This window comes from Lacticaseibacillus huelsenbergensis, assembly GCF_029726355.1.
Lineage (GTDB): Bacteria > Bacillota > Bacilli > Lactobacillales > Lactobacillaceae > Lacticaseibacillus > Lacticaseibacillus casei.
On record NZ_CP120687.1, the window covers coordinates 2,998,915 to 3,056,585 of the forward strand.

A 57,671-nucleotide genomic window follows, 5' to 3' on the forward strand; every position below is an offset into this window, starting at 1 on the left:
GGGCAACCCGATTGTAACAGCCGGGGCAGGCAAACCGGCAGCCAGATACGTATAAACTACAACGCACGCCTTCGCCATCCACAAAGTTAAATGGTTTGTAATCCGCAATACGTTGCTGGGAAAGGTCGCTAGCGAGCCATTCCTTAGGTTTAGGATTCTGTGGTAAGCGATTGGTGGTCATAACAATATCTGCCTCTTTCTGAAGTCATTGTAGCGATGCTGTGTAAGACTTGGTTTCTACCGAAGTGCTGGTCGGTAAACCGGCACCTTGTTTGGTAAGTCTTTTTTTATCGTATCATCTTTTAACCCCAATATATAGTATTAGTTGTACACAAAATACCGGCTTGTCATCTATATCTTGATGGCGAGCCGGTATTCATATCAGAGCTTGATTATTCTAAGCACGGTTCAAATGCAGCGTCATGGCATTTAACGCAACCACGATCGTTGATAACGACATGATCGCCGCGCCGACTGCCGGACTGAGAATGAAACCAATCGGCGCCAGGATACCCGCTGCCAAAGGAATGGCTAAAATGTTGTAGCCAGCTCCCCACCAAAGGTTCTGCACCATTTTGCGGTTCGTCGCCTTTGCCAGCGATAAGAAGTTAAGAATATCAGCTGGGTCGCTGTGAACTAGAACCACATCGGCCGTATCAATGGCAACATCGGTACCAGCACCGATTGCTACCCCGATATCTGCTTGAGCCAGACTAGGCGCATCGTTGACACCATCGCCGACCATCATCACAACGCCACGCTGCTGATAAGCCTTGACCTGAGCAACTTTATCTTCAGGCTTGAGCTCTGCCTGAAAATCGGTTAACCCCAGCTGGTCGGCAACTTTCTTGGCTGTTTCATGATTGTCACCAGTCAACATAACTGGTGTGATCCCTTGACGCTTCAAGGCCGCTACGAATGGCTTGCTTGATGGCTTCAACTGATCGCCTTCAGCTACCATCCCTAAAACCTGATCCTTCTGTAGTAAAAAGGACAATGAGTTCCCGGCAGCCGCCAACTGATCGGCTTGGGCCTGATCATAACTTAACTGATGGTCTTTCAAGTAACGCGCATTGACGATGGTATAAGCTTGGCCATCAACTTCGCCTTGAAGACCGATACCCTTGAGTACCTGAACATTTTGAGCAGCAGGTACATTTAATTGCTGTTCCTTAGCCGCGGCTTTAATACCGGTTGCCAGTGGATGCTCTGAATGACTCTCAAGTGCGGCCATCAAGGCTAAGACTTGAGCTTCATCATGATTGGCAAATGCAACGGTTTTGGCAACGGTAAATTTACCTTCAGTCAACGTACCGGTTTTGTCCATTAAGATAAACTTCGCATGTTTGGCAGTTTCAAGTGCCTGACGATTACGAATCAATAAGCCATTGGTTGCGCCAATACTGGTGCTACGCGCGATGACCAATGGAATTGCCAGTCCCAGTGCGTGCGGGCAGGCAATGATGAAAACGGTGACCATGCGTTCAAAGGCAATTGCCGCTCCATCTGATAGCCAAATGAAGAATGCCAGAATACCGACTGCTAATGCTGCGTAGAAAAGCCAGCCAGCAACTTTGTCGGCCATCCCTTCTGCCTTACTCTTATTGGCCTGGGCACTTTGAACCAGCTTCATCACTTGCGACAGGTAGCCGCTTTCGCCAGTACCGGTTACTTTGATTTCAATGACGCCATCACCATTGACTGATCCACCAATGACCCGATCGCCTTCAGCTTTATGAATGGCTTTGGCTTCACCGGTAACTAGGGATTCATTCACACTACTGCTACCACTGACGATCTGGCCATCAGCCGGCATCTGTTCACCTGCCAGGACGCGCAAACGCGTGCCGACCTGAACTTCTGCTAACGGCATGTCCATCACGTGATCGCCATGCACGACATGCGCTTGGCTTGGCAGCAACGCCGCGAGTTTCTCGACCGCATTGCCCGCTGCCATGACCGCATTCATTTCAATCCAGTGCCCTAACAGCATGATCACGATCAATGTTGCCAGTTCCCAGAAGAAATCCATGACCATACCATTCGGCGCGATAAAATGATTCATCACAAACGCGTAAAGTGAATAACCATAAGCAACGGTAATGCCCATTGCAATCAGCGTCATCATCGCTGGCTGCCGCTGTTGCAATTCGGATTTAGCTCCGGTCAAAAATGGCCAGCCACCATAGAAGAACAGAAATGACGATAAAATCAGAACCAGCCAGTCAGATCCGGGAAATACGATCGGTAGTTGCAAAGCGCCTAAGTGGATATTCATCCCCATAAACTGGGAAAGTAACAGCACTGGAATCATCACAATCAGGCTGACCCAGAACTTTTGCTTGAGATTGCCCATATGCATCATATGACCACCACCGTGATCCATGTCCATATGCGACATATCGCCGTGATGCATATCCATCTGGCTCATGTCACCATGGCTCATATGCATGTCGCCATGATTCATTTGCCCATGAGCCATGGTTCCTTGGTCCATGGCCATGGTTTCCATACCAGCTTGGTGTCCCATCTGTTCATGGTCCATTGGCATATCCGCCATGTCATCATGTTGCATATTACTGGTTTTTCCAGTCGTTCCGTTTGCATGTTCCATCTTACTATCCTTCATGAACTTCCTCCTTACACCCTTCTGGCAAGCAATTGCAGCTGACCATTGCCGGTGCATCCGGTAACTTGGCTGTCAATGTTTGTTGTAGGTCGTTGATGTCTTGTTTTGATAAAGTCACGTGCGTTATCAAGTGATCCAAGGTCTTGCCTATTTTCATCTGGCATAAATGGCTAAATAACTCAGTCACTGCTGCATCCATGGATGCTTGCTCGCCGACCGTAGCATGGTACAAAAATTCACGACCTTGTTTTTCCGTTACAAGTGCGCCTTTTTTGACTAGGCGACCTAAAAAAGTTTTAGTGGTTGCGACCTTCCAGCCCATTTTATCTGTCAAAATGGCGGCAAGCGTGCTGCTTTTTAAAGGTCCGAGTGTCCAAATAATACGCATGACCTCCCATTCCGATTGGGAGATGTCGACTGTTGGTGTTTCCATAATTGCCTCCGTTTACACTTGTAATCTTTCAACACTTATAATTTACAACTGTAAACGATGATTGTCAATATCAATTTTTTAATTTTATTTGGAAGTGCCTGCGCATACTGAAAAAAGGGACATGCAAATAGGCACCGCGACAAGAAACTGTCACAGTGCCTATTTCGTTAATGCTATTCGCCAAAATCAGGTTTTACCGCTGATTGTTTTCTTCAGGCTTTGACCGCATGGAAACCAATGTCAGTGCGATAATCCAAAACCCCTTGGATACTTTCCATGGCCTTTTTAGCCTTCATAATAGCTTCAGAAAGCGTTGATGCCGCCTCTACAACCGAGAAAATTCGGCCTGAACTGCTAACCCAGCCGTTTTCCGTCTGGTTAACGCCTGCTGGCAACCAGGTGCCAATCGGCCAGTCTTTTGGCACAATCACCGGGACCTGCTTTAATCCTGAACCGGGATAATCCGGATTCACCGCAACAAAGCACGCGTAAGCTTGGCCATTTAACTTCAAATCAGGTTGTTGACCATTCAACAAATCCGTTACCAACTGATAAAAATCATTTTCGATCTGAGGTAACAGCACCTGTGTTTCCGGATCACCAAAGCGCATGTTGTATTCCAGAATTTTAGGACCATCAGCGGTAAAAATCAGGCCGATATACATCACGCCTTGCCCACTGAGGCCGTCCTCCTGCATCCCCGCCAACGTCGTATCAACTAATGCCTCAGCTGCCTTTACTTGGTCGGTAGTAAACTGTGGTAGCGGGCTAATGGCGCCCATGCCACCCGTGTTAGGACCACGATCGGCGGCAAAACGGCGTTTATGATCCTGTGATAAAGGTAAAATCACGCGGTTTTGACCGTTGAAAAGCGCCATTACCGATGCTTCTTCACCGTCAAGGTATTGTTCTAGAAGCACCGTTGCATCTGGGTGCCCCTCATAAAGTCGATCAATCGCATCGTCCAAGGCAGCAGCGTCTTGGGCAATGATGACCCCTTTTCCGGCGGCAAGGCCATCTTTTTTAAGGACGATTGGCAATCCCATTAACGTTGCCTCGGCATGCGCTTCCAGTTCACTATGGACGGTTTTGCTGGCAGCAGTCGGAAGATGGTGGCGGTGCATAAAGTCTTTGGCAAACGTCTTACTGGATTCGAGTTGGGCGAGTTTTTTTGTCACGCCAAAAATTGGCTGATGAGCTTCTTGAAAAGCATCGACAATGCCAGCCGCCAAGGGTACTTCAGGACCGACAAACGTCAAATCAATCTGATGATCCCGGGCAAACTGAATCAGTTCCGGCACTTCGGCTTCTTTTATACCGATTGGCTCAACGCCTAAAAGCGTCATAGCCGGATTACCGGGTGCCACATAGACGTGGTCAACTTGTGGCGACTGGTTGAATTTTAGCGCAAGGGCACTTTCTCTGGCACCGCCGCCAATGACAAGAACCTGTTTCATAAAACCTCCTCGCGCGTATGGGCGCATATTTGTGGGTGATGAGGGTAGTGTTTACGCGTTTGCTGGTGTGGAAATTTCGTGTAAGGGCCTTAAGCATAAATGACCAAAGACCGATACTGCAGCTTTCCGGCGCCAAAACGCGTTCACTGGCGCAGAAACCTACGTGTAAGGACCTTGACCGCAATGGCCCAAGACCAGTACTGCAGCTTTCTGGCGCCAAAACGCGTTCGCCAGCCCAGAAACCTGCGTGTAAGGACCTTGACCGCAATGGCCCAAGACCTGCACTGCAGCTTTCTGGCGCCAAAACGCGTTCGCTGGCGCAGAAGTCTACGTATAAGGACCTTAGGCGTAATGGCCAAGTTCGGGCCATCACGCCTAAGGCCACTTATACTCCGACTTCTAACCGCGCCAGCTCACGCTCTCCGCTCTAATGCCTAAAGTGCCGCACACCCGTTGTTACCATGGCGATGCCGTATTCATCTGCTTTGGCGATGGAGTCTTTGTCGCGGATGCTGCCGCCTGGTTGAATGATGGCTTTGATGTCGTGTTTTGCCGCGTAATCAACGCAATCGTCCATTGGGAAGAAGGCGTCACTGGCCATGACGGCGCCGGCAAAGTTGTCGTTTTGTTGCGCCTCGGTCAATGCCAATTCGACTGACCCGATCCGATTCATTTGACCGGCGCCAATGCCTAACGTCTGATCTGCCTGGGCGACCACAATCGCATTGCTCTTCACGTGTTTAACCACGGTTTGCGCAAACGCCAAGGCTTTTAACTGATCAGCAGTCGGTTGCACCTTGGTCACAACGGTCATGTCCGCAGGGGTTTCCGTCTTATCGTCGCGCGTCTGTACCAGTAGGCCGCCGAAAATCGAAACCGTTTCGGTGCCCAGTTCTTCTGGCACATCGGCCGTATTAATCGTTAACAAGCGCACATTTTTCTTCTTAGCCAAAATCTCGTAGGCATCATCGTCAAAGCCCGGCGCCATGATGATTTCAAGGAATAATTTATGCATTTTTTCGGCAGTCGCCAAGTCTACTTGCCGATTCAGCGCGATAATGCCACCGAAGATCGACATCGGATCTGCCGCATACGCCTTGTCCCATGCAGCTTCGATCGTTTCGCCCAAGCCAATGCCACAAGGATTCATATGTTTAACTGCCACAACAGCCGGCTGCTTGAATTCACGCAACATCGCTAAAGCCGCATCAGCATCCTTGATATTGTTGTACGAAAGCTCTTTGCCGTGCAACTGCTTGGCAGCCGCCAGACTCGTCGGATCAGGATCCGGTTCAACGTAAAACGCCGCTTGCTGATGACTATTTTCCCCGTAGCGCAGGTCTTGGCGCTTGTGGTAAGTCGGTGTGAATTGCTCCGGAAATGGTTCTGGATCTAAGTAATGAACGATTTGGGCATCATAAGCCGCCGTTACTGCAAAAACCTTGGCTGCCAGTTTCTGCCGCAACGCCGCATCATCTTGATCAAGGCCGGTCAAAACTGCTGAATAATCAGCTGGATCAACCACGGCCCAGACACTATCACTATTTTTAGCCGCGGCGCGCAAAGCAGAAGGACCACCGATGTCAATTTGTTCAATAGCTTCGGCCCGGGTCACATCAGCCCGTTTAATGGTTTCGGCAAACGGATACAGATTCACACACACCACGTCAATCGGCTGGATGTCATGATCGGCCAACGCCTGCATATGCTTCGGATCATCGCGGCGTGCCAAGATGCCGGCATGGATTTTAGGATGCAGTGTCTTAACCCGGCCATCAAGCATCTCCGGAAAACCGGTCACATCTTCAACACTGGTCACAGCAACACCTGCTTCAGCCAGTTCACGATGGGTACCGCCAGTTGAAATCAGTTCAAAACCCCGTTCAATCAATCCCTTAGCAAAAGGTACCAAACCGGTTTTATCAGAGACACTTAACAATGCTCGTTTCACTTAAATCGCTCCTTCTTGAATGAGTTTCTTGACAGTTTCCGGAAAAGTGTGATGCTCCTGACGGTGAATGGCGGCTTCCAATTCGGCTAATGTCATGCCGGGCAGTACCCGAACAGGATCCTGGGCAATGATTTCGCCGGTATCAATCCCCGCATCGACATAATGGACGGTCACGCCGGTTACTTTCACGCCATAATCAAAGGCATCCTTAATCCCTTGGCGCCCGGGAAAGCTTGGCAACAGTGCCGGATGCAGGTTGATAATGCGCCGAGGAAATGCATCTAACAAGGTCGGACCGATAATGCGCATGTAGCCAGCCAGAATCAACGCGTCGACTGGCGGAAGCGCCGTCAAAATATGAGCTTCGGCTGCCGCTTTATCGGCATAGTCCTTGAAATTCACGACAATGGTTGGAATCTGATGATGAGCTGCTTTGCGAATCACCGGGGCACGTGCCCGATCACAAACCACCACCACAATACGAAAATTGCTATCCTGCGCCTGCGAAGCCTCAAACAATGCTTCAAAATTGGTTCCGTTCCCTGATGCAAAAACAGCTAATGCTTTCATTCGCCTGCCACCTGCCAGTGAATCTTTTCCGCTGGGTCTGCGACAACTTCGCCGATCACTTTACTGCTTGGCAAGGCTGTCTGTACTGCGGAAACCGATTCCTTAGCGACTACCAAAATCATACCGATGCCAAGATTAAAGGTCATCCGCATCGTGCTTTCACTCAAATGACCGGCATGTTGCAGACGATCAAAAAGTTCCGGCCGTCGCCATGCTTGCGGATCAACGTGGGCACTTAAGCCATCCGGGATCACTCGTGGCAGATTCTCGGTAATCCCGCCGCCGGTAATGTGCGCTGCCGCATGAATCAAACCCTGTTGCATCAGCGGCAACACCTGCTTGACATAGATCCGCGTTGGCCGCATGAGCGCTTGCATCATTTCAGAGCCATCTTCAAGTGTCTGACTGCCTAAATCGGTTTCGGCCAATAATTTCCGCACCAACGAATAGCCATTGCTATGGACACCGGAACTTGGTAAGCCAATTAACACATCACCTGCAGCGACATCCTGCGGCAATCTTTTTGGTGCCGAAACAACGCCAACCGCAAACCCAGCTAAATCATAGTGATGTTGCGGGTACATATCCGGCATCTCAGCGGTCTCGCCACCGATGAGCGCCATCTCGGCCTGTTGGCAACCAAACGCAATGCCGCGAACCACGGATTCCGCCCGCGCAACATCCAAATGATCCACCGCCATATAATCAAGGAAAAATAACGGTTGTGCTCCTGTCGCCAGCAAGTCATTGGCCACCATCGCCACCAAATCAATGCCAACCGTTTCATGCGCATCGCACTGCAAGGCCAACAGCAACTTGGTTCCAACCCCATCCGTGGCGCTGATTAAAGTCGGCTGCGGGACAGACGGCAACCGATATGCCGCCGCAAAGCCACCAACACTAGCTAACACATTTTCATTCGTTGTTTCCTTGGCTAACGCGGCAATTCGTTGCACCGCTTCGTCACCGGCTTTAATATCAACGCCGGCGTCTTTGTAATCTGTCATGCGCTAACCTCCGCAACATTAACTTTGAGTGACGCAACTTCTTTATTCAGGTCGGATTCATAATCGTCAAGCGGCGTCGGATATTTTCCGGTGAAATAAGCCACGCATAACCCGCCATTCGGAGCCGTGGTCGGCAAGCCAACGCTATCCTCCAACCCCTGTGTCGATAAGAAACCAAGCGACTCCACATTCAACAAATCACGCATTTCCGGAACCGTGTGATTGGCCGCAAACAATTCACTAGTCGTTTGAAAATCAATGCCATAAAAGCACGGGAACCGCAACGGCGGACTGGCGATACGCAGGTGGACCTCCGCAGCGCCGGCTTCTTTTAGCAACTTCACGATTTGTTTGGAAGTGGTCCCCCGCACAATCGAATCATCGACCAAAATGATCCGCTTCCCGGCAACGACGGGCTTAATGACACTCAGCTTCATTTTGACGCTTTTTTCACGCAAGGCCTGCGTCGGTTGAATGAATGTCCGCGCCACATACTGGCTCTTGACCAGTCCCATTTCATAGGGGATCCCGCTGGCCTTAGCATAACCGATCGCGGCTGACAGGGACGAATTAGGCACCCCGACAACGATATCGGCGTCTGCCGGTTGTTCCTTAGCCAAACGTTCACCCATGCGTACTCGCGCCTGGTGAACGTTGATGCCATGAATGTCAGAATCCGGACGGGCAAAATAAATATATTCCATTGAGCAAACGGCCAGCGTGGTATCTGTCGTGAAATGATCAAGATGCAACCCGGCGTCGTCAATTGTAATTAATTCACCGGGTTGAACATCGCGAACAAAGTCGGCCCCCACTGCATCCAAGGCAGCCGTTTCACTGCATACGATGTACCCGCCATCAGGCATCACGCCAACCACCATCGGCCGAAAGCCATGGGGATCAACCGCGGCATACAAGCCATGCTCGGTCAGCAAAACAAACGCAAAACCACCGTGTACTTCATTCAGTGCCGTTTTTAGCTGGACCAACCAAGGCTTGTCGACCTGGCGACGAATCAAATGCATGAGCACTTCGGTATCCGAAGTCGATTGAAAAATGGCACCTTGATCTTCAAGTTCCCGCCGCAAGCTAATCGCGTTGGTCAAATTGCCATTGTGCGCTAACGCGATTGACTCATCAGAAAACCGGAAAAGTAGCGGCTGGATATTTTCCAGAACGCGACCGCCTGCTGTTGAATAGCGAACATGACCTAAAGCAGCCCGACCCATCAATGGCCGCAACTGATCGGTGTTAGTAAACACTTCACTTAGCAGTCCCAAACCATAATGGCGCCGCATGCCTTCTTTGGTGAGACCAACGATGCCGGCACCTTCCTGTCCACGGTGTTGCAGCGTGTGCAGGCCTAGATGGGTAATACTGGCAGCGTTGGGATTGCCCCAAATGCCAAAGACGCCGCATTCTTCATTTAAGCCTTTTGGTTCATGTACCATGGGAGTGCCTCCTCAAATGCAGTTTGCAGCTGGCTCAAGGCCACCGAAAATTGATGACTGACCGTTGTGACGTCGAATTGTGGTGCTGCCTGGACATGGCCAATCAGTTTGGCCGAACCGTTTAAGGCTTCGAATGCTGCCTGATTTTCTGGTGCCACCGTTATCAAGAAGCGGCCTTGGGTTTCGGAAAAGCCCCAGCTGGTTGGCAACGTCACCTTAATCTTGGCGCCCAGACCATTGGCAAAGCCCATTTCTGCGAGTGCGACCAGCAGCCCACCATCACTTAAATCATGGGCGGCAGTCACCAAATGTTGCCGAATCGCTTTTAAGACGAACGCTTGATTAGTCTGTTCTGCTTCTAAATCAAAATCGAACAATCGACCGGAAACGCCGCCAGTTTGAAGTTTTTGCAACTCACTGCCGTTAAAGTCGCCATGCGTTTCACCAACCAGATAAATCAAATCATCGGCGTGCTTAAAGGCTGCTGTCGTGATGGTGCTGAGATCTTCAATCAGCCCCACCATCCCGATCATCGGCGTCGGATAAATCGCGTGCCCATTCGTTTCGTTATACAGTGACACATTACCGGAAATCACCGGTGCGTTAAACGCTTTGGTTGCCTGAATAATGCCTTTAGCTGCTTCGGCAAGTTCATAAAAAGCTTCAGGCTTGGTCGGATCGCCAAAGTTGAGGCAATCGGTAATGCCCAATGGCTCTGCGCCGCTGGCAACCAGATTCCGTGCGGCCTCGGCGACACTCATTGCGGCACCGACTTGCGGATCGAGATAGAGATACCTTCCCTTACTGTCGGTCGTCATCGCTAGTGCCCGATGCGTCCCGCGCACGCGAATCACTGCGGCATCACTGCCTGGAAGAACCACGGTATTGGTTTGCACTTGCGCGTCATAGCGCCGGTACAAGGATGACTTGTCGGCAATGGTCGGCATCGCCATCATCGCTTTCCAGGTTGCGACCGGATCTGTCACAATCGGATCAAAATCAGGTGCCGGGTTAGCCAGACGCTCCGGCTGCTTAGCCTCTTGTTCATAAACCGGTGCATCATCGGTTAAAGAGCTGACCGGCACATCGCAAACCAATTTGCCATGATGATAAAGTTTGTATTGATGACCTTCAATCACGTGGCCAACAACTGCTGCGTCTAAATCATAGGCAGCAAAGACATCCAAGACTTCTTGTTCAAAACCGGCGCGAACACAAAGCAGCATACGTTCCTGAGATTCGGATAACATAATCTCAAATGGCGTCATATTGGCTTCACGCTGCGGAATCAAGTCAAGATCCAAGGCCATGCCACTGTTGGCTTTACCGGCCATTTCAACACTGGACGAAACCAACCCTGCCGCACCCATATCCTGAATGCCGACAAGCGCCTGCTGATGTTGCTGGGTGATCTCAAGGCACGCATCCATCAATAGCTTTTCCATAAATGGATCCCCGACCTGAACAGCTGAGCGATCCGCCGCCTCGTCATCCGAAAATTCACTGGAGGCAAAGCTGGCACCATTAATGCCATCCCGACCGGTTTTGGCACCGACATAAATCAAGGCATTACCGACGCCCGCAGCTTTGCCTTTTTGAATCTGATCCTTATCCATGATGCCCACGCACATCGCATTCACCAGCGGATTGCGCGTGTAACTGCCATCAAAATTGGTTTCGCCACCCACTGTCGGAATGCCGATTGCATTGCCATAACCGCCAATGCCGGCAACAATCCGGTCAACCAGATGCTGCGTGTGCGGTTGATTAAGATCGCCAAAAGCCAGTGAATCAAGCATCGCTACAGGCTTAGCACCAATGGAGAAAATGTCGCGGATAATCCCGCCGACACCGGTTGCGGCACCTTCATAAGGTTCGACGGCGGAAGGGTGATTATGGCTTTCGGCTTTAAACACCACCGCTTTGCCTTCACCGATATCAATGACACCGGCACCTTCACCAGGCCCCATCAAAACCCGTTCATTTTTGGTCCAGAACTGGCGCAGGATCGGTTTGCTGTATTTGTAAGCACAGTGTTCACTCCACATGCCGCTTGCCAAACCGATTTCAGTGTCATTAGGTTGATGGCCGATTAATTCGGCAAAACGCTCATACTCGGCCTCAGTCAATCCCAAGTCCAGATAGGATTTCTTTTCCGCAATGGCCGTTGGACTCATTTCAACGTGTGCCACGAATGTCGGCTCCTTTCGTTTGTTGGATAAGCGAATGAAAGACGCCTAATCCATCAGTACCACCAAGTAAGGCCTCAACTGCACGCTCCGGATGCGGCATCATCCCTAAAACATTTCCCGCCGCATTGGTCACCCCCGCAATGTCATGAACACTACCATTCGGATTGTCGATGTATCGAAACACCACTTGACCATTAGCTTCGAGCTCCGCCAACGTTTCGGGATCGGCATAATAATTGCCTTCACCATGGGCGATCGGCAACGTCAACTGTTCACCGACCTGATATTGATTGGAAAACGCCGTGTCCGCGCGATCAACAGTCAACGCCACCGGCTCGCAGATAAAGTTTAGATCGCGATTCCACTGCAAGGCCCCTGGCAACAAACCGGCTTCAGTTAAAATCTGAAAACCATTGCAGATACCAAGCACATACCCGCCAGCGTCCGCAAAATCTTTTAGCGCCGTCATGACGGGTGAAAACCGGGCGATGGCACCGCTGCGCAAATAATCACCGTAAGAAAAACCACCGGGTACCATCACGACGTCGTAACTGCTTAAATCGGTTTGATCCTGCTTGATCAATTCACAATCAGCACCGGCAATTTGTTGAACTGCCCATTGCAAATCCAGATCACAATTGGATCCGGGAAAAGAAATAACGGCCGCTTTCATGCCTCATCCTCCGTGATTGGCTCCAAGTCAAAGCGATAGGTTTCCATATTGACGTTAGCAAGCAACTGATCACAAATCGTATCGACTTGCTTTCGTACCGCTGCTTCGGTGCCGCTAAGCTTTAATTCGAAATATTTACCATACAAGACGTCATCAACATTGTGATAATCCATCCGGCTTAAGGCCGTTTTGATGACTTCAGCCTTGGGATCCAGTACAGAAGGTTTGTAGGTCACGTAAACTTTAGCTTTAAACATGAGCAGCTCCTTTTTCTTGTAGTCGATTAAGCACTTCTTGATATACCGGCGTTAACGGTCCCCGATTTTGGCGAAAAACGTCTTTATCAAGCGACGCGCCTGTTTGTTGATCAACCAAGCGGAAATTATCCGGTGACAATTCGTCTGCTAATACCAATGTGCCGTCTTTTAACGTTCCATATTCAAGCTTGAAATCAACCAAGGTGATGCCAACTTCATTGAAGCGTTTTGTGAGATAGGCATTAATGCGGTCGGTTAATGAACGAACTTCGCGTAACTGTTCAGGCGTTGCTTCATGTAAAGCAAAAATTTGCGCCTCGTTCATGAATGGATCGCCGAGTTCATCGGACTTGTAATAATATTCGTGGATCGGCGGGTCGAGCTTCATCATCGGCTTTACATTGAATTTCGTGACAAAGTGTCCTGATGCATAATTACGCACCACCACTTCCAGCGGCAGCATTGTCGCTTTTTTGACGATCATTGTGGTGGCATCCGGTGAATCAATGTAGTGGGTTGGAATACCGGCGGCGGACAACTCCTTAAACAACAAGGTCGAAATGGCCCGATTCAGCTCACCTTTATGATCAATCTGCGCTTTCTTCTCCCCGTTCAATGCCGTGGCCTGATTGGTGTAAGCCATCCATAAAACATCCGGATCTTCGGTTGCAAAAACCTGCTTGGCTTTGCCGGTATACAGTAACGTTGTCTTCTTCACCATGCTGCCTCCATTTGTTTGAGTATGTCCAAAACATTGCGATCATCGGTCACCGTGATATGCCCCATCTTACGGCCAGGGCGAATCTCGGCCTTGCCATAATCATGCATGTGCCATTCGGGATGCTGCGGCCACTTGGCTTTAGCCTGGGTTAAGTCGTCACCGAGCAAATTGCGCATCACCGCTGGCTGCTTCAATTTGATCGGCGGGATTGGCAGGCCACAGATGCTTAGAATGTGCGCATCGAACTGGGAAAAGTTACATGCCTCGATCGAATAGTGGCCGGAGTTATGCGGCCGCGGTGCCAGCTCATTGGCAATGACGTTATCCCCTTCAAGGAAAAGCTCAACCCCCAGCACACCGCGTAAATCAAGTCCTAAGGCAATTTTGGTCGCCAAGTCATCGATCTTATGCGCTAACACCGGTGAAATGTTCGGCGCTGGTGCTAAGGTAAGATGCAAAATGTGATTTTTGTGCCGATTTTCAACAATCGGGAAAACTCGGACTTGATCGCGACCATCACGCGTGATCATGACAGAGGCTTCGCGATCGAATTGCTGACGTTTTTCCAAAATGCAGGGGCCGTGCGCAAGTAACTTTTCCGCAGCCGGTACATCTACCAACGTGTTGATATCCTGTTGACCATGTCCGTCATAGCCGCCTGTTGTGGTTTTCAGAATCGCTGGCAGGCCGATCTTGGCAATCGCGGTTTTCAGTGTTGCCGGTGAATCAACGGCCGCAAACGGTGTTACTGGAACGCCGTGGGTTTCAAGAAAGGTTTTCTCCTTGATGCGGTCACGCGTTGCTGCAAGGATTGCCGTGCCTTGAGGGATGCGAGTTAAATGTCGGACAGTCTCAAGTGCAGCTAAGTCAACATTTTCGAACTCATAAGTTAAAACATCGGATTCCTTGGCTAACTTGGTCAACGCCGCTTGGTCATCGTAGGGCGCCGTAATTTGGAAGTCCGCGATCTGACCCGCGGGTGAGTTCGGAGTCGGCTCCAAAATGCCAACGCGATAGCCCATGGTTTTGGCGCTTTGGGCTAACATCCGACCAAGCTGACCACCGCCGATAATGCCGATTGTTGCCGGAGACGTCACCACATCAATCATTTGAGTGCAGCCTCGCTTTCTTCGGCGCGTTTGGTCTGTTCGGCACGAAAGGCTTCGAGACGTTGGGTTAATGCCTCATCTGTCAAAGCTAGGATTGAAGCGGCAAATAAAGCAGCATTTACAGCACCGGCATCACCGATGGCCATGGTTCCGACTGGCACTCCGCCGGGCATCTGCACAATCGACAACAAACTGTCGACGCCATTTAATGTTCGGGTTTTGATTGGAACTCCGATGACAGGCAAAAGGGTGTTGGCTGCGAGCATCCCCGGTAAATGAGCCGCACCGCCCGCTCCAGCAATAATCACCCCAAAGCCTTGATCAGCCGCTTGCTTACCGAATTCCGCAAGCTTATCCGGCATCCGATGAGCCGAAATAACGCGCTTTTCATAAGGGATCGCCAGCGCCGTCAATTGCGTTGCAACCTGTTGCATGGTTGGCCAATCGGAGCTTGAGCCCATGACCACAGCTACTTTCTGCATCTTGTTCCCTGCTTTCTTTAAGATATTTTGAGAATAGCACGTTCAGAAACAACATTCAACCGTAAAATGGAACTATATTAGACTTATTCCAAATTAATGTTCGTATTTTACTGGATATATTAATTCTTGCAGTGTCTAAAACTTGAATCATCGCTAACTTCAATGGGAAAATTTGGCTGCGTAAAGCGCTTCAAATTCAGCAACTGCTGCGCTAATCATCTTCAGTTTTCTTGAAAACAAAAAAATCGGCTCCAAAGATTTGTTTCATCTTTGGAACCGATTTAAGGCCTAGATGCCTAACCCCTTACAATACGGGGAGACAAGAACCTGCCAGTCATTTTTATGAATGCTGCGATGGCTTAAGCTGCTTTGGTAGAAAGCGACTTGCCATCTTTGGCAATAAAGAGTTGTGGCGCGACCGTTAACAAAATGCCGACAACGACAATCGCCAATACGGTACTGAACAGCGCAGATCCGCCGTTAACGATCAACGAATAGATCCAGGCATTCATGCCTTTTGGTGCATAACTGCCCCAGAAAACAACGCCAGCGATAAAGTGAATGAAGTACTTAGCAAACGTACCGATGATAATACCGGCGAAAGCATAGCCGCTAGCCTTTACCTTTTCACCACCGCGAACGTTCTTTTGAAAGGCAGCATAGGTCAATCCCATTAAACCAACTAGCGTAAAGGCGATTGGATATTCAAGAAAGCCCTGAATCGGGTTCAGAACACTGCCGCCACTAAGGCCACGCAGAATCAAATCAAGAATGCCCCAGACAAAGCCAGCCCATGCGGCAGGAATCGCCCCACGCCGCATCGCCAGCACCGCAATCGGAATCAAGCCATAATTCAACTCAATCGCCGAAACCCCGGTGGTGTGTGGAATATACGTCAGCGCCATCGCAAACGCGGCAATAATCGCTGTTTCCAAAATAACAACCAGACGCTTATGTTGTTGCATAAAAAAAGCCTCCTAGTGAATCCCCACTCACAAAGAAGGTCGCTTCCGACCGTTCACAAATCCCTACGCTCGCATTAACGAACAGGTTCGAAGGGTCCGGGTTTCCCCGATCTCAGCCAATGGCTCCCCTTTGTGAAGGTTCATCGAATTAATTGATACAACTTTATCCTACCAGACTTTGGAGAAAGGGCAAATATTTTACCCAGAGCGTGAGCAGGAGCGCTTAGAAATCGGAGTGTAAGTGGCCTTGGGCGTGATGGCCCGGGTTTAGGCCATTGCTACCAAGGTCCTTACACGGAGATTTCTGCGACTGCGAACGCGTTTATGGAGCGTGAGTGCACTTCAGAAAAGCCGCAATCTCGCACCATGATTTTTTTCTCACCGACTCAACCGCGCCTTTTCTTCACGGTGCAAAGCCTCCAACGACTTCCCTGCCGTTTCCGGTACAAAGATAACGACAAACAGCAACGAGACAATGTTCGTCACAATGAAGCAAACGAAGGTCCAAAACATCCCCATTTGTGCCAAGCCAATCGGGAAAAGCACCCCGACCGCAAAATTACCTAACCACAGGAAGAAGGTCGCTGTGCCCATACCGAGTCCACGCAACTGCTCCGGGAAAATCTCCGACATAAGCAGCCAAGTCATCGGGCTAATCGCTCCTTGGAAGAAGGCTAGAAAGAGCATCATCATCAGAATGGTTGTAAAGGCACGCAGCGGCGATCCTGCCGGCAAACGGGAAGCAAATGTCACACCTGTAATCGCCAGTGACGTACCAATTAAACCAATAATCAATAATGGTCGGCGCGGCACATGTTTAAGCAGTTGCATCGTGACAATTGTGGCAGCGACCGCCGTGACCCCATTGGCAATGTTGGCAATCAATGCACTGTTGCGGCCAAATCCGGTCATCTGCAAAATTGATGTTCCGTAATACATCATGACATTAATCCCGGCGATTTGTTGGATAACGCCTAAGCCGATACCGATCATCAATAGTCGGCGAATCCACTTAACCTTGAGCGCATCAACCGGCTTGACCTTTTTATGTTCTGCACTTTTTGCAATCGTCTGTTTTAAATGTTCAAGCTCATTTGGAACCTCTTGTGGGGTTCGCAAAACCGCGAGACTGTCTTCAGCATCTTGCTGACGGCCCTTCATCATTAACCAGCGCGGTGATTCAGGAACAAAATGGGTGCCAACACCCAGAAGGATAGCTGGGATCACGGCCAAGACGATCATCCACCGCCAAATACCGTGAACATTGCCAAAATTCGTCCCTAAAACGGCATTCAAGATGAACGCAAGCAGTTGACCCGAGACGACCATTAATTCATTTTGGGTCACAAGCCGACCACGCCGATTCGTTGGCGCAATTTCGGCCAGAAAACTAGGAACCAAAACCGAAACACCACCGACTGCCAGCCCCAAGACCATCCGGGCCCCAATCAACCAACCAGCACTAGGCGCTAGTGAAGAAGCGAGGGTGGCGAGAAAAAATAAACCGGCTAATCCGGTAATCAAACGTTTTCGCCCGTATCGGTCACTAACTCGGCCGACCAACACAGCACCAAATGCCGCGCCTAACGTTAAACTACTGGTGACCCATCCTTGTAAACCCGGTGCTAATTTAAGTTCACTGGAAATAAACGGCAAAGCGCCATTGATGACGCCGGTATCATAGCCAAAAAGAAGCCCGCCCATTGTCGAAATGAGCGCCACTAGTCGTAACCGAACACGCGCAGTGGAAAAAGCACCAGTCCTGCGCTGCAAGCCTGTTTTTGTTTGATGTTGTAAATACATGCAATTCCCCCTCATTCGGTGAACCACCATACTTACTATCACAGATCTGCATCGCGGCTCGACCTTTTTAGTTTACATAATAACCATACCACTTTTCTGAAAATGCTGCATGTGCACCAGGTAAATACGATCTGCCCAGGCATTGCCGTCTACTTACCAAGCCACTTAAAAGAAATGACAAAGCTCTCGCCAAAGCTTTAAAGCAATTAAAAAAGACCGCCACCCTGTTTGGGATGACAGCCTTCTTCAAATCATGACGTCATTACTGACCGGTTGTCTTTTTAACCAAGTCCGCATTTTCGTCATTCGAAATATTTTCATTTAGAGCAACATCGGCCATCTTAGCCATGTCCTCGGTGGAGAGCCGCTTCATCAAGCTGCGCACCTTAAGAACAGAAGTTGCAGACATGGAATATTCGTCAAGTCCCATACCAAGCAGCAACGGAACCATGATCGGATCACCAGCAGCTTCACCACACATGCCAGCCCATTTGCCTTCCTTGTGGGCTGAGTCAATCACATGCTTGACCAGCCGGAGGATCGATGGGTTGTATGGTTGATACAGGTAAGAAACATGTTCGTTCCCACGATCAGCCGCCATTGAGTACTGAATTAAATCGTTAGTCCCGATCGAGAAGAAGTCGACATACTTAGCAAACTGATCAGCCAGAACTGCCGCAGCAGGAATTTCGATCATAATGCCAAGCTGAATGTTGTCGGATACCTTAACGCCATCCTTAACCAACTTGTCTTTTTCTTCTGTAAAGATCTGCTTAGCCTGTTTGAACTCGGAAATGGTCGCGATCATCGGGAACATGATCCGCAGATTACCAAATGCAGATGCGCGCAACAAAGCCCGCAATTGGGTACGGAAAATATCCTGACGATCAAGACTGATCCGGATCGCACGATAACCTAAGAATGGGTTTTGTTCTTGCGGTAATGGCAGGTACGGCAAATGCTTATCCCCGCCAATATCCATTGTCCGAACAACAACCGGCTTTGGATTCATGGTTTCAAGAACCTTCTTGTAGGCCTCGAACTGATCGTCTTCAGTCGGCAATTCGGAAGAATCCATGTAAAGGAATTCGGTACGATACAGGCCGATACCTTCAGCACCATTTGCCAGCACACCATCAAGATCCTTAGGGGTCCCGATGTTAGCCGCAACATCAAAATGCTTGCCATCAGCCGTCACGGATTTCGCCGTCTTCAGTTGCGCCCATTCAGCCTTTTGCTTGGCAAATGCTTCAGCAGCTTGCTTGAATTTGGCAACCTCATCCGTCGAAGGATCAATGACCACTTCACCAGTCAGACCGTCAACGGAAATCAATTGACCGTTTTGGGCCTTCTTGGTGACGTCATCGGTTCCGACAACAGCAGGAATTTCCAATGAACGCGCCATGATCGCGCTGTGAGCCGTCCGACCACCGATATCAGTGACGAAGGCCTTCACATACTTCTTGTTGAGCTGTGCCGTGTCAGAAGGGGTCAAATCGTGAGCCACGATAATGACTTCTTCATCAATCAACGCCGGATTCGGCAATGTACGACCCAACAAATGCGCCATAATGCGCTTTGTTACATCGCGAACATCGGCAGCACGTTCCTGCATATATGGATTATCAGTCATGCCTTCAAAGGTCTGAATGAAGAATTCGGAAACTTCCTTCACAGCTTGTTCGGCATTTACTTTTTCGTCCTTGATCTTGGATTCGATCTGACCGGTAAAGTCAGGATCAGCCAAAATCATCATATGGGCATCAAAAACTTGAGCCTCTTCTTCGCCAAGCGATTCAGCGGCCTTTGCACGGATAACCTTTAACTCATCATTACTTTGATCAAGTGCCTGCTTCAGCCGATTGATTTCCTTTGAAGGATCATCAACCGTTTTTTTGTCAAATGATAAATCAGGTTGAACCAGTAAATAGGCCTTCGCTGTGGCGATCCCATCACTAGCAGCGATTCCCTTCAAATGTTCAGCCATTATTCAGCCAAGCCTTCTTTTTTCATAGTATCGGTAATAGCAGCAATTGCGTCTGCTTCGTCGGCACCTTCAGCAGAAATGGTAACATCGGCGCCTTGGCCAACACCCAAACTCATAACACCCATAATGGACTTGAGGTTAACGCTCTTACCTTTATATTCCAAGTTGATGTCTGAGTTGAACTTGCTGGCTGCTTGTACCAACAAGGTTGCCGGACGTGCGTGGATCCCGGTTTCTGCAATAATGTTAAATTCACGTTTTTCCATGACTGATCTGCTCCTTCATATTAACTAGATTTCTAGTGTTTTTCCGAATAGTTTATAGGCACACTAACACCTAAAACAATTCATGTAAACCTTACCATTTTTTGTAGCTTGCCACAAGCGTCACATGAGATTTGACGCTTATTTAGCGGGAATCAACTGACCGGTAATGGTATTCGATGACACCATCGCGTTTGGCCGTCCCCACAATTTCTTCACGATCGGGATAATTTGTCCATGCCGCCCGAAACGCCATGAATGTTTCGGGCGTCACCGTGATCTTGTCACGCTGACCAGTCTTTAACTCATCCATTAAAGCGACATAATCCTGAGTCATCTATTTGCCTCACCTCACTCCATAAGGTTAGCATAAAAGTAGGCATTGAAAAAGCGCTAATGCCTGATATCACTGAAATATTTGGAACTTTTTAGCACTCTTGTGTGTCGAGTGCTTGCATTCTCAACATAAGGGTGTATACTATTGCCATAGGTCAAGAAAGGTCAAACCTTTTTCGACTATATGTGGCACCTAATTAGACAGGAAGGTTGTGACAAAATGTTATGTGAAAACTGTCATAAGAATCCAGCCACTATTCATCTTTCAACCGTTGTTAACGGAACGCGGCAGGAGATCAATCTCTGCCAAAACTGTTATCAATTACTCAAGAAACAAGCAGGAGGAAATATGAATCCAACAAATGCTACTGATCCGTTTGGGTTCGGGAGCTTAGATGATATCTTCCGTGCGATGAATCAGGGAATGGCTCGGCCGCAACAGCCTAACGCGCAGATCCCGCCTACTCAGGCAGGACGCGGCGGCAATGGTAACAACGGCCGCAATGGCAATGGTGGTAAGGGATTACTGGGTCAATTCGGTGTTGATCTGACCGAACAGGCACGCAAAGGCCAAATTGATCCGGTCATCGGCCGCGACAAAGAAATCTCGCGGGTGATCGAAATCCTGAATCGCCGGACGAAGAATAATCCGGTTCTGATCGGTGAAGCCGGTGTCGGTAAAACCGCTGTCGTCGAAGGCTTGGCTTTGAAGATTGCCAATGGCGACGTACCGGCAAAGCTACAGGATCGTCACGTCATTCGTCTCGATGTCGTTTCCCTTGTTCAAGGAACGGGTATTCGTGGTCAATTCGAGCAGCGGATGCAACAATTGATCGATGAACTCAAACAAAATAAAAACATTATCCTATTTATTGATGAAATTCACGAAATTGTCGGTGCCGGCAACGCTGAAGGCGGCATGGATGCAGGCAACGTTTTGAAACCTGCCCTCGCTCGTGGCGAATTGCAACTGGTTGGTGCAACCACCAGCGACGAGTATCGGCAAATTGAAAAAGATTCCGCGCTTGCTCGGCGACTCCAGCCCGTCATGGTTGAAGAACCAAGCGTTGACGAAACCATTAAAATTCTGAAAGGCTTGCAGCCGCGTTATCAAGACTTCCATCACGTTAAGTACACGGAAGCCGCGATTGAAGCCGCAGCTACACTCAGTAACCGCTACATTCAGGATCGCTTTTTGCCTGACAAGGCCATTGACCTGTTGGATGAAGCCGGTTCTCGCAAGAATCTGACGATTGCAACCGTTGATCCTGAAACAATCAAAGCCAAGATTGCGGATGCCGAGAAACAAAAGCAGGCAGCACTGAAACAGGAAGATTACGAAAAAGCCGCCTTCTATCGCGATCAAGTCACGAAATTAGAAGACATGGCCAAGAAACAATCAAATCTACCTGAAAATGAAGTGCCAACCGTCACCGAAAAGGACATGGAAAAGATTGTCGAAGAAAAGACCAACATTCCTGTCGGTGAACTGAAAGCACAAGAACAGGCACAGTTGAAGAACCTTGCCAGCGATCTTGAAAAACACGTCATCGGTCAAAACGAGGCGGTTGACAAGGTTGCGCGGGCCATTCGCCGTAACCGTATTGGCTTCAATAAGACCGGCCGGCCAATCGGTTCCTTCCTCTTCGTTGGGCCTACCGGTGTTGGTAAAACCGAGCTGGCCAAGCAGCTTGCCAAAGAACTGTTCGGTTCGGAAGATGCCATGATTCGGTTTGACATGTCGGAGTACATGGAGAAATTCAGCGTCTCCAAACTGATCGGGTCACCGCCAGGCTATGTTGGCTACGAGGAAGCCGGCCAGTTAACTGAAAAAGTTCGGCGGAATCCTTATAGTCTGATTTTGTTAGATGAAATTGAAAAAGCCCATCCCGATGTCATGAACATGTTCCTGCAGATTCTGGATGATGGCCGATTGACAGATTCTCAAGGTCGTACCGTTTCCTTCAAGGATACCATCATCATCATGACGTCAAACGCCGGATCAACCGATGCCGAAGCTAATGTTGGTTTTGGTGCAACCTTGAGTGGCAAGACGCACAGCGTTCTGGATCAGCTTGGCAATTACTTCAAGCCGGAATTCCTCAACCGGTTCGATGATATTGTTGAATTCAAGCCACTTTCTAAAGATGACTTGTTGAAGATCGTTTCCTTGATGATTACTGACACCAACAATAATCTCAAGAGTCAGGGTCTGACGATTCATGTCACCGATCCGGTCAAAGAGAAGCTGGTCAGTCTGGGTTACAATCCATCCATGGGTGCGCGGCCATTACGCCGGGTAATCCAGGAACAGATTGAAGATCGGGTAGCTGACTTCTATCTGGATCATCCGGATGCCAAGGAACTTGAAGCACGCATCAGCAATGGTGAAATTACGGTTGGCGAACCTGCGAAAGCCGAAACGCCTTCAAAAACCAGTAAAAAGTAACAACCCGCAAACATCACCCGATCATAACGATCAGGATGATTGATGCAAAGACAGAAAGCCCGTGGACAAAATGTTCGCGGGCTTTCGATTGTACATAATATTATTTTTCCTTAAATTGTTTTATAATAAAACCAGTAGGAAGAGAAATGGAGGGCCTGACCATGCGACTAATTAATGTCACCAACAGCTTTAGAAATTTGGTAAGCCAGCAACTAAGCGGCACTGATGCCCGACTTGTCAAAGTCTTTTCACTCGGTCAAACCACCGTTGTTTATACAGAAGCGCCTTCACACATCGAGATACTGTTCACCAACGAACGCCGCAACATTCAACGTGAGGAAATTGCCTTCACGCTTGACCGGCTGCTCAAAAAGTCCATTGACGAGGTTTCGCCAATCATGGGCCACCATTTAGCCGAGGTAACGGTGCCTAAGCTAGAACGTCAGGCTGAATAAAAGAGAGTTTTTGTTCATTCGTTAGGCGATCAAACGATGCATCGTCATGGTTCTCGTGTATAAGCGAAAAGGCACCTCAAAATCCGGCAACAAAAAAACGGCCAACAGCCGTTTTTTTGTTGCCAAGATTAAAGCTTAGCCGTCAATTTCACATCCGGATACTTGTCCGCAAACCACCGCTCGGCGTATTGGTTTTCAAACAAGAACAACGGATCACCGTGAATGTCTTGCACGAGCAAGTTCCGCGAACTGCTCATCTTTTCGTCCATTTGATCCGGATCAATCCAGCGGGCAATACGCGAGCCGATCGGGGTCATCACAACCTCGGAGTGGTATTCATGCAACATCCGGAACTGGAAAACTTCAAACTGCAATTGACCGACCGCACCGAGAATGTAGTCATTTGTATGGTAAGTCTTATAAAGTTGGACCGCCCCTTCTTGGACCAGCTGCTGCATGCCCTTATGAAACGACTTTTGTTTCATGACATTTTTAGGGGTGACGCGCACGAAGATTTCCGGGGTAAACTGTGGCAACTTTTCAAATTGGATCGGCGTTTTCCCTTGATAAATGGTATCGCCAATCTGAAAATTACCGGTGTCATATAAGCCGACGATATCCCCTGCAACCGCAGTCGAAACGGTTTCGCGGCTGTCTGCCATAAATTCGGTGGAATTATTAAGCCGCATGGTTTTACCCGTCCGATGCAAAACAACATCCATGCCGCGCTCAAATTCGCCGGAAACAATTCGCACAAAAGCAATTCGATCGCGATGAGCCGGGTTCATATTCGCCTGAATCTTGAAGACGAAAGCCGAAAACTCGGGATTGGTCGGCATTACTTCATCGCCTTGCTCAGTCTTTTTGGGGCCCGGCTCAGGCGCATATTTCACGAAACTATTTAAAAAGGTTTCAACGCCGAAATTAGTCAGGGCTGATCCGAAGAAAACCGGTGTCTGATCACCAGACATGATTTTCTTGAGGCTAAATTGATTACCCGCATCGTTTAACAGCTCGATGTCATCCATCGTTTGCGTGTAAATGGAATCCTGAGTCAATGGTTCACTGGGATCAAGCTCGCCTTTGTCATTAAGCGGCAAAAACCGATCGTCACCTTCTCGTCGGTACAGTTCGATCCGGTTATTCACCCGATCGTACAGCCCTTTCAAGCCTTTGCCCATCCCAATCGGCCAGTTCATCGCATAACCTTCAATGCCCAGTAAATCTTCCAATTCAGCAATCAAATCCAACGGCTCGCGGCCGTCACGATCCAATTTGTTCATGAAGGTAAAAATAGGAATGCCGCGCTGCTTAACAACTTTAAACAGCTTCTTCGTCTGGGCTTCGATCCCTTTCGCCGAATCAATCACCATCACGGCAGCATCGACAGCCATCAGCGTCCGATACGTATCTTCGGAAAAGTCCTCGTGCCCAGGTGTATCCAAAATATTAATACGTTTGCCTTGATAATTGAATTGCATCACCGAACTCGTAACCGAAATACCACGTTTCTTTTCGATTTCCATCCAATCCGATTTGGCAAAATGCCCCGACTTTCGGCCTTTAACCGTCCCGGCTTCACGGATGACACCGCCAAACAGCAATAGCTGCTCGGTAATCGTAGTCTTTCCGGCATCCGGGTGAGAAATAATCGCAAACGTCCGCCGTTTTACGACTTCTTGTGCTAATTCCTGTGGTTTCATTATCTGGTTCCTTCCAAAATGTTCAAAGTTACTGCCAGCACCTGCTCCAAGTCATTTTGAGCCGTGCTAGCTATCCGTCTCCTTGGACGATACTTCTGTCGATGTCTCTAACGTCGGCACATCAGTTAAATGAATGTGAACGTTGACAAGCCGTGACCCTTCCACTTTGCCGGTCGACAACATGACGCCCGGTGCCAGCTCAAGCTTTTCGCTATGATGCGTCGAAGGGATCGCACCAAGCTGCGTCAACACATAGCCGGCGATGGTATCAACATCTGGCACATCCAGACTGGTTTTGAATAAATCATTGAACTCCGAAATCGGCATCCGCCCGGAAACGACATAGTCATGCTCCGTTTGTTTCGTATAAAGCTGCTCCGCCTGATCCGATTCATCATCAATATCGCCGACGATTTCTTCAAGTAAATCTTCAATCGTGACAATGCCAACAACACCGCCATACTCATCCAAAAGAATGGCGATTTGTTGTTGGCGAGTTTGCATTTCCTTGAGCAATGCATCCACGGTAATGGTTTCCGGCACAAACACCGGCTCCGTCATCACCGATTCGATTTTAACATGTTCAAAACCGACTCGCCGTGCCTCTTTGAGTAAGTTCTTGATATGGACAATCCCGATGACATGGTCCTTATCCTCTTCGTAAACCGGGATTCGTGAGTAAATATTATTTAAAATTGCGTCGATTGCTTTTTGATCAGGTTCTTCGGCATCAATCATGAAGGCATCTGTTCGTGGGACCATCACTTCGCGGGCCATTGTGTCTGACAACGAGATAATCCCTTCAAACATTTGATATTCATCAGGATCAATGGCGCCAGCATTCCGGCCATTTTCGATCATGGCGACCATTTCTTCACGCGTAACAGATTCGCCTTGGTGGTTAAATTCCATGGGGGTCAGCTTCATCAGTAGTTGAGTCGACGCCGATAAAAGCCAGACAAATGGACGCATTAACGTCGCTAGCCAGCTGATCGGCGTCACGCTCATTTTGGCCACGCGTTCTGTTCTTTGAAGCGCCACCTGCTTGGGATAAAGTTCACCGAAGACAAGCGAAAAATACGACAAAATCAACGTGACTAAAATAACCGCTGCTTCATGGGCAAAGGACCACTGACCAAAAATCGGGGCAATTCGATCCGCCAGTGTAGTTGCAGCCGAAGCCGATGCAAAGAAGCCGGCAAAGGTAATGCCGACTTGAATCGTCGCCAAAAACCGGCTGGAGTCCTTCATAATGGCAACCAACTTAGCTGCCTTTCGATCACCCTTATCTGCCTGTGCTTGCATTCGGGTACGTGAGCTTGAAACGACCGCAATTTCTGCGGCAGCAAATCCTGCATTAATTAAAGTCAAAAAGATAATGAGGATTAACTGTCCCCATATCTGACCGTCTGGGTCACTGCCCATTCAAAAACACAACCTTTCGTAAAAAAAACGGGGACTCATCCCCGTAGTTCGATCACTTCAGTATAGCAAGTCCTTATTTCTTTTTCAATTCAGAATCGTGCTGCGCGCCGTCCTGTGGGGTCGGCTCGGGTAGTTCGCGCTCATCATCAAAATCTTCGTCATCCTTATGTTCTTGATGGAACCGATATAGTTCGTATAAGTAAGTAATGACGGTTTTGATCACGGCATAAGTCGGTACAGCCAAAATAGTGCCCAGTAGCCCCCATAAATTGCCCGCCACCATCAGCAAAATAATGATGGTCAACGGATGAATGTCTAGAGACCGACCGATGACATTAGGATAGATGAAGTTCCCGTCAGTCATCTGAATAATGACGACGACCAAGACAACCAGCAAAACTTTGGTCCATCCCTGGGTTGCCGCAATGACCAGCGCTGGGGCAATGCCAATATACGGTCCCAAATAAGGAATGATGGTGACCACACCGGCAATGAAACCCAGCAGATACGCGTATGGCATGCCAATGATCAGATAGCCAATAAACGTAAAGGTGCCAACGAATAAACATTCAATTGCCTGACCACCGATATAATGCGATAGTGTGGCATTCAAGCGTGTGAACACTGTTGCCACCTCCGCATGATACCGCCGCGGTAAGAGTCGCTGAATACTTGGCACGAAGTTTTCGCCGTCTTTAAGGAAGTAAAAGAGCATCACCGGAATCGTAATAATGCTGACCACAATACTTGCCAAAGAACCGATCATACCCGGCAATCCACTTGAGAAGCTGCCTAGCACCTGACTCAGCAATTTGCTTGGCGATATTTGTAAGCTTGCCACATATTTGCCAATGTTAAGCCGCTGATACCAAGTGTAGTGCGAAGCCTTACTGATAAAGGAACGCAACCCCTTTAAGAAATCCGGAATATTGGTAATGAATTGGGTGACCTGGTAAATCAGATTCGGCAGGACCGCCATGACAATTAAGACGATGGCGCCAATAACCACCAGGAAAATCAAAAGAATCGAAATATTGCGACTGATATGCAGCCGTTGCAACAGCTTCACAATCGGATTAAACAAATAGAACAAAAATCCAGCCGACAGAATCGGGATCAGCAGCGTTGAAAAGAACGTTGCAACCGGCGCAAATAAGAACGAGACTTGGGTCAAGCCTATCACCACGAAAATCAGGACCAATAACTCGACTGACCAGAACATTAATTTTGAATGGCGTAACTTATCAAACATAATCGGCCTCCCCAACCTCTTCTCGCTAGTGTTATAATAGCAAACAATTTATCAAAACGGAAAGAAGGTTCGTACCTTGGAAATAAAGACAACAACTGCTTTAGATTCACCGATTCATCAAGATAGCGTTCAGATCCGGACACATGTTTTCGTCAAGGAACAGCACGTCCCGGCAGATCTGGAAGTCGACAGTGATGAAGGAAAAGCCACCTACTTTGTCCTTTATGACGCTGGCTTGCCTGTGGCTACTGCTCGAATTTTACCGGAAGCAAACGGCTATCACGTTCAACGCGTTGCCGTGGAAAAGGTCTACCGCAAGCATGGCCTTGGCAAAATGGTGCTAACCGCCATCATCAAATATGCCCGCCAGCATCATGTGGCGTTTCTAAAACTCGGCGCCCAGATTCAGGCAGTTGGTTTTTATAAAACTTTAGGATTTGAATTAACGAATCGACCGGAATTCCTGGATGCCGGCATTCACCATCGTGAAATGATGCTGAAACTAGATTAAGCGGTGTTTCAGGTTAGTCCGATTAAACCATTCAAATTTGAAAAAAATACGCTTCTAATTTGATTTTATTAGAAGCCCATCACTGCAAGCAGGCCATGCCGGGCTTGCTTTTTTATTCATATTCGTCAACCCCGGTCAACTGATCCGGATCAATATAAAGGCGATAAGCCACCGTTTTGACCGCCGCCCCATCAAGCAGATAACTTTCTAGATAATACGGGTGATCCGTCTGACCTAGGCGTTCGGGCAGTGGATACCCTGCCTTTTCGATGATCTGTAAGCCTTTATTAAAGCTGGTAGCCAACGGTAATTCTTTTGCCAAAACTTGACTGGCCGGTTGCTTCACTTGCCCGGCCGTCGCCGCTGGCAGTTGGAAACAGTCGTAAGCTTTTGGTACATCTGTCCCCGCCGGCAATAAGCTGCCAATCCAGTACAGAAAGGTATCATACGGCGAAAAGATCACCATCGCCGTTCGGTTAGGCGTTTTGGCCAACTGATCAAGCGATTTAAATCCCAGTCGCTGTTCGAAATCCGTCCACGCAGGGCGAAACGTGCCGAGTTGATCGCTACTTTCGGTTGTATAAGCATGACCTGCAAATAATTGTGCAGGTTGTTGCGGAATTTGTTTCATATTGCCTCCAACATTCATACCGTCTTCAGATTCGATGGGCCAATTGTAAGTACCGGCGATACCACAAATCTACATAGGCTTGGGAAAAAGGCCCCTTACCGTGGTTGATCCAATCGACCAGCACTTTAACGTTGGCTTTCAAAATACGATCCGTCGTGGCGGGGTACTGCCACATTTTGCGGTGGGCTTCATATTCATCAACATCCAGCAGGCGCTTTTCCCCGTCCGCAAACACTTTGACATCTAAATCGTAATCAATATATTTCAGTGCTTCCTGATCCATGGTAAAAGGGGTCGCCAAGTTGCAATAATACGAAACGCCGCCTTCACGAATCATCGCAATCACATTGAACCAGTAATGCTTGTGAAAGAAAATAATTGCCGGCTCCCGCGTCAACCAGCGACGCCCGTCAGACTCGGTGACCAAGGTATGATCATTGCAGCCGATCAAGGCGTCTTCACTCGTTTTAAGCACCATCGTGTCACGCCAGGTGCGATGCAAACTGCCATCATGTTTATAACTCTGAATGGCGAACGAGTCGCCTTCTTTAGGGATCAGCATACAAAACCCGCTTTCTAAAATTCCGATTTCCATTATAACAAAGCTTATCGGATACCGCTAAAAAACTAGAGCTCTAGTCCTCTTCTGCCAAATCCGCCAAAACATCATCGATGGCATCCAAATCGAACCCCTTGCGAAATAAGGCCGACTTGACCTTTTGCTTACGAATTCGCGCTTCGTAGTGTTGTTTTAACCGCCACTGTTTCGCTGCCTCGGCTTTTAAAAGTGCCAGCTCACTTTCTGCATCCGGTTGCGGATCGAGAATTTCAATCGCAGCAGCAATCGTTGCTTCATCAAAGCCTTTTTGAATCAGGGCAACCCGCAGTCGCTGTAATTGATCCTTAAATGCCCGGTTTTGATGGTGGCGCAGATTTTTTTGACCCGCACGCACCGCTGCTTCAGTCCAGGTTGTTGAAGGGATGGCGGCTAGTTGCTCGGTTAACAAGTCGGCCGCAATGCCTTTCTGTTCAAGCTTGTGACGCACCATGCGCGGCCCCGCTTCGCCCATTTTGCTGTTGGCTTCTAAATAACGCTGAACATACTCGGCATCGTTTAAAAATCCCAGCTCGGTTAAACGCTGTAAGATTTGGCTGATGACGTCTTCTGGAAATTCTTCTTTCGCCAACCGTTCCTTGACTTCGTGATGGGTACGACTTTGATGGTTAATGTAATTCAGACCGATCTCCAACCCCATGGCAACGACTTCGCTGTCCTTGATCTGGGCCTCCTCCGCTGGCGTGAGTGTCATCCCTTTGGCGAGCTGATAATTCACCAACGTTGTCTCACTGACCGGAAAGGCATACTCACCGTCCAGAAAAATATTATAGCGTCCCCGCCGTTTTTGCGCTGTTATCTTTGTAATTTGCCCCATGCGCTTTTGACCACCTTTCTAATCATGCCATCACTTATGTTATACTTTTCATAAATAAGATGGAGGTCTGTTATGTTTGAAGCTAGTTTTTTTGACCGTCATAGTTTGATTAATTATCAACTATTTCGGGCAATGAAGACCTTGCCACAAACAACCATATCGATCAATGCACTTAGCCGCTCAACAGGTTTATCATACTCGCAAACCTACACGGCGTTTCAGACCGTTTTGGTTCAGCTTAATAAAATCATTCCTGACGAAGCCGTTGACGAGGCAAATTTTACCCAATTTTTAAAACGGGTCACGCTCAACCAATACCGCTTTGCCTTGCTTAAAGACAGCCTGCCGTTTGAATTCTTCGATGACGTGTTCAAAAATCCGCATCCTGATTTTCACCAGTTTAAAGAAAATCATCAGACAAGCGTTTCAACTCTGAGACGCCGAATTACCCCATTTCGGGATTATTTGGCGGACAACGGTGTCAGTCTCAACAGCACAACCTGGGCAATTGAAGGTGATGAGCTACATATACGCTTGGCCATGTTTACCTTTTTTATGCTTGCTTATCGTGGTGCGGGCTGGCCGTTTTCAGCTGATCAGGAACAGCAGGCAAAGACGCTTTTGACGGAGATTAATCAGGTTGCGCCAACCTTTTTGTTGGTACCGGTGCAACCGATGTCCAAAGAAGCATTGGTCGTCCTTGCCATTCAGCTAATGCGGATCAAAGCCGGCCATACCCTATTGCCGAATCGCCGCATGCAGTTGCTTTTTTCCGAACACGACGATTTACCGGATTTGATTTTCACCCAATCTCGGTTTCCTAATCTGTCGGCATCTGAGCTGAAGGCGGAAAAGCAATTTTATTATTTTATGCGCATGTATTTTATGACCGTGACTCGGCAACCGCAAACACTCGATCGGCAAATCATCGACCATTTCGACGAAACCGATAACCTGGTGAATCGATTCGTTTTTGGATTGCTCAGCCACTTAAACGATCAGCTGAAAGAAACCGATCGCCAGCTGATTGCCGAAAGCCAAGTCATGATTGCCAATCTGTATCGTCTCAGTTTTAATGAATATGTACTCGATGGGCGATTTAGCCAGCGCATCGATTTTGCCCAATCACCTTACGAAGAAGCCGATAGCAGTCAGTTAGCTGCGGAAATTCAAAGGTACCTCAAAAAGATTCCTAAATCGATGCCGGAATCTATTTTTGCCGACTTCCCCGAGCCATTCGTCAGCGGCCTTTATCTGTTGGTGAAGGACAATTATCCTGAACTTAACCGGGACATGCAGATGGTTGTCAATGTTCTCATCGAGCATGACTCGTTTGCCAAACGGGACTTGCTCAACTTTTTGGATGATCTGGGCTTTATCCGGGTTGTGCCACCTGATGCAGCAGTCAAACCGGATCTGATCATCACCAGCCTCACCAAGCCAAAACGGGTGATCCCGCGTCTGGGCCACCCGTTTGATCCCGCAACCCCGCTGATTACCTGGATGCCGGAACCGACTGATTTAGATTATTTCAATCTTTATCGCCGACTCAAACAATTACAGCGTCAACACGGCTCATCAGCGGAGTTGTGAACCTTTTTATTTTAGTGAAAAGGCTTGGCGGTATAGCCGACAAAATAAACCAACGCCTCATAGCCGGCCAGTCCCAGAACGACCGCGGTAACCAACATCGTGTTGTTCAGGTTACTATTGCGGTTAAACCACAAAAAGACCACCATTAGAAACATCACGACAAAGTAGGCATTTTGCAGGCTGCGATTGATCTGAATTTCAAATTTAGCCTCAGGACTTTGGTAATCAATCGCATGTACCTTGTTCAATCGGCCAACTTTATAGGTTATTTTGTCGCCGCGTTGGACTTTGAGATCTAACGTTTCGCCAACGTGCATGACATGTGGCGTGTCGTTTTGCCAAACGGTCGCCGTCATTTTTTTGCTCATGGTATTCGAATAAGTAATTTTCACAGTCAATCCTCCTGAAAGTACATTATACTAGAATTTTTCAGGGATCGTCACCATTTGTCAGCGTAAAGGAGTATTTATGGCAATAACGGTTAAAATCGGACAACGTTTTCCATTGACTATCAAGCGTTTGGATATCAACGGCGCAGGTATCGGGTACTATCAACGCAAAATCACCTTTGTCACCGGTGCGCTCCCCGGCGAGGTTGTCGTTGCTGAAGTAACGGCGATTCATGACCGCTATCTTGAAGCCAAGGTGCACAAAATTCGTTCAGCCTCACCAGATCGGGTGAAACCCGCGGAACCGCTCTATGGACAAATTGGCGGCGTTGAATTAAACCACCTTGCTTATCCGGCACAATTGCGCTTCAAACGGGATGTCGTTGCACAAGCCTTAGCCAAGTTTAAACCAGCCGGCTGGCAACATTACGACTTAAAACCCACCATCGGCATGGCACACCCGACGCATTATCGCAACAAGGCTCAGTTCCCGGTTCGGGTTATTGACGGTCATGTTCGCGCCGGTTTATATGCGCCCGGGTCACATCATCTCATCCCCTTAACCCATTTTTTGACACAGGCGCCGTTGACCATGAAAGTCGTGACTGCTTTGTGTCAGCTGCTTGAAGAGCTCCAGATTCCAATCTATGAGGAAAAAAAGAACGCCGGCATTGTCAAAACGTTGGTCGTTCGGGAGTCTTTTGCAACCGGTGAAGTGCAAGTCACGTTCATTACCAACAGCGCTAAACTGCCGCAGCAGACAAAATTGGTCACGGCCATTGCAACGCGTTTGCCTATGGTCGTCAGCATTGCCCAAAATATTAATCCAGGCAACACTTCAATTATTTGGGGCAAGGAAAGCCGACTTTTGGCTGGCCAACCTTATATTCATGAGTCATTGTTAGGCCGCACTTTTCAGGTTTCACCGCAAGCCTTTTTACAACTTAACCCGGCGCAAACAGAACGGCTTTATACTGTCGCAAAAGATGCCCTTGAATTGGCACCAAGCGATACACTGGTTGATGCGTATTGTGGGATCGGCACTGTCGGTATCAGCCTCGCTGACCGATACCAGACAATCTACGGCATGGATACGGTGCCTGAAGCGATTGCCGACGCGAAGGCCAACGCGGCTCATAATGGCTTTACCAAGGCCCACTATTTTGTTGGCAAAGCCGAGACCCTGTTTCCTAAGTGGCTGGAAGAAGGAATTCACCCTGACGCCGTGATTGTCGACCCACCGCGTGCCGGCCTTGAACGTCCTTTTATCGATGCCTTGCTGAACCTTAACCCTAAGAAGTTTGTTTATATTTCCTGCAACCCCTCAACATTGGCGCGGGATCTCGTTCCCTTAGCCAAACATTACAAGGTCGATTGGATTCAGAGCATCGATATGTTCCCACAAACGGCGCGCTGTGAGGCAGTTGTTAAGTTTACGCGGCGCTGATCGCATTAAATGAAGCAGCATCTTCACTAATCTCCATTCGTCCCCCAATTCATCTATCCAAAGCGAGGTTCCTGCCATGAAAATTTATTTTGCCAACGCCCTTTTCAGTCATGCCGACTTTGATTACAACGCAAAATTAGCCGCGCAAATTCGCGCCGCCGTTCCTGACGTCGATCTGTATGTGCCTCAGGAAAACGCGGCAATTAACAATAAGGAAGCTTATGCCGATTCCAAAATGATCGCCCAGGCTGATACTGATCGCCTGGAGGCTGCTGATCTGTTGGTGGCTATCTTGGACGGCCCAGTCATCGACAATGGGGTGGCCACTGAAATCGGGGTCGCCTATGCCACCAAAATCCCGATACTCGGCCTTTACACCGACAGCCGACGTCTTGGCGCTACTAATCAGCAAAAGCTCGACGCCTTGCAACGGGTTGCCGAAAATCAATTCCATTATCTGAATCTTTATACGACAGGGCTAATCAAACTCAACGGCGACATCTACACCGATGAAGCAGCGTTGGTTGCGGCCATAAAAGTTCGGGCAACCGCCTAAGCCTAGCTAATCAAAAAAGCTTCCGCCACCAGATAACAATCTGATGAACGGAAGCTTTTTTATGACGCAACTAAACATTCGCAGTGGTTTTTTCTGCATCTTCAAGCAATTGCCGGAATGGGATCAGACTCTCAGCATGATACTTCTTCACGAAGGCATCAACGGCTTCGGGATCCTGGGTTTGCTTGTCGAGAACCAATTGCTCAACCGGAATCGGCCGCAAGTTGGAAATCTTCACATCAATCACAACCGGACCCTTACGATCCTTCGCCTTAGCAAACGCATCCTTAAGTTCATCCAGGGTGTGGACTTCAAAGCCTTGAGCGCCCATGGCTTCGGCAGCCTTGCCATAATCGGCGCCGATCAGATCGACCCCTGAGTGCGGCTGGTGCGTATCGTCTTGCTCTGCTTCGATGAACCCTAGGCTTTGGTTCGTCAAAACCACGTTAATGATCGGCAGATGATACTTCACTTGCGTCATGATATCTTGCATCACCATCGCGAACCCGCCATCGCCAGAAATTGACCATACCTGACGATCCGGGAACTCTGATTGTGCCCCAATAGCTGCCGGCAATGCGTAACCCATCGTTGCATACCAGCCGGACGTTGTGAATGCCTGATCGTCGTTAGCCTTAAGATAGCGCATCCCGTTAATCGTCACGTTACCAACGTCGACTTGGAAAATGGCATCCTTTTCCGCCATTTCATTGATGAGCTTGAAGATTGGCTCAACCCGCAATGGCGTTTCAGCGTCGTCTTCAAAGGACTTCATCCAATCAACCCAGTTTGCCTTATTGGCTAATGAAGCGCGATACCAAGCCGTTTCCGGTAATGGCTCAGCGACGTTGGTCAATGCTTTGATGAACTTCTTGGCATCAGCCAGAACCGCTAAGTCAACGGTGTGACGCCGGCCAAACTTGCTGGCATCAATATCGACTTGAATATATTTGGCATTCGGTGCGATAAAGTATGGCTGGAATGGGAAATCCGAACCAAGGAACAAGACCATATCGGCACCACGGGCAACCTCAACGCCCGGCTTGGACGCAACCCGGCCAGCAGAACCCATATTCGCTTTGTAGTCGTCAGGCACAACGCCTTTTGCCAAAGCCGTCGTGATAATCGGAATGTGCGTTTTTTCAGAAAAAGCGATTATCTCATCCCGGGCACCACGCGCGCCATTACCAACGTATAAGATTGGCTTCTTGGCACCTTTAATGATGCTCCAAGCTGTCGCAACCTGCTCCGGATCCGGCTCAGGTAAAAGCGGCTTCTGGTAGAGATTGGCTGACGAAACATAATTGTCGTCAATTTGTTCCCAACCAAGATCTTTAGGAATCGTCACCACCGCTACGCCCTGATGCTTGTAAGCCTGGCGAATGGCCTCGTCAACCACATGTGGCAACTGAGCAGCCGTCATCGCGGTCCGGTTGTAAACCGAAACATCGGCAAACATCGGGTTCTCATTCATTTCCTGGAAAAAGTTGGTGTTCATGGCAGCAGTTGGCACCTGCCCGACCAAAGCCAAAACCGGCACATGATCGTATTGCGCATCATACAATCCATTGAGCAAATGCACCGCGCCAGGGCCCGCAGATCCGAATGTCGCGCCAATACGACCAGTTACTTTAGCTTCACCGGCCGCGGCCAGCGCACCGACTTCTTCATGCCGAACCTGCACATAGTTGATCGTGTGACGCCGATTATAAAGTGCATTCATCGTGCTATCAAAAGAACCACCAGGCAACCCATAAATGTTATGAATGCTCCAGTCTTCGAGCACCTTGATCATTGCGTCTGCAGCGTTGATTTTTTCTGTCATGACACTTGCCTCCATTATTACTTACATTTTGTAAGTTCATTACAAAAATGAGTATAACAATTAATCGTCAGCAATGCAAGCCCTTTCACCTCAACTAATCTTGCAAAAAGGCCAAAAATCTAGAAATCGCTTCCATGACCGGCATAATAAGCCCATGGGAACCATAACAGTCAACCAAATTGACTAATACAGATTGGTAGATTCTTCACCGCTCGCCGAAAATAATCGCCATAAAATAACCAGCTGCAAATCAGATTAATGTGGCAAAGTCGATGAATCAGCCGGCTGCTTTTCGTACAAGCGTTCTTGCCCAACCACGCCGGTCAACACAAACTGCCCCCGGAAGTATGCCGGATCCGGCCGATAATCTTCGGGATCATAAGGCACCTTATCGCTGAACAGCGTCTCGTATTCCGGCACCGTCAGCTGTTGACGATCATCCAATTGGCGGGCGTGAGCGGCTGACTGTAGTTGGTCTTTGAAGCCTGGCTGCAAAACACCACTGAAAAACTCCGCCACCGCACCAGAGCCATACGAAAAGAGCCCGATACGGTCTCCGGCCTGCAGTGTTGCATCGTGATCCAATAAGGAAAGCAGTCCCAGGTAAAGCGAACCTGTATAAATATTGCCAATCCGGCGGCAGTAGCGGGTGCTAGCTTCAAACCGTTCCTTTAAGCGCTTCACAGTCTGATCATCGACTTGGGGTAAGACTAAATCCAACGCCTTTTTGCCCATTTTGGTGTAAGGCAAATGGAAGGTCATCCCCGCAAAATCAGCTGCGGTCAAACTGTTTTCTGTCTGATAACGATCCCAGACCGCCTGAAAGAAGGCCAGGTACTGTTCAGTGGAATACTTTCCCTGTGCAATTGCAGTATCTTGATAAACCGGCCGCCAAAAATCATTAATTGATGCCGAACGATAAACCGAATCCGGCTCGATCGTGATCAGTCGCGGATCCGCCTTGACGATCATCGCCACGGCGCCGGCACCTTGAGTGACTTCACCCGCTGTCGCCAAGCCGTACCGGGCAATATCAGCCGCAATGACCAGCACGCTTTTATCTGGATGCCCAGCTACATAATCCCGCGCCATCATCAAAGCCGCAGTTCCGCCATAACAGGCTTCTTTTAATTCAACTGCACGTACCCATTCAGGCAAGTCCAGCAGCTGATGAATAAACAAAGCAGCGGACTTGCTTGCGTCCACACCACTTTCGGTTCCGACCAGCACCATTCCCAGGCTGTCCCGGACTGCCGGGGTCATTAATGGCGCTGCAGCATTGGCGCCCATCGTCACAATGTCTTGACTTGAAGGCGGTACCGCCTGTTCATCTTGGCCGATACCGATGGTGTACTTGTCCGGTTCATCTCCCCGAACCTTTGCGAGTTCCACTAAATCGACGTAAAAGTCCGGTGTATCCATTGCAATGGCATCAATCCCGATTTTCATTGTTTGATTGGCCTACTTTCTGATTTGATCGAATGTTTGCTAAATAAGTTTTGGCATGTGCTAGGTCCATTTGCTCTTCCCGCAATGCAGCGACCAGAGCCGGCAGTTCGCGTTCGTCCGCACCGGCCGCAATCGCTAAGGCATTAGCTTGCAGCTTCATATGCCCGGCTTGAATACCCGGTCCGGCCAATGCCCGCAATGCCGCAAGATTCTGCACCAAGCCCAATGCCGCAATCACCTGCTGCATAGTGGCTAAATCGCGATAACCACCAAGGCGGCGGGCAGCTTGTGCCAATGGCAAGGCACCGATTGCACCACCGACTGCCCCAAGCGGCAACGGCATTTGCAGCGTTCCCTCTAATTTATCGGCATGCATCACCCAGCGCGATAAAGGTTGATATTGGCCGCTGGCAGCCGCAAAAGCCCCCGCACTTGCAGCAACTGCCCGCGTGTCATTGCCAGTTGCCAAAACTGCTCCAATGACGCCGTTAAGAATTCCTTTATTATGCGTTACGGCACGTTCCGGATCGACAAAAGCCAATTCGCTAAGTTGCACGATTTTTTTGGCAATTACCTCACCTGACACCGTCTTTGTGGCAAGGCTCGCTGGGTCCAGTCGAACTATCGCGGTCACTAACTCGGCTGGGGCGTTTGTTAAAATGCTAACCAAAATCGTCCCGTCAAGCCAGGTTTTAACCGCTGCTGCAACTGCTTCGGCTACCGTATTGGCATAATTGGCTCCCATTGCCTCTTTAGGGTCAAGGGTTAAACGAATCTTCAAAAAGCGGTTAGCTAGCACAGAGACTGTTACGCCAACTAACCCGCCACCACGCTGAATCATGGAAGGATGGGCAGCTGCCACAACCGCTTTGATATCTGCTTGATGGGCCAAAACAGTTTGCTTGGCAGCTTCCAAATCGGCTAAATCCGTTAAAACCACCTCGGCGACCACCTGATGTGGAGCAACCCGTGCCACAACCCCGCCATTTTCCGCAGCAATCCGCGCACCATTACTGGCGGCTGCTACAACAGAGGGTTCTTCGTTGGCAAGTGGTACCTGATGTAACTGGCCATTCACTAACAGGTTGCGCGCAACTCCTAAAGGTAGCGAAAATTCACCGATTGAATTTTCGATCAGCTTCGCTTCGGTTGCGGCAGGAAGGGATGAGGTCGCCGCGAATAAACTGGCATCCGCCTGCGTCAGCGAACCTTCGCGAATCAATTGCGCGCGCCTTTCTTCAGGCGTTTTTTCGTAAAATTTCATCACGCCCTCCTAAACATGCCGGACGACTTGCATCGCGATGCCGATACCGCCGCCGACACATAAAGCTGCAATACCGGTCTTTTCATCACGTTCTGCTAAGTTATAAAGTAATGAAACCATAATGCGCGCACCGGATGCCCCAAGTGGATGCCCTAACGCTAAGGCACCGCCATTGATATTCACCTGTTCATCGGTTAATCCCAAGTCACGCATCACCGCAACGCTTTGGGAGGCAAAGGCTTCATTGAGCTCGACTTGATCAATGGACGAAATCGAAGTGCTATTGGTCTGAAGCAACTGGTCAATCGCCAATTTAGGCGCATAGCCCATGATATCCGGATCAATGCCAACTTCAGTATAATCCGTAATCGTCGCTAAATAATGTAGTCCTAGTTGCTCGGCTTTACTTTTGGCCATCAAAATCAAAGCCGCCGCACCATCATTAATACCGCTTGCATTGCCAGCCGTCACTGTACCGCCAACTTCAAACACCGGCGGCAGTTTGGCTAGTTGAGCCAGCGACGTGTCTGGACGGATGGCGGAATCGGTTTCGACGGTGACATCGCCATGGCGACCGGCAATCGTGACTGGCGCCATCTGCGATTTGAATCGGCCCTCAGCCGCTGCAGCTGCCGCGCGTAAATGCGAGCGCAAGGCAAACTCGTCTTGGTCGCGGCGGCTAATCTCAAAGCGCGTGGCAATATTTTCCGCGGTGATCCCCATGGGTTGCTGACTAAAAGCGTCATTTAGACCGTCGCGGCTGAGTCCGTCAACAAATGCCGTGTCGCCAAATTTATGGCCGGCGCGCATGGCTTCGGCGTAATAAGGCACCTGACTCATGCTTTCTGTTCCGCCAACCAGCACGGCTGTGGCTTCGCCTAATTGAATCGCCGCCTGGCCCAGACGAATCGCCTTCAATCCGGATCCGCACACTTCATTGACTGTCATGGCCGTGGAGCGATTTGCCATACCGCTTTTTAGTCCAATTTGCCGCGCCACATTCTGACCCGAACCGGCCTGTAAAACATTCCCGAAAATAGCCTGATCCAATTGCTCAGGATCAACCCGCGCCGCTTTAATCGCTGCACGTGCCGCTGTAACTCCCAAATCAACCGCACTGGCGCCAGCAAGCTCGCCGCCCAACTTCCCAATCGGCGTTCGCTTAGCACTGAGAATGACAACTTTTTCCATGGTGACCTCCTAATACGTACAATCGCGCTTTTTACGATTCTTAGATAAACCGTTACAGTTTATCACAGACTTAAATGTAAAACATTGAGCTATAATTAGAGGTATGTGAGCAGGAACGCTTAGAAGCCGGAGTATAGGCAGGCTTCAGCACAAAAAACTGTGCTTACAAAACCAGCGCACGTTCTTATAAATTTTCCCAAACATACTGCACAAATTAACCACTCGTTATGCTGTCTTCACCTCATAAAGCCAAATCAAACATAAGCTTGCGTCAACCACCCCTGACTAAAGTCAGTGGCTTGTGAGCAAGCACCCCTGTTACGAGCGCTTGAATCACAATTTGCACAGATACACCACTGCAGGCAGTTCGTAGAACTGCTTGTCTTACACGGCAATTACCAGTGCCTTTAGCGTCCCCAGGCTGCCATAGGGACGAGCCTAATCAGGCTAATTTAGCAATACCTTTGATCAGTATGTTCTGAGCGGCATTGTGATCGCGAACATGATGGGTCTGGCATTTAGGACACGTCCACTCTCGATCAGCAAGCGTCAGCTTATCAGTGCCTTCTGTCCCTCTGACGAAGTCGCAATGATGGCAGGTTTGCGTGGTATTCTTAGGATTGACCGTTACAAACTGGCGACCATAAAGGTCGGCCTTGTAAGTTAGCAAGCCTAAGAAGGTACGCCAGCCTACGTCTGCGATACTCATGGCCAAGGCATGATTTTTTAGTAAGTTCTTACTGCGCAATTCCTCTGCAACCACTAAATCGTGGTTCTTGATGAGTGTGGTTGAGACGTTGTGCAGGAAGTTCTTACGACGATCCAGAACCTGGGCATGAATCTTGGCGACTAACAAGCGCTGTTTTTGGTAATTCTTACTGTTACGTAACGGCCGATGTTCCTTCTTTGCCCTTCGGGCACGACGTGACAAAACGCGTTGTTCCTTGGCCAATCGTCCCCTGATTGTTCGATAGTAGCGCGGGTTGGCTACGACTTTGCCATCACTGGTAGTCAAGAAGTTTTCCGTGTTGAGGTCAATGCCGGTTTGCCGATTGGTCTTAGCAGGTTTCGTCATGAATGGTGTATCGGAACCCAGCTGCATGGATAAAAAGAAACGGTCTGCGGCGTCCTTAGTAATCGTGACCGTGCCAATACGAGTTTCTGCTTTTCGATTCAGTAATCGTTTGTGGGAGCCTTTAATGCGTAGCCGACCTAACTTAGGCACTAAGACGTGCTGGCAATCTTCAAAGCAGACGGTCCCGTTGGTTAGCTGCGCCGTTTTCTGCTGGATATATTGGCAATTAGTTTGATAGCGCCACGCATAGCTTTTACGGTGGAATTTTGGGACGCCAGTACTATGAACCTTCCGAAAGGCTTTCCATGCCTTGCGGTAGTTTCGGATAGCGTTAGCTTTAGCAAGACTGTCAATTCGCTTGTCTTCTAAAAACTGGAAATGATTTGACAGCTGCTTGGCATTTTGTCGTAATTCAAGTTGCTTGATTCGATCTTGAACCGTGTCAATTGGTAGCTTAACTTGTTTTAATTGCCAGAGTTCTTTACCGATCGCAACCATCTCGTTATAGACGAAGCGACTGGCATCGCTGTTAAGCTTAATCAATTTCTTTTGGCGATCACTCGGGTAGATGCGAACCTTCAAGCCATAATGATATTCTAATTGTGCCATTGACTCCATTTTATCTCACCTCTTTTCTTGCTATAATGGTATTATAGCATTCGTCAATGACTACAACAATTGAGGTGACTTTTATGACTAAAGAAAAAATCCAAGGCGCGGTTTATACCAGACGCTATATCTATAATTTTCATTACCATTTGATCTGGGTCACGAAATATCGCAATCAAACTTTTGCAACTAAGGAACTGGCAGATGAAATGAAAAGCATTCTGCAAAAGGTTGCCGATGATAATAAGATTGTGATCGAAAAAATGGAAGTCATGCCCGATCATGTCCATGTCTTGATCAGTTTTCCGCCTAGCAAGGCGCCAACCAGTGCCATCAAGGCGCTCAAGGGTAGAAGCGCCTTTATTTTTCTCAAACGGCATCCGGAAATTCGTCACTCTCAGGATTGGGGTGGGCATTTGTGGTCACCCAGCTACTACATGAGTACACTTGGCAACATGAGCAAGGACGTGGTTGAGAATTACATCAACAACCAAAAGTACAACGAACTAACAAAACGCCCTAAAAGGCGTTGAGAGCGGGCCTATCGATTCCAGGACTAAAGACACGGGATTTCCGGCCAGCCATAATTAAATTGTATGCGATTGTTCTGATAAGCACCAACAGTCTTCATGAATCCTTAACTTTTGCCATTAGAAAGGAGGCCGCCACCATGCGAGTGATTGATTTACTCGCTTTATTAGCCGACCAAAACAAAAACGCCTCCGTGTTGCTGGACACGCAACCAACACCGAGCCGTTTTGATGATTTTATCCTGACAACCGCTGACGATCAGCCGCAACTGATTTTTAAACCCAATTTGACCCGGAAAGCGCCTTTACGTGTCTGGGAATTGCAGCTCTTGTTAAAAAAGCCGGATCTCCAAGCGCGATTTTTGTATCTGACAGACGCAAATGGGCCACGCGCTCTTTTTGGGTTCATCAAGCGCCAGAACGGTTTAGTACTTAACTAGGCTGGGTGCTTGGCTGCGGCTAATTCCTCGGCCACCTTTTCTAAATAGTGATGGCTGGCAATCATTTCCTCACAGTTGAATTGATCCTTCAACCCGATTTCATAAATCCGACTGGCCTTAGGGTTGAGCAGCGGCAAAACCCGCGCCCAGTCGATCCGCCCCTGTCCCAGTGGCAGGCTGTCATGCGTTTTGCCCATCGAATCGACAAGATGATAGTGCCGCACCAAAGGCTTTAGATTCGCCAAACTGGCCATGAGCCGATCATTATCGCCGTGAAGCGTGATGAAAGTGTGACTGGTGTCATAGGCTAGCGGTAGCTGCCAACGCAATATCCGCGCCTCAAAATCAGGATCGCCATAGCGAAAAATGGGTGACATGGAGTTTTCAAAGACAACGTGTCCCGGTGCCTCCTGTGCAAAGGCAATCATCCGCGCTAAAGCAACATCCTGCGCTTTAGCAACGTCCGTCCACCCAGCATAATCGCCTGGTGTGTCCACGCGATAACCGCCATGAATCAACGCAGTCGCATTCACTTTTTTAGCCAGATTCATGAGCTTAATCGAACTGGTCATCATAAAATCATAACGCGTCGGATACTTGGTTGGATTCATAGCTAACTCATTGCGTTGACCACGGAATCGCATCGGATGATGGAAAACCACTGTGGGCACTTGGCTGCGCACCCAAGTCACCATTTTCAAAAAATGGTTCCATCCTTCAGCCGTAAAATCATTTTCGGTTAAGTGAAATTCAAATACGTCCGGATGATACTGCAACCGATCACGAATCTGCCGTTCATCTGTACTAGCTTTTAATCCCAGTAACATCGATTATCCGTTGCCTCCTCATCAAATTGATCACACAAGTGTCAAACTTACCATAAGGCCATAACGCGTTCGCCGACGCAGAAGTCTGCGTGTAAGGACCTTGGTCGCAATGGCCTAAGCCCGGGCCATCATGCCCAAGGCCACCTACACTCCGACTTCTAAGCGCGCCGGCTCAAGCTCACCTCAACTTGGCAGTCTTCTCATAAGCCGCTTGAGCTTTTTACGATCAATGAGCATAACCCCTAGATCATCTGCCAGGGCGATTGCCGAGTCGGAAAAGTCACTGTTGGTGATCACCGCTGCTTGATCAAGTTTATAAAATTGATGGCCGGCCCAAACTTCCTGCACCGCTTTATTGCCGACAAAACCGGTATAGCGTTTGCATTGAAACCCAATGGACTGCCCTTTTTTTCGAGCGATAATGTCGATCCCCTGATCACCGGAAGCTTGTGTCAGTTGAATATGTTTAAACCCGTTCCGCTTCAACAAGTATGCACAAAACTCCTCAAATTTCTCGCCTTCCATGATATCGACATTTTCCATTTTTAAATCACGGAAGCGAAAATGGTGATGGTACAGCCAAATGGCATTCACCACCACAAACAGACTAATGATCACAAAACTTGCCGGATCGCCATATGGTCGCAACTGCCGGGGCAGAATGTCGCGGGCCCAGAAACTGTAAGCAAGTGCCAGAATAAATAGTGCCCACAGTAATTGATAGGCCTTCTTAAGTAACGTTCTCATGGTTCCACCCTTCTCTTTCCTTATCAAGCCTAGCAGATTCAAGTCATGATTGCATTGAATCTGGAGCAATTTTTCTGTAGGCTTAAACTATTGAGAGAGGAAGCGTTTTCGCCATGAAACTAAGCGCCAAAATTTTTGCCAAAGTCGGTCAGGAACGAATTACCCAGTATACTTTGGTGAATGATCATCACATGACCTTACGCTTTTTAACGTTCGGTGCCCGGGTCCAACAGGTTCGTCTGCCTAACGCGACCGGGTTTGACCCTAACTTACTGCTTGGATTTGTCACTTTAGAAGACTATCTGCACCAGCCGGGGTTTTTCGGCGCCATGACCGGTCCGCTGCAACCAGCGGAAGCGAATGTCTCTGGCGCATGGCAAAACTGGAACTGGGCGGTGAAAACCAGTCAAGAGCCTGATTTAGTCATCACGTTCTCGCTAGACTTGCCAGAAGGGGCTGATGGCCAGCCCGGCACGCGTCAACTTAGCATTACCCACCGACTCAACAATGCGAACGTCTGGACAATTGACATGGCGATCCAAACCAGCGCTTCAATTCGTTTACATCCCCGCCTGGTATTGCCTTGGTTGCTCACGGCTGATCCCGCGCAAACGATGATGCAGGCTAAATTAACAATTGCCTCTCAGCCAACCGCAATTGGAAAGCAACCAAAAGTTTATTCCGAGCAGGACTATGGTTTGGCAGCCGCTGATTGGCAACTCCATTACCTGACTGATGCGTCAGCTACCCGAATCGATCCGTTCGCCGACGTTGGTACGCAAAACAACTTCAACGGCATCCTCGGACAGCCGCATGTGGCAATCGGCTTTGCTCCTGAAGCTAATTTGCAAGCTCAAGCCTGGGAACTTCCTGCAGGTGCGACATGGCGCCATCATGCTGAATATCACCTAGACATTCGGCAGAAGTCGTAAACCAGACTCAGTTGTGTCTAACAAACGCATTTAGTTGATCAAAAAACCTTGTACGCGTGACCCGCACAAGGTTTTTTGATTGCCAATATTCTGGTTAATAGTTCAGGAAAACATCTTTATAAACTTTCACACTGTCAAAAACATCTTGAAGCGTCACATATTCGTTGGTCTCATGTGATGTATCATTTCCCGGCCCATAAATTGCCAGATCTAACCCATCGTGATAGAACAAGGCCGCATCCGTAATCCCGGTCCGATACGCCACTGCCCCGCGGTCAAGCCCGACACGTTGCCGGGCCTGCTGAACGGCCTCAATCAAGGCATTGTCAGGCGAAGCAGCGGCCGCACCCAGCACTGAGTCAATTGAAAGTGACAGATGCACGCCTTTTGGTACAGGCGTTTTCGCCGCTTGTTTTAGCGCCTGAATAAACGCATCATTGTCGGCAATCATGGTTGTGCGAATATTGCCACGCAGATAGGCCGACTCAGGTAGCGAGTTGATCTGGTTCCCGCCATGAATAATATCAATATTGTGCGTAGCGTGTCCCAAAATCGGATCATCCTTGGCCTGCAATGGCGCTGTTGCGGTCAACGCCGCATTAGCAAATGCAAACAAACCGTGAATGGCATTGGCCCCAAGATCCGGACGCGATGAATGTGCTGCTTTACCATGTGCCGTCAACGTATAATCGATAATCCCGCGCTCAGCCGCATCTACGTTACTATTGCCAGGCTCTGCCACTAAAAGACCATTGAGGCGGTCGCCATAACCCGCTGCGGCCAATTGCCGGGCGCCATAATTATCGATTTCTTCACCGACAGTGGCCATCAACTGAATCCCATGATCCAGTTGCGCATGCGCGACTTGTTTCAAAGCGACAACCACCGCTGCCAACCCGGATTTCATATCCGTTGCCCCGCGGCCATATAACTTGCCGTCTTTTGTCTGTCCTGAAAACGGTGGAAACTGCCATTTAGATTCATCGCCAGCATCGACGACATCCATATGCCCGTCGACACCTAACCACCTTTTGGCATTTGGATCACCAACGGTCAAAACCAGATTATCCCGTCCAGGAGCATAAGTGACCCGCTCGCGCTTGATTAAACCGGCTTGCAACTCAGGGGCTAAATAAGCCTCAATCAAATCAGCAACTTGACCTTCTTTTGCGCCGACACTCGGTACTTGTACCATTGCCTGCAATAAATCAACGACTTGCTGCTCTTCATCTGTCAATCCAAAACCTCCGCTTCTCAAAACTCATGATTACCGATTCTAAAACTACTTTCGCCGAAAACGCAGTAACGCATGGCCTAAGATGGGTGTGACAATACCACCTAGCAAAGCTTCAGCAACCGCGTTAATGGCCAGCGCCGTGATCAGCAGCCACCCGAGATTGGAGGCGTTGGCACCTGGCACAATTTGCGCAGCCTTGCTCGAAAAAAGCAACCAGGTAAAGCCAATGACCAAAAGTGTGTTGGTCAAGGCACCGGCCACACCGGCAAATACCATTTTAATCGTTTGCGCCAGCGCACTTTGATGGCGTTTAAACATTTGGTGAAAGATAAACGCCGCCACAAGACCAACCATGACGCGCGGCACCAATGCAATAATCGGATTACGAAAAAGCAATAAAGTCACAGGATCCGTCGCTGACGTATAAGCACGAATCAGGCTCGTCAGCCCCCATAATAAGCCAAGACTGGCACCGCCGCCATATCCTAGAACAATACCACCAATAATCACGGTCAAATGAATCGTCGAAATGGCAGGCCAGGCTGGAAAAATCTGAACATAACCCACCATCGGAATATAAGCCTGGAGGATAATTAAAGCACCGAGAATCCCAATAATAGCAATGTTATACGCTTTCCCTCGACGCGTCATGCTAGACACCCCCTATTTGTTTACAGTTAGCTCTATCAGATTATACACGTTCCAGGCAGCACCAAACAAGTTCAGCTTTCAGTCAGGACTTGTCAACTTTTCGCCATTCTGGGGTTCAACCGAATAGTAAATTTTTGTTGACTTTGATCATCTGATTTTCTATAATATTGCTTGTGCTTAAATATCCATGCGGGCATGGCGGAATTGGTAGACGCGCAAGATTAAGGATCTTGTGAGCATTTTTGCTCATGGAAGTTCGAGTCTTCTTGCCCGCAGTGTAAAAAGATCCGACCAACAACGATAACTTGTTGATCGGATCTTTTTTAATGATTGGTTATCCGTAACCGCTTAATTCGAATGAGATAGGAGTAACTTAAAATGCTTCGTGAAGCCCAATTTGTTGATCTGTCTGCAATCGTGGATCTTTACCAACAGCTTACAACGGAAATGGCGACATTGGCGCCGGACACGTATCGACCATTAGCCACTGATAACCGCCAGTATTTTGCCGATTATCTGCAAAACGACCTTGCCCGGTTATTTGTGACCGAAAGTCATGGGAAACTTACCGGTTTTGCCTTGGTTGTCTTAGCACAAACCAGTGCAAGTCCTGAATTTGTGCCGCAACATTTTGCCCAACTCATCGATCTCTTTGTCATCCCTGATCAGCGTCATCACGGCTTGGCGAAACAGCTGATGGCGGCGGTCGCGGCTTTTGCTAAAAGTCACCAGGCTTCTTTTATTCAACTCAATGTCCTCAGTGCCAATAAGACGGCTCGTGAAGTATACGCCAAAGCCGGTTTTGAACCAGTCAATTTAACGTTACAAAAGCCACTCAACTGATCACCGTTTTTTGTAGTCGCAACTTGCCTCGGCAGTGGCCACAGGCATACCGTCTGACGTCAATCCGCCGCCGACGAATGAATTGCCGACCGCATTGCGTACAGACATAAACATATTGACGACCGGTCGTGGGCAGCGGCGGAGCAAAGCGGGACCCGCCAACTGCTGCCAGTAATTGGCGGAAATCATGATCGCGGTGTTGGTACCCGCGATGCTGAGCGTACAAATGATAGTGCACCAGTTCATGCTTGATGATGCCATCGGTGATTGCCGGGGGATAAGCGGCAAAGAGTTTGGGGTTAAAGTCTAAATTCATGTCAGCTGGATGAAACCGGCCGCCGGTTGTTTTCAAGCGTGCATTGAAAAAGGCGTGATGGCGGAACGGCTGGTGAAACGCCGCCATGGAGATTGCCTCCACACGTGCCTGTAGTTCTTGGTTTGTCATCGTTGAACATTACCTCCGAGCCAACAGTGTACATCAAGTGATGCGCGATTGCACGAATGACGCTGACCGCTAACCTGTTCACAAACAATCTATACCAATAATACAAAAATCGGTTCTAGGCGTTCATGCATGATTGATGTGCACGATCATCTAGAACCGATTTTTAATGTCATTGCAAAATTAAATCTGACTCACACGTCACGCATTTTTTATGCATCGAGACGCATTGATTTGAATGCTTCAGCTAACTAAAAATATTATTTTAGCTGAAGAATGCCAACACATCGTTACGGGTTAGCGCAGCTTTTCTCTTTTGATCAAAATCAGCCACAATCTGGCCGGCATCCAAAACGATTAAGCGCGTGCCATAGCGTAACGCATCTTCGACTTGATGGGTAATCATTAAGCAGGTTAAATGTTGATCCGAAACAATTTCGTTAGTCAGCGTCATGATTGATTGGCTCGTGTGCGGGTCCAGTGCTGCCGTGTGCTCATCAAGTAATAGCAGATCAGGCTCTCGCATGGTGGCCATTAACAGACTCAGTGCCTGCCGTTGCCCGCCGGAAAGTTGTTCAGTCGGCTTATCAAGCGCTTCAGCCAGACCATTTCCGGTTTTGGCCGCAAGTTCTTTCAGCCGATCCTTTTGCGCAGTAAGTCCCCGTGAGCGCAAACTTAATCGCTGGCCACGGTGACTGGCTAATAGCAAGTTTTCGGCGACCGTCATCCGCGGGGCTGTGCCCATTTTTGGATCTTGGAAGACTCGGGCAATGTGGCGTGCCCGTTGCTCGGGACGTTGCCCATTCAACTTTTTACCGGCTAAGGTCACCGTTCCTCCGCTCACCGGCAGATCACCGGTAATGGCGTTAAACAGCGTCGATTTTCCTGCGCCGTTATGGCCCAAGACTGTCACGAAATCACCTGTCTTGACCGTCAACGTCACGTCTTGAAGTAAGGTTTTTACTTCCGTTGCGACCGGGACATTGACTGTGACGTGATCCAATATTAATTCAGCCATGTGCCTGCACCCCTTTTTGCAAAACTCGCCGTAATCGCAGTTGATGATCGATTTGCGGCACCATGATGGCAATAGCTAGGACTACTGCCGAAATCAATTTCAGGTCGTCGGCGTTGAATCCCAGCGCCAAAACCACTAGCAGGACAAATCGATAAAGAATGCTGCCTAGAATAACAGCCACTAACCGCTGCGACAAAGTCAATTCGCCGAAAACGACTTCACCGATGATGATGGCGGCAAGCCCGATAACAATGATCCCGATGCCCATATTGACATCCGCATAGCCATTGTTCTGCGCTAACAGGCCACCGGCAAGTCCGACAAGCCCATTCCCAACCATTAAGCCAAGCACCATTTGATGATCAGGATCAATCCCCAAACTACGCGCCATGTTCGGGTTATCTCCGGCAGCGATGAAGCCCTGGCCCAACTGGGTGTTTAAAAACAGCATCAGTAATCCGACGACAACGACCGCAACCACCAGCCCAATCACAACGCTGTTAAAGTATGGCGGCAGATCCTTCAAAAACGATTCCTGAAAAAGATTGGCTTGGTGCAACAAGGATAAGTTCGCCCGGCCCATAATTCTTAAGTTAATCGAAAACAAACCGGTCATAACCAAAATACCAGCGAGCAAGACCGGAATCCGTCCTTTTGTCGTTAATAAGCCTGTTGCCAAGCCCGCCAGCATCCCCGCTCCGGTAGCAAGCAGTGTCGCAATGATCGGCGAAATGCCATGGGTAATCGCGCTGACCGCGACTGCCGCACCAAACGGGAAAGTCCCTTCAACTGTCATATCGGGAAAATCCAGAACCCGAAACGTTAAAAATAAGCCAAGTCCGATTAACCCATAAAGTAATCCTTGACCAATTGCCGAAACGCCTAAACTCATTTGATCACCGTTCCCTTCGTCTCTGCCTGCTTGACTAACGCGCTAGGTAAGGTCAACCCTAACTGTTTTGCCTGTTTCTCGTTTAAAATAAGCTCGCCTGTTTTTTCAAAATGAATGGGCGTCGTTGCGGGTTTGGTTTTGCCTTTCAAAACATCCGCTAACATGTGTCCGGTGACGACACCTAAATGAAATTGGTTAATCCCAATCGTGGCGACCCCGCCTTGTTTAACCATGGTATCGACAGTCGGAAAAATTGGCACCTTGCGCGCATTAGCCGCCGCAACCAGCGTTTGCATCGCGCTGGCAACCGTGTTGTCAGTCGGCACGAAAACGGCATCAACTTGGCTGACCATTTGACTTGCCACTTGGTTTAAATCATTGGTGGAACTAATGGCATACCGTTTCACCGTAAACCCTTCTTTTGTTCCGAGTTTTGCCACCATTTTAGCTTGTGTCTGGGCTGAGTCGTCGCTAGAAGTGGCAATCACACCCAGCGTTTTGGCGTCAGGCATGATCTGGCGAATCAGCTTCAGTTGGGCCGCAATCGGCGCCTGGTCAGAAACACCGGTGATATTGCCACCCGGTTTTTTGACATTTTTGACTAATTTAGCCGCCACCGGATCGGTAATGGCGCCAAGAATAATCGGCGTTTTCTGGTTGACATTAGCCAGTGCCTGAGCCGCTGGGGTTGCAATTCCCACAGTAGCCGCCGCATTTTCTTGGGTAAACCGTTCCGACATTGACTTCAGATTGCTCTGATCATTTTCAGCATTCTGGAAGTCAATCTTGATATTTTTTCCGTTAACGTAACCCTTGTCCTTTAACCCTGAAATAATGCCTTTATGAATCGCATCCAACGCCGGGTGGGTCGTCAGTTGTAAAATTCCTACTGTTGGCTTTGTTTGCGCCTGTTGCGTTGTCGTACCGCTTTGAAAATATGCAATGCCTAAAAAGCCGAAGATGATGATGATCAATCCAAGCATTCGCTTCATGCGTGTTCCTCCAATTGTTGTGATTTTTGGTTGGTTGTGATGAGGTTGTTATGTGTGTCGAGCCGTGACACGTTTATCGACATGTAAAGGTCTTGTGGTCGCCATGGCTTATGCCTTTCCAACCATGGCAGCTAGTTCTAATGACGTCTGGTCGATAAATCCTGCTTTCGCTTTCAATAACGCGCTCCCCGGCGCAGGGGTCTGCGTGTAAGGACCTCAGTCGCAATGGCCTAAGTTCGGGCCATCACGCTTGAGGCCACTTACACTCCAACCCCTAAGCGCGCCGGCTCGCGCTCACATAAAAATTGCCGCGGCAGGTTTAGACCTTCGCGGCAAATAAAAAACCGCATAGTCCCGTTGTGGGGTATCTATGCGGACAAATTGATCAGAAGCCAACATAGACACAACCTGCGCGTCTGGCAGGTTGCGTCTGCAACCTACCTAAAGTTGGCTTTGCCAAGTTTTTAAGGTAAGCAGTGCTTTCATGTTGGTTTCCTCCATTCGTTTAAACTTGAAATAAGTTGGTAAATTAAAGATACGTGAGCAAACTTCTCATGTCAAGCAAAAATGATTCTTTGATGGCGTCAACTTTTCGTGGGTTCAAATCTGAATTTTTTGCTAGAATGATTTTTCTTTTGACGACAAGTACGGCGATCACCCTCTGGCCGCAGTGTTGACGAAGTGAGTGGCGCTTATCACAGCTGGCGCCGTGATTTGTTCGAATATTGCTTGTTTCTGATTCGATTTTCGGAACAAATGGTTTGTCGCTTCAACTTCTCCCGACCAAACCGACTGCTTGCTCTTCCTTCTATATCGACGTTAAGGCCATATAGCTGATAGTTCTCTTAAACTTAGTGCTTGGACAGGCTAGTGTGTGATGCCGTATTGCCAACCGCGATGGCGGCCACTGGCTAGTTCCACAAACGATGCCTCGACTGCCTGGGCATATTTGGCCATCTCTGATTTATAACGAACCTTGATCCGATCGTCGATGCGAATATCGATTTTAGCTTTGTGTTGGCGCTTGGCATTGGCTTCCAACTTTTCAAACACATGACCGCCTTGGAAAACGAAGACCCGAGTCTGGGATAAACTATCCGTTCCTGCCTGCGACCAGCCCATAGGCCGCGAGCTAAAGCGTTCTGAGAGCATATGACTAATATGATCTTCAGCTGAAGTTCCGTGAAAGCCTGGCGCGTGATTGGCTTGGATTTGTTTCCAATTATGCCGAATTAAAGTCCGTGCGTGAAGGACTGTTTTACGTTCTGATGGACGCAGTTGGGGATCGTTGAGCCGCACGCGGAAATAGTCATTGAGATAACTGGAGTGCCCCTGCATGGCCCAGCTCATTAAGATATCGCCGAGATTGCCTGGGACGCCGACTGCCGCTTGTTTGCACGCTTTACGCAGATGAAACTTGTCATAGACCAACGTACAGTTTGGTAAAAAATCTGCGCCTGTCTTGATCCAATTCGCACCATCACCAGCTAGGAAGAAATGTTTGGGCATCTGACCGCCATATTGTTTCATGATGCAGTCAAGCACCGTCTGCCAGATCTCTTCTGTCCCTTCAGTTCCGGGATATTCACCCGTGATATAGAAGGGACGGATCAAGCTGAACTTTTTCCCAATGGCCCGGTATCCCTCGTGTACGTAAACCATTTTAAGAAAATGATTGGTGCCATCCTGGTGTGGCACATGATCTTCATCGGCTTCAACGAACAATGTCTCAGGGACCGGCACGGGTTCATCCTCAAGCTGATCTAAAGCTGAAATATCTTTCCCTGAGCGGTGGACGACATGCATCACCGCACTCCTGGAGATCTTGGCTTCGCCGCCATGACGTTCACCTGATTGTTTGTATGATAAGCGGGTCGCATCTTCCAACAATTCGGCTTTGAGATCGAGTGAGAGCCGACTGTGCTTTTCAATGCCCGCTACTTCATCCAGCAGGAAAAGACGTTCATTGGTTCGTTTATCCTCATAGTATCGACGAGTGAAAACCAAGGGCCCAATTGATGAAATAAAGGTGCGCTCGCGTTTGTCCTTGATTCGATAAAACTGACGGCGATAGGAACTTTCCATGATGACCTGGTCTTTTTCCTCCAAGACTTGGCTAATCAATTGGCACAGATGACTTCTGAAATCCTGCTTACTGGCCAAGACCATCTGACTTAGATCCACCTTCCCCTCGATCAAATCTGTGGCTAAAGAACTGAACTGTTTTACCATATCTAAGATGATTTGTTGTAACATAGATGGCAAGAGCGAATTCCTCCTAAAGCTAGCTTGTTTTTCTTTCCAGTTAACATTCTAGCACGAAGGGATTCGCTCCCTTTTTGTCTATTCACATATCACCCACTTAAACTTTACGCCATGTGATTCTTTTCACGAAGAAATGTCAACCGCAAGCGATATTGTCTTAAGTAAGCAGTTAGCCAAAGTGTCACAAAAACTGTAACCTCTTAGAAGATACATCTAGGAGGAATCACATGAAGAAGGTTGTCTTAACAGTGAAAGAAGAAGAACGTTACCGAGTCATCAAAGCAGTGGTCAATGGTAAGACCTCCGTGCAACGCGCAGCCGTTAAGCTCAAGCGCTCCGAACGAACCATCTACCGATTGATCAAGCTTTACAAGCAACAAGGCAAAGACGGCTTTATCCATGGCAATGCCGGTCGTGAGCTCGCCAACAAACGCAACGCGCAACTCGAACGCCAGATCATTCATCTGTACACCAACAAGTATGCCGGATTCAACATCGCCCATTTTCACGAGTTCTTAACCACTGCCGAACAAATCGCCATCTCCGAATCCTCACTCCGGCTCTTATTCAGACACCACCACATTCTGTCACCCAAAGCCCATAAAGCCACCAAGCGCCGAGTCAAGCGTGAGTTAAAAGAAAAAGAAAAGAAGTCCAAGCTCCTATCCAAACGTGATGAAGCCACCTTGTCAGCCATCGAAGTCGTTGAAAACATCAAAGCCCATCCAGAACGTCCTCGGAAACATTATTCTGGTGAACAGGTACAAATGGATGCTTCCTGGGAGTATTGGTTTGGCACTCAAAAAACCACCTTACACGCAGCCATTGATGATCAGTCCGGGAACGTTGTCGGCGGCTACTTTGCCAAACAAGAAACACTCAGCGGCTATTATCATGTGTTTGCCCAAGTCCTTCGTGATTATGGCGCTCCAGCAGAATTCCTAACGGATCGGCGCACCGTGTTTAACAGCAACAAAAAAGAGGGCTCACCTTCGACCGAGAACCCTCTCACACGTTTCGGTTATGCCTGCCAGACACTTGGAACAGAACTTTCGGTCACCAGTATTCCGCAAGCCAAAGGCCGTATAGAACGTCTTCTGGAGACTTTTCAAGATCGGCTCACAAGTGAACTGCGGTTGCATAACATCACCACAATCGCAGATGCCAATCGGTTTTTGGTCGGCTTTATCAAGCGTTACAATGACCGCTTCGCATCTACCATCAAAAGTAGCATGTCGGTGTTTGATAAGCAACTAACACCCAAGGAAATTGACAATATTTTGATCATTGCCAATGAGCGCAGCATCGGCCACGGACATTGTGTTCGCTTTGATAACAAACGCTATCTGCCACACCGGAATGGCGAATTGGTTTACTTACCACCGCATACAAAGGTCTTAGTCATCAAAAGCTTCACAGGCAGACTTTATATGACCACTGATGATGACCAGGTGTACGATCTTTTCTGTGTGCCAAAAGAACAGTTCATGTCAGCCAAATTCGATCTTGCGCCAGCGGTGGCACCAACTCCTAAACGAACCAAGAAAATCCCGGCAATTACGCATCCGTGGCGCCGCGCCAACTATCGCGATTACCTTGATTCTCTTGGCATTAACAGGACAAGGGTTAAACAGTTGGTCGCCGAACGATATCCATACAAGAATTCACAAGCGATTCAAGTCTAATCAGGATCATCTCGCGTCCAGTTTTCGGACGCATGTTTTGTGGAATTTACTGTCAAAGTCGAAAATCGCTTGACAGCAAAAATGATTCTTTTCACGAAGAAATCACTGTAAGATCGCTGAAATCTTTTGAATTTGCTTGGTAAATTTTTGGATCGCTTCGTCTTGCGCTTTTTCGGCTGCATTAAACGCTGTGACATCCACTTCTAAGTCCGGCTTGAGGCTTTCGGTCATGGCTTCACACGCCTCCGTGAAGGCCGCAAAGTTGTGAATTAGTGTACGATGCGGCCCAACCAACCGTGCGGGAACCGCGACTTCTTGCAATCGAGTGAGTAACTTTTTGTACGCATCGGTACCCTCACGAAACACGACCCGCGTGTCATCATAGGTGCCCTGATCATAATCGGCCAATTTGCCGGCATCAATCGCTTCACGTAACGGTTCAAACAAAGGCGCCATCTTTTCCTGATTGTCCTGAGTTTGTTCCACCACATCATTGATCGTGGTACCATAGTGCGCCATTTTAATTTGTTGCTTGTTCATGAAAAGCACGAATCCTCTCTTGAAAACTAATCCATCAATTTTTTCCGAATGCTGAAGATTTACAGACCGCGCCGCTTACGCCGAGCACGTTCGAAGATCTTGACGATTTCCACGAGCACAATCATGGTAACCCCGGCGCTTAAAACCGTTAACCATTGGTGCCAATCCAGCGTTGTTACGTGGAATAGTCCATTAAATCCCGGTACCAGAATGGTGACAGCCAACAACACAAAGGAGGCAAGAATCGCCCAGTTGAAAGCTTTATTTCTGAAGGCACCGACTGTGAAGAGGCTTTGATGAATGCTTTTGACGTTAAAGGCATGGAAGAGCTGAATCAAGCCCAAAGTAGCATACGCCATCGTCAAAGCGTCCGCATGCATCGCTGCTTGACCACTGTGAACCGGATACGTGATGGCAAACCAGTAAACGCCTAAGGTCAATAGGCCTTCAAGAATACCCTGCCAGATGACCGCTGGACCGACGCCGCCTGAGAAGAAGTTGGATTTGCGACCGCGTGGCTTTTGCTTCATGATCCCTGGCTCTGTCGGTTCAACCCCAAGAGCAATCGCGGGGAAGGTATCCGTCACCAGGTTAATCCAAAGAATGTGCACCGGTGCCAGGATATCCCAGCCAAGCATGGTCATCATGAACAACGTCAGCACTTCGCCAAGGTTGGCAGACAACAGATACTGAATCGCCTTTTGAATGTTGGAAAAGACTTTTCGGCCTTCTTCAACGGCCACAACGATCGTGGCGAAGTTGTCATCGGCTAGCACCATGTCAGAGGCACCCTTGGAAACTTCTGTGCCGGTGATCCCCATGCCAATGCCGATATCGGCGGCCTTCAAAGCAGGCGCATCATTGACACCGTCACCGGTCATGGCAACAACTTTACCTTTTTTCTGCCAGGCGTTGACAATCCGAACTTTATGCTCTGGTGCCACTCGTGCATAAACGCTGTATTTACCAACATTTTTGGCAAATTCTTCGTCACTTTGCTGATCAAGTTCGGCGCCGGTAATGACAGCATCATCATCACCTTGATCGATGATCCCCAGCCGAACCGCAATTGCTTCAGCAGTATCGCGGTGATCGCCGGTAATCATCATTGGCCGAATCCCGGCTGATTTTGCTTCTGCAACCGCTGCTTCTGCTTCAGGCCGCTCCGGATCGATCATTCCGACCAAACCGGCGAAAATCAGATTATTTTCAACCGTTTCCGAGTTGACTGGTTCAGGAACCGAATCAATGACCTTATAAGCCATGCCCAACACCCGCAAAGCTTGGGTGGCCATGTCTTTATTGGCCTTTAAAATGGCATCTCGTTCGCTGTCAGACATCGGCGCCGCCTGATCACCAGTGGCCAGTTCGGTTACCCGCTTGAGCAATTCATCCGGAGCACCCTTAGTTGTCACCAGAATCTTGCCATCTGCCCGCCGATGAAGGGTCGACATCAATTTACGTTCGGAATCAAACGGTACCTCATCAATCCGCGGTTCGTCCGCCAATGCATGATTAAGATCAAACGATTGGGTCTTCCCATAGGCGACCAACGCGGTTTCGGTCGGATCCCCTAGCAATTTGCCATCATCTTGAACCTGTGTATCGTTGGCAAAATTCATAATGGTCATGAGCGGATTACCGCCATGTATACCATCGCTGGCATTATTTAACTGACCGTCGTAATAAACCTTCTCAACGGTCATTTTATTCTGCGTCAACGTACCGGTTTTATCACTGGCAATGATATCGGTGCTGCCTAAGGTTTCCACGGCAGGTAGCTTACGAACCAAGGCATGCCGCTTGGCCATTTTCTGGGTTCCCAATGCTAAAATAATCGTCACAATTGCCGGCAACCCTTCTGGAATAGCCGCAACTGCCAAGGACACCGCCGTTAAGAACATTTCCGGCAAACTTGCTGCATTGCGCCAGATGCCGACTGCAAAGACAATCACCGCAATGACCAGAATCATCACGGTCAGTGTCTTACCGAGACTCTTAAGGTTTTCCTGCAGCGGGGTCGTGGTTTCTTCTGCGGCATTGATCATCCCGGCAATCCGGCCGACTTCGGTTTTCATGCCGGTTGC

The 57,671-nt window shown here is 48.8% G+C and carries 53 protein-coding genes, 1 tRNA gene and 1 riboswitch (2 of these 55 only partly in view); of the genes, 12 read left to right on the plus strand and 42 right to left on the minus strand.

Going from position 1 to position 57,671, the window contains the following annotated elements; translation table 11 throughout:
• The 19 genes from nrdG to LHUE1_RS13990 form a co-directional block, all read right to left on the minus strand.
• A protein-coding gene (nrdG, locus tag LHUE1_RS13900; protein WP_049171719.1) for an anaerobic ribonucleoside-triphosphate reductase activating protein crosses the window boundary here: on the minus strand, window positions 1-181 show its start. Its footprint begins 398 nt before the window's first position; the window shows 181 of its 579 coding nt (coding positions 1-181); it begins with the start codon at window positions 179-181; its stop codon lies beyond the left edge, outside the window.
• 216 nt (window positions 182-397) lie between these two features.
• On the minus strand, window positions 398-2,629 hold the full coding sequence (locus tag LHUE1_RS13905; protein WP_049171721.1) for a heavy metal translocating P-type ATPase: 2,232 nt from the start codon (window positions 2,627-2,629) through the stop codon (window positions 398-400).
• A complete protein-coding gene (locus LHUE1_RS13910; RefSeq protein ID WP_049171724.1) occupies window positions 2,619-3,062 on the minus strand; it encodes a CopY/TcrY family copper transport repressor in 444 nt (147 codons plus the stop codon). The genes LHUE1_RS13905 and LHUE1_RS13910 overlap by 11 nt, the downstream gene beginning before the upstream one ends.
• 212 nt (window positions 3,063-3,274) lie before the next feature.
• On the minus strand, window positions 3,275-4,519 hold the full coding sequence (gene purD, locus LHUE1_RS13915; RefSeq protein ID WP_049171726.1) for a phosphoribosylamine--glycine ligase: 1,245 nt from the start codon (window positions 4,517-4,519) through the stop codon (window positions 3,275-3,277).
• 427 nt (window positions 4,520-4,946) lie between these two features.
• Window positions 4,947-6,470 carry a bifunctional phosphoribosylaminoimidazolecarboxamide formyltransferase/IMP cyclohydrolase gene (gene purH, locus LHUE1_RS13920; RefSeq protein ID WP_049171728.1) on the minus strand — a complete coding sequence of 508 codons (1,524 nt, stop codon included), beginning with the start codon at window positions 6,468-6,470 and terminating at the stop codon, window positions 4,947-4,949.
• On the minus strand, window positions 6,471-7,040 hold the full coding sequence (gene purN, locus LHUE1_RS13925) for a phosphoribosylglycinamide formyltransferase (RefSeq protein WP_049171729.1): 570 nt from the start codon (window positions 7,038-7,040) through the stop codon (window positions 6,471-6,473).
• Complete coding sequence (gene purM, locus LHUE1_RS13930; protein ID WP_049171731.1) at window positions 7,037-8,047, minus strand: phosphoribosylformylglycinamidine cyclo-ligase; 1,011 nt, start codon at window positions 8,045-8,047, stop codon at window positions 7,037-7,039. Before purM ends, purN begins: the two co-directional genes overlap by 4 nt.
• Complete coding sequence (gene purF / locus LHUE1_RS13935) at window positions 8,044-9,498, minus strand: amidophosphoribosyltransferase (protein ID WP_049171732.1); 1,455 nt, start codon at window positions 9,496-9,498, stop codon at window positions 8,044-8,046. The genes purM and purF overlap by 4 nt, the downstream gene beginning before the upstream one ends.
• Window positions 9,474-11,690: a phosphoribosylformylglycinamidine synthase subunit PurL gene (gene purL / locus LHUE1_RS13940; RefSeq protein WP_049171734.1), complete on the minus strand. Its 2,217-nt coding sequence runs from the start codon at window positions 11,688-11,690 to the stop codon at window positions 9,474-9,476. Before purL ends, purF begins: the two co-directional genes overlap by 25 nt.
• Window positions 11,677-12,363, minus strand: coding sequence for a phosphoribosylformylglycinamidine synthase subunit PurQ (purQ, locus tag LHUE1_RS13945; RefSeq protein WP_049171736.1), 687 nt, complete (start codon window positions 12,361-12,363; stop codon window positions 11,677-11,679). The genes purL and purQ overlap by 14 nt, the downstream gene beginning before the upstream one ends.
• Window positions 12,360-12,620 carry a phosphoribosylformylglycinamidine synthase subunit PurS gene (gene purS / locus LHUE1_RS13950; RefSeq protein WP_025012690.1) on the minus strand — a complete coding sequence of 87 codons (261 nt, stop codon included), beginning with the start codon at window positions 12,618-12,620 and terminating at the stop codon, window positions 12,360-12,362. Before purS ends, purQ begins: the two co-directional genes overlap by 4 nt.
• A complete protein-coding gene (purC, locus tag LHUE1_RS13955) occupies window positions 12,613-13,341 on the minus strand; it encodes a phosphoribosylaminoimidazolesuccinocarboxamide synthase (protein ID WP_029345484.1) in 729 nt (242 codons plus the stop codon). The genes purS and purC overlap by 8 nt, the downstream gene beginning before the upstream one ends.
• On the minus strand, window positions 13,335-14,450 hold the full coding sequence (purK, locus tag LHUE1_RS13960) for a 5-(carboxyamino)imidazole ribonucleotide synthase (protein ID WP_049171738.1): 1,116 nt from the start codon (window positions 14,448-14,450) through the stop codon (window positions 13,335-13,337). Before purK ends, purC begins: the two co-directional genes overlap by 7 nt.
• Window positions 14,447-14,932 (minus strand): 5-(carboxyamino)imidazole ribonucleotide mutase, encoded by a 486-nt coding sequence (purE, locus tag LHUE1_RS13965; RefSeq protein ID WP_049171739.1) that lies wholly within the window; start codon window positions 14,930-14,932, stop codon window positions 14,447-14,449. Before purE ends, purK begins: the two co-directional genes overlap by 4 nt.
• 359 nt (window positions 14,933-15,291) lie before the next feature.
• On the minus strand, window positions 15,292-15,897 hold the full coding sequence (gene thiT / locus LHUE1_RS13970; protein ID WP_010487772.1) for an energy-coupled thiamine transporter ThiT: 606 nt from the start codon (window positions 15,895-15,897) through the stop codon (window positions 15,292-15,294).
• 42 nt (window positions 15,898-15,939) lie between these two features.
• Window positions 15,940-16,037: riboswitch (TPP riboswitch) on the minus strand.
• A 238-nt stretch (window positions 16,038-16,275) separates the two neighbouring features.
• Entirely contained in the window at window positions 16,276-17,700 is a 1,425-nt protein-coding gene (locus LHUE1_RS13975) for a sugar porter family MFS transporter (protein ID WP_049171741.1), read from the minus strand.
• A gap of 262 nt (window positions 17,701-17,962) precedes the next feature.
• Window positions 17,963-19,687: a phosphoenolpyruvate--protein phosphotransferase gene (gene ptsP / locus LHUE1_RS13980; RefSeq protein WP_049171742.1), complete on the minus strand. Its 1,725-nt coding sequence runs from the start codon at window positions 19,685-19,687 to the stop codon at window positions 17,963-17,965.
• Window positions 19,687-19,953, minus strand: a complete 267-nt coding sequence (locus tag LHUE1_RS13985) for a phosphocarrier protein HPr (protein ID WP_003566007.1) — start codon at window positions 19,951-19,953, stop codon at window positions 19,687-19,689. Before LHUE1_RS13985 ends, ptsP begins: the two co-directional genes overlap by 1 nt.
• Window positions 19,954-20,095: 142 nt before the next feature.
• Window positions 20,096-20,287, minus strand: coding sequence for a hypothetical protein (locus tag LHUE1_RS13990; protein ID WP_010487689.1), 192 nt, complete (start codon window positions 20,285-20,287; stop codon window positions 20,096-20,098).
• Between the two features lie 219 nt (window positions 20,288-20,506).
• Between LHUE1_RS13990 and LHUE1_RS13995 the strand changes: the two genes are divergently transcribed.
• The gene (locus LHUE1_RS13995; RefSeq protein WP_213291528.1) at window positions 20,507-22,735 is read left to right on the plus strand and encodes an ATP-dependent Clp protease ATP-binding subunit; all 2,229 of its coding nucleotides are present in this window, start codon (window positions 20,507-20,509) and stop codon (window positions 22,733-22,735) included.
• Window positions 22,736-22,896: 161 nt separating this feature from the next.
• Entirely contained in the window at window positions 22,897-23,190 is a 294-nt protein-coding gene (locus LHUE1_RS14000) for a DUF1827 family protein (RefSeq protein ID WP_025012683.1), read from the plus strand.
• 128 nt (window positions 23,191-23,318) lie between these two features.
• Here LHUE1_RS14000 and LHUE1_RS14005 read toward each other — a convergent pair whose 3' ends face one another.
• The 3 genes from LHUE1_RS14005 to LHUE1_RS14015 form a co-directional block, all read right to left on the minus strand.
• Window positions 23,319-24,893, minus strand: coding sequence for a peptide chain release factor 3 (locus LHUE1_RS14005; RefSeq protein WP_049171745.1), 1,575 nt, complete (start codon window positions 24,891-24,893; stop codon window positions 23,319-23,321).
• A 66-nt stretch (window positions 24,894-24,959) separates the two neighbouring features.
• Window positions 24,960-26,318, minus strand: coding sequence for a hemolysin family protein (locus LHUE1_RS14010; protein ID WP_277848098.1), 1,359 nt, complete (start codon window positions 26,316-26,318; stop codon window positions 24,960-24,962).
• Window positions 26,319-26,391: 73 nt separating this feature from the next.
• Entirely contained in the window at window positions 26,392-27,570 is a 1,179-nt protein-coding gene (locus tag LHUE1_RS14015) for an AI-2E family transporter (protein ID WP_047107583.1), read from the minus strand.
• Window positions 27,571-27,646: 76 nt separating this feature from the next.
• Here LHUE1_RS14015 and LHUE1_RS14020 point away from each other — a divergent pair, with 76 nt between their 5' ends.
• Window positions 27,647-28,081, plus strand: coding sequence for a GNAT family N-acetyltransferase (locus tag LHUE1_RS14020; protein ID WP_049171750.1), 435 nt, complete (start codon window positions 27,647-27,649; stop codon window positions 28,079-28,081).
• A 112-nt stretch (window positions 28,082-28,193) separates the two neighbouring features.
• Here LHUE1_RS14020 and LHUE1_RS14025 read toward each other — a convergent pair whose 3' ends face one another.
• From LHUE1_RS14025 to recX, 3 genes are all read right to left on the minus strand, one after another.
• Window positions 28,194-28,712 (minus strand): hypothetical protein, encoded by a 519-nt coding sequence (locus tag LHUE1_RS14025; protein ID WP_049171752.1) that lies wholly within the window; start codon window positions 28,710-28,712, stop codon window positions 28,194-28,196.
• A gap of 25 nt (window positions 28,713-28,737) precedes the next feature.
• Window positions 28,738-29,274, minus strand: coding sequence for a nucleoside tri-diphosphate phosphatase (gene ntdP, locus LHUE1_RS14030; protein ID WP_010487673.1), 537 nt, complete (start codon window positions 29,272-29,274; stop codon window positions 28,738-28,740).
• Between the two features lie 73 nt (window positions 29,275-29,347).
• Window positions 29,348-30,145 (minus strand): recombination regulator RecX, encoded by a 798-nt coding sequence (gene recX / locus LHUE1_RS14035; RefSeq protein WP_277848097.1) that lies wholly within the window; start codon window positions 30,143-30,145, stop codon window positions 29,348-29,350.
• Between the two features lie 72 nt (window positions 30,146-30,217).
• On the opposite strand from recX, the gene LHUE1_RS14040 reads away from it, so the two are divergent.
• On the plus strand, window positions 30,218-31,738 hold the full coding sequence (locus LHUE1_RS14040; protein ID WP_277848096.1) for a helix-turn-helix domain-containing protein: 1,521 nt from the start codon (window positions 30,218-30,220) through the stop codon (window positions 31,736-31,738).
• Between the two features lie 11 nt (window positions 31,739-31,749).
• On the opposite strand, the gene LHUE1_RS14045 is transcribed toward LHUE1_RS14040, so the two are convergent.
• The gene (locus LHUE1_RS14045) at window positions 31,750-32,130 is read right to left on the minus strand and encodes a hypothetical protein (protein WP_049171759.1); all 381 of its coding nucleotides are present in this window, start codon (window positions 32,128-32,130) and stop codon (window positions 31,750-31,752) included.
• Window positions 32,131-32,206: 76 nt separating this feature from the next.
• On the opposite strand from LHUE1_RS14045, the gene rlmD reads away from it, so the two are divergent.
• Together rlmD and LHUE1_RS14055 are read left to right on the plus strand one after the other, a co-directional pair.
• Entirely contained in the window at window positions 32,207-33,574 is a 1,368-nt protein-coding gene (rlmD, locus tag LHUE1_RS14050; RefSeq protein ID WP_049171761.1) for a 23S rRNA (uracil(1939)-C(5))-methyltransferase RlmD, read from the plus strand.
• A gap of 76 nt (window positions 33,575-33,650) precedes the next feature.
• On the plus strand, window positions 33,651-34,130 hold the full coding sequence (locus tag LHUE1_RS14055; protein ID WP_049171763.1) for a nucleoside 2-deoxyribosyltransferase: 480 nt from the start codon (window positions 33,651-33,653) through the stop codon (window positions 34,128-34,130).
• A gap of 70 nt (window positions 34,131-34,200) precedes the next feature.
• On the opposite strand, the gene spxB is transcribed toward LHUE1_RS14055, so the two are convergent.
• The 5 genes from spxB to LHUE1_RS14080 form a co-directional block, all read right to left on the minus strand.
• The gene (gene spxB / locus LHUE1_RS14060) at window positions 34,201-35,955 is read right to left on the minus strand and encodes a pyruvate oxidase (protein ID WP_049171765.1); all 1,755 of its coding nucleotides are present in this window, start codon (window positions 35,953-35,955) and stop codon (window positions 34,201-34,203) included.
• A gap of 255 nt (window positions 35,956-36,210) precedes the next feature.
• On the minus strand, window positions 36,211-37,404 hold the full coding sequence (locus LHUE1_RS14065; RefSeq protein ID WP_049171767.1) for a hydroxymethylglutaryl-CoA synthase: 1,194 nt from the start codon (window positions 37,402-37,404) through the stop codon (window positions 36,211-36,213).
• Window positions 37,388-38,668 carry a hydroxymethylglutaryl-CoA reductase, degradative gene (locus LHUE1_RS14070; RefSeq protein WP_277848093.1) on the minus strand — a complete coding sequence of 427 codons (1,281 nt, stop codon included), beginning with the start codon at window positions 38,666-38,668 and terminating at the stop codon, window positions 37,388-37,390. Before LHUE1_RS14070 ends, LHUE1_RS14065 begins: the two co-directional genes overlap by 17 nt.
• A 9-nt stretch (window positions 38,669-38,677) precedes the next feature.
• Window positions 38,678-39,859 carry an acetyl-CoA C-acyltransferase gene (locus LHUE1_RS14075; RefSeq protein ID WP_049171771.1) on the minus strand — a complete coding sequence of 394 codons (1,182 nt, stop codon included), beginning with the start codon at window positions 39,857-39,859 and terminating at the stop codon, window positions 38,678-38,680.
• Window positions 39,860-40,301: 442 nt separating this feature from the next.
• The gene (locus LHUE1_RS14080; protein ID WP_213291527.1) at window positions 40,302-41,552 is read right to left on the minus strand and encodes an RNA-guided endonuclease InsQ/TnpB family protein; all 1,251 of its coding nucleotides are present in this window, start codon (window positions 41,550-41,552) and stop codon (window positions 40,302-40,304) included.
• 74 nt (window positions 41,553-41,626) lie between these two features.
• Between LHUE1_RS14080 and tnpA the strand changes: the two genes are divergently transcribed.
• Window positions 41,627-42,076, plus strand: coding sequence for an IS200/IS605 family transposase (gene tnpA, locus LHUE1_RS14085; protein WP_213291526.1), 450 nt, complete (start codon window positions 41,627-41,629; stop codon window positions 42,074-42,076).
• 137 nt (window positions 42,077-42,213) lie between these two features.
• Window positions 42,214-42,513, plus strand: a complete 300-nt coding sequence (locus LHUE1_RS14090) for a hypothetical protein (RefSeq protein WP_049172300.1) — start codon at window positions 42,214-42,216, stop codon at window positions 42,511-42,513.
• Here LHUE1_RS14090 and LHUE1_RS14095 read toward each other — a convergent pair.
• Window positions 42,510-43,340 (minus strand): TIM barrel protein, encoded by an 831-nt coding sequence (locus LHUE1_RS14095; RefSeq protein WP_049172302.1) that lies wholly within the window; start codon window positions 43,338-43,340, stop codon window positions 42,510-42,512. The genes LHUE1_RS14090 and LHUE1_RS14095 overlap by 4 nt on opposite strands.
• 183 nt (window positions 43,341-43,523) lie before the next feature.
• On the minus strand, window positions 43,524-44,087 hold the full coding sequence (locus LHUE1_RS14100) for a restriction endonuclease (protein WP_049172304.1): 564 nt from the start codon (window positions 44,085-44,087) through the stop codon (window positions 43,524-43,526).
• Window positions 44,088-44,200: 113 nt separating this feature from the next.
• Between LHUE1_RS14100 and LHUE1_RS14105 the strand changes: the two genes are divergently transcribed.
• Window positions 44,201-45,019 (plus strand): aldose epimerase family protein, encoded by an 819-nt coding sequence (locus tag LHUE1_RS14105; RefSeq protein WP_049172306.1) that lies wholly within the window; start codon window positions 44,201-44,203, stop codon window positions 45,017-45,019.
• A gap of 94 nt (window positions 45,020-45,113) precedes the next feature.
• Here LHUE1_RS14105 and LHUE1_RS14110 read toward each other — a convergent pair whose 3' ends face one another.
• Together LHUE1_RS14110 and LHUE1_RS14115 are read right to left on the minus strand one after the other, a co-directional pair.
• Window positions 45,114-46,256: a M20 family metallopeptidase gene (locus LHUE1_RS14110; RefSeq protein WP_277848091.1), complete on the minus strand. Its 1,143-nt coding sequence runs from the start codon at window positions 46,254-46,256 to the stop codon at window positions 45,114-45,116.
• Between the two features lie 45 nt (window positions 46,257-46,301).
• A complete protein-coding gene (locus LHUE1_RS14115; RefSeq protein ID WP_049172308.1) occupies window positions 46,302-46,907 on the minus strand; it encodes an ECF transporter S component in 606 nt (201 codons plus the stop codon).
• 189 nt (window positions 46,908-47,096) lie between these two features.
• On the opposite strand from LHUE1_RS14115, the gene LHUE1_RS14120 reads away from it, so the two are divergent.
• Window positions 47,097-47,182 (plus strand) — tRNA-Leu (locus LHUE1_RS14120).
• Window positions 47,183-47,285: 103 nt separating this feature from the next.
• Window positions 47,286-47,750, plus strand: coding sequence for a GNAT family N-acetyltransferase (locus LHUE1_RS14125; RefSeq protein ID WP_049172311.1), 465 nt, complete (start codon window positions 47,286-47,288; stop codon window positions 47,748-47,750).
• Here the strand turns inward: LHUE1_RS14125 and LHUE1_RS14130 are convergent.
• The 5 genes from LHUE1_RS14130 to LHUE1_RS14150 all read right to left on the minus strand — a co-directional run bounded on the left by LHUE1_RS14130 (window position 47,743) and on the right by LHUE1_RS14150 (window position 53,350).
• Window positions 47,743-48,195, minus strand: coding sequence for a SprT family protein (locus LHUE1_RS14130; protein ID WP_049172313.1), 453 nt, complete (start codon window positions 48,193-48,195; stop codon window positions 47,743-47,745). The genes LHUE1_RS14125 and LHUE1_RS14130 overlap by 8 nt on opposite strands.
• Before the next feature lie 262 nt (window positions 48,196-48,457).
• Window positions 48,458-49,210 carry an ABC transporter ATP-binding protein gene (locus tag LHUE1_RS14135; protein WP_049172314.1) on the minus strand — a complete coding sequence of 251 codons (753 nt, stop codon included), beginning with the start codon at window positions 49,208-49,210 and terminating at the stop codon, window positions 48,458-48,460.
• A complete protein-coding gene (locus LHUE1_RS14140) occupies window positions 49,203-50,102 on the minus strand; it encodes an ABC transporter permease (RefSeq protein ID WP_010487627.1) in 900 nt (299 codons plus the stop codon). The genes LHUE1_RS14135 and LHUE1_RS14140 overlap by 8 nt, the downstream gene beginning before the upstream one ends.
• Window positions 50,099-51,094, minus strand: a complete 996-nt coding sequence (gene trpX / locus LHUE1_RS14145; RefSeq protein ID WP_049172316.1) for a tryptophan ABC transporter substrate-binding protein — start codon at window positions 51,092-51,094, stop codon at window positions 50,099-50,101. Before trpX ends, LHUE1_RS14140 begins: the two co-directional genes overlap by 4 nt.
• 867 nt (window positions 51,095-51,961) lie before the next feature.
• Entirely contained in the window at window positions 51,962-53,350 is a 1,389-nt protein-coding gene (locus LHUE1_RS14150; RefSeq protein ID WP_049172318.1) for an ISLre2 family transposase, read from the minus strand.
• 236 nt (window positions 53,351-53,586) lie between these two features.
• Between LHUE1_RS14150 and LHUE1_RS14155 the strand changes: the two genes are divergently transcribed.
• The gene (locus tag LHUE1_RS14155; protein WP_213291524.1) at window positions 53,587-55,044 is read left to right on the plus strand and encodes an ISNCY family transposase; all 1,458 of its coding nucleotides are present in this window, start codon (window positions 53,587-53,589) and stop codon (window positions 55,042-55,044) included.
• Between the two features lie 102 nt (window positions 55,045-55,146).
• Here the strand turns inward: LHUE1_RS14155 and LHUE1_RS14160 are convergent, their stop codons facing one another.
• Both LHUE1_RS14160 and LHUE1_RS14165 read right to left on the minus strand, forming a co-directional pair.
• Window positions 55,147-55,584, minus strand: a complete 438-nt coding sequence (locus LHUE1_RS14160) for a hypothetical protein (RefSeq protein WP_049170078.1) — start codon at window positions 55,582-55,584, stop codon at window positions 55,147-55,149.
• Between the two features lie 59 nt (window positions 55,585-55,643).
• Window positions 55,644-57,671: the 3' portion of a cation-translocating P-type ATPase gene (locus LHUE1_RS14165; protein WP_049170074.1), read on the minus strand. It continues 636 nt past the right edge of the window; only the last 2,028 of its 2,664 coding nucleotides appear in the window; its start codon lies beyond the right edge, outside the window; the stop codon is at window positions 55,644-55,646.

Bases quoted from the DNA above. Each gene is read 5' to 3' on its own strand.
- LHUE1_RS13905 (WP_049171721.1), bottom strand. From the start codon at position 2,629: ATGAAGGATAGTAAGATGGAACATGCAAACGGAACGACTGGAAAAACC.
- LHUE1_RS13910 (WP_049171724.1), bottom strand. From the start codon at position 3,062: ATGGAAACACCAACAGTCGACATCTCCCAATCGGAATGGGAGGTCATG.
- purD (WP_049171726.1), bottom strand. From the start codon at position 4,519: ATGAAACAGGTTCTTGTCATTGGCGGCGGTGCCAGAGAAAGTGCCCTT.
- purN (WP_049171729.1), bottom strand. From the start codon at position 7,040: ATGAAAGCATTAGCTGTTTTTGCATCAGGGAACGGAACCAATTTTGAA.
- purM (WP_049171731.1), bottom strand. From the start codon at position 8,047: ATGACAGATTACAAAGACGCCGGCGTTGATATTAAAGCCGGTGACGAA.
- purF (WP_049171732.1), bottom strand. From the start codon at position 9,498: ATGGTACATGAACCAAAAGGCTTAAATGAAGAATGCGGCGTCTTTGGC.
- purQ (WP_049171736.1), bottom strand. From the start codon at position 12,363: ATGAAAGCGGCCGTTATTTCTTTTCCCGGATCCAATTGTGATCTGGAT.
- purS (WP_025012690.1), bottom strand. From the start codon at position 12,620: ATGTTTAAAGCTAAAGTTTACGTGACCTACAAACCTTCTGTACTGGAT.
- purC (WP_029345484.1), bottom strand. From the start codon at position 13,341: ATGGTGAAGAAGACAACGTTACTGTATACCGGCAAAGCCAAGCAGGTT.
- purK (WP_049171738.1), bottom strand. From the start codon at position 14,450: ATGATTGATGTGGTGACGTCTCCGGCAACAATCGGCATTATCGGCGGT.
- purE (WP_049171739.1), bottom strand. From the start codon at position 14,932: ATGCAGAAAGTAGCTGTGGTCATGGGCTCAAGCTCCGATTGGCCAACC.
- thiT (WP_010487772.1), bottom strand. From the start codon at position 15,897: ATGCAACAACATAAGCGTCTGGTTGTTATTTTGGAAACAGCGATTATT.
- LHUE1_RS13975 (WP_049171741.1), bottom strand. From the start codon at position 17,700: ATGTATTTACAACATCAAACAAAAACAGGCTTGCAGCGCAGGACTGGT.
- ptsP (WP_049171742.1), bottom strand. From the start codon at position 19,687: ATGGCTGAACATTTGAAGGGAATCGCTGCTAGTGATGGGATCGCCACA.
- LHUE1_RS13985 (WP_003566007.1), bottom strand. From the start codon at position 19,953: ATGGAAAAACGTGAATTTAACATTATTGCAGAAACCGGGATCCACGCA.
- LHUE1_RS13990 (WP_010487689.1), bottom strand. From the start codon at position 20,287: ATGACTCAGGATTATGTCGCTTTAATGGATGAGTTAAAGACTGGTCAG.
- LHUE1_RS13995 (WP_213291528.1), top strand. From the start codon at position 20,507: ATGTTATGTGAAAACTGTCATAAGAATCCAGCCACTATTCATCTTTCA.
- LHUE1_RS14000 (WP_025012683.1), top strand. From the start codon at position 22,897: ATGCGACTAATTAATGTCACCAACAGCTTTAGAAATTTGGTAAGCCAG.
- LHUE1_RS14005 (WP_049171745.1), bottom strand. From the start codon at position 24,893: ATGAAACCACAGGAATTAGCACAAGAAGTCGTAAAACGGCGGACGTTT.
- LHUE1_RS14010 (WP_277848098.1), bottom strand. From the start codon at position 26,318: ATGGGCAGTGACCCAGACGGTCAGATATGGGGACAGTTAATCCTCATT.
- LHUE1_RS14015 (WP_047107583.1), bottom strand. From the start codon at position 27,570: ATGTTTGATAAGTTACGCCATTCAAAATTAATGTTCTGGTCAGTCGAG.
- LHUE1_RS14025 (WP_049171752.1), bottom strand. From the start codon at position 28,712: ATGAAACAAATTCCGCAACAACCTGCACAATTATTTGCAGGTCATGCT.
- ntdP (WP_010487673.1), bottom strand. From the start codon at position 29,274: ATGCTGATCCCTAAAGAAGGCGACTCGTTCGCCATTCAGAGTTATAAA.
- recX (WP_277848097.1), bottom strand. From the start codon at position 30,145: ATGGGGCAAATTACAAAGATAACAGCGCAAAAACGGCGGGGACGCTAT.
- LHUE1_RS14040 (WP_277848096.1), top strand. From the start codon at position 30,218: ATGTTTGAAGCTAGTTTTTTTGACCGTCATAGTTTGATTAATTATCAA.
- rlmD (WP_049171761.1), top strand. From the start codon at position 32,207: ATGGCAATAACGGTTAAAATCGGACAACGTTTTCCATTGACTATCAAG.
- LHUE1_RS14055 (WP_049171763.1), top strand. From the start codon at position 33,651: ATGAAAATTTATTTTGCCAACGCCCTTTTCAGTCATGCCGACTTTGAT.
- spxB (WP_049171765.1), bottom strand. From the start codon at position 35,955: ATGACAGAAAAAATCAACGCTGCAGACGCAATGATCAAGGTGCTCGAA.
- LHUE1_RS14065 (WP_049171767.1), bottom strand. From the start codon at position 37,404: ATGAAAATCGGGATTGATGCCATTGCAATGGATACACCGGACTTTTAC.
- LHUE1_RS14070 (WP_277848093.1), bottom strand. From the start codon at position 38,668: ATGAAATTTTACGAAAAAACGCCTGAAGAAAGGCGCGCGCAATTGATT.
- LHUE1_RS14075 (WP_049171771.1), bottom strand. From the start codon at position 39,859: ATGGAAAAAGTTGTCATTCTCAGTGCTAAGCGAACGCCGATTGGGAAG.
- LHUE1_RS14080 (WP_213291527.1), bottom strand. From the start codon at position 41,552: ATGGAGTCAATGGCACAATTAGAATATCATTATGGCTTGAAGGTTCGC.
- tnpA (WP_213291526.1), top strand. From the start codon at position 41,627: ATGACTAAAGAAAAAATCCAAGGCGCGGTTTATACCAGACGCTATATC.
- LHUE1_RS14090 (WP_049172300.1), top strand. From the start codon at position 42,214: ATGCGAGTGATTGATTTACTCGCTTTATTAGCCGACCAAAACAAAAAC.
- LHUE1_RS14095 (WP_049172302.1), bottom strand. From the start codon at position 43,340: ATGTTACTGGGATTAAAAGCTAGTACAGATGAACGGCAGATTCGTGAT.
- LHUE1_RS14100 (WP_049172304.1), bottom strand. From the start codon at position 44,087: ATGAGAACGTTACTTAAGAAGGCCTATCAATTACTGTGGGCACTATTT.
- LHUE1_RS14105 (WP_049172306.1), top strand. From the start codon at position 44,201: ATGAAACTAAGCGCCAAAATTTTTGCCAAAGTCGGTCAGGAACGAATT.
- LHUE1_RS14115 (WP_049172308.1), bottom strand. From the start codon at position 46,907: ATGACGCGTCGAGGGAAAGCGTATAACATTGCTATTATTGGGATTCTC.
- LHUE1_RS14125 (WP_049172311.1), top strand. From the start codon at position 47,286: ATGCTTCGTGAAGCCCAATTTGTTGATCTGTCTGCAATCGTGGATCTT.
- LHUE1_RS14130 (WP_049172313.1), bottom strand. From the start codon at position 48,195: ATGACAAACCAAGAACTACAGGCACGTGTGGAGGCAATCTCCATGGCG.
- LHUE1_RS14135 (WP_049172314.1), bottom strand. From the start codon at position 49,210: ATGGCTGAATTAATATTGGATCACGTCACAGTCAATGTCCCGGTCGCA.
- LHUE1_RS14140 (WP_010487627.1), bottom strand. From the start codon at position 50,102: ATGAGTTTAGGCGTTTCGGCAATTGGTCAAGGATTACTTTATGGGTTA.
- trpX (WP_049172316.1), bottom strand. From the start codon at position 51,094: ATGAAGCGAATGCTTGGATTGATCATCATCATCTTCGGCTTTTTAGGC.
- LHUE1_RS14150 (WP_049172318.1), bottom strand. From the start codon at position 53,350: ATGTTACAACAAATCATCTTAGATATGGTAAAACAGTTCAGTTCTTTA.
- LHUE1_RS14155 (WP_213291524.1), top strand. From the start codon at position 53,587: ATGAAGAAGGTTGTCTTAACAGTGAAAGAAGAAGAACGTTACCGAGTC.
- LHUE1_RS14160 (WP_049170078.1), bottom strand. From the start codon at position 55,584: ATGAACAAGCAACAAATTAAAATGGCGCACTATGGTACCACGATCAAT.